This is a genomic window from Variovorax sp. Root473 (genome assembly GCF_001426505.1).
Taxonomy (GTDB): domain Bacteria; phylum Pseudomonadota; class Gammaproteobacteria; order Burkholderiales; family Burkholderiaceae_C; genus Variovorax.
On sequence record NZ_LMEV01000018.1, the window covers coordinates 1 to 55,523 of the forward strand.

53 protein-coding genes and 1 other RNA gene (1 of these 54 running past the window's edge) are annotated in these 55,523 nt (G+C 67.1%); 31 read left to right on the forward strand and 23 right to left on the reverse strand.

Annotated features, from left to right (window positions below; all coding sequences use genetic code 11):
- Window positions 1-302: 302 nt before the first annotated feature.
- From ssrA to ompA, 4 genes are all read right to left on the reverse strand, one after another.
- Window positions 303-687: a transfer-messenger RNA gene (gene ssrA / locus ASD34_RS27275) on the reverse strand.
- A 12-nt stretch (window positions 688-699) separates the two neighbouring features.
- The gene (locus tag ASD34_RS22635; RefSeq protein ID WP_056582651.1) at window positions 700-1,374 is read right to left on the reverse strand and encodes an HAD-IA family hydrolase; all 675 of its coding nucleotides are present in this window, start codon (window positions 1,372-1,374) and stop codon (window positions 700-702) included.
- The gene (gene ubiG / locus ASD34_RS22640; protein WP_056582652.1) at window positions 1,371-2,099 is read right to left on the reverse strand and encodes a bifunctional 2-polyprenyl-6-hydroxyphenol methylase/3-demethylubiquinol 3-O-methyltransferase UbiG; all 729 of its coding nucleotides are present in this window, start codon (window positions 2,097-2,099) and stop codon (window positions 1,371-1,373) included. The genes ASD34_RS22635 and ubiG overlap by 4 nt, the downstream gene beginning before the upstream one ends.
- A 128-nt stretch (window positions 2,100-2,227) precedes the next feature.
- On the reverse strand, window positions 2,228-2,878 hold the full coding sequence (ompA, locus tag ASD34_RS22645) for an outer membrane protein OmpA (RefSeq protein ID WP_056582654.1): 651 nt from the start codon (window positions 2,876-2,878) through the stop codon (window positions 2,228-2,230).
- 224 nt (window positions 2,879-3,102) lie between these two features.
- On the opposite strand from ompA, the gene gyrA reads away from it, so the two are divergent.
- From gyrA to mnhG, 21 genes are all read left to right on the forward strand, one after another.
- Window positions 3,103-5,748 carry a DNA gyrase subunit A gene (gyrA, locus tag ASD34_RS22650; RefSeq protein WP_056582656.1) on the forward strand — a complete coding sequence of 882 codons (2,646 nt, stop codon included), beginning with the start codon at window positions 3,103-3,105 and terminating at the stop codon, window positions 5,746-5,748.
- Window positions 5,745-6,332 (forward strand): DUF2059 domain-containing protein, encoded by a 588-nt coding sequence (locus tag ASD34_RS22655; RefSeq protein WP_235510206.1) that lies wholly within the window; start codon window positions 5,745-5,747, stop codon window positions 6,330-6,332. Before gyrA ends, ASD34_RS22655 begins: the two co-directional genes overlap by 4 nt.
- Window positions 6,333-6,338: 6 nt before the next feature.
- On the forward strand, window positions 6,339-7,469 hold the full coding sequence (serC, locus tag ASD34_RS22660; RefSeq protein ID WP_056582658.1) for a 3-phosphoserine/phosphohydroxythreonine transaminase: 1,131 nt from the start codon (window positions 6,339-6,341) through the stop codon (window positions 7,467-7,469).
- Between the two features lie 24 nt (window positions 7,470-7,493).
- Entirely contained in the window at window positions 7,494-8,618 is a 1,125-nt protein-coding gene (pheA, locus tag ASD34_RS22665; protein ID WP_056582660.1) for a prephenate dehydratase, read from the forward strand.
- An 18-nt stretch (window positions 8,619-8,636) separates the two neighbouring features.
- On the forward strand, window positions 8,637-9,530 hold the full coding sequence (locus ASD34_RS22670; RefSeq protein ID WP_056582662.1) for a prephenate dehydrogenase: 894 nt from the start codon (window positions 8,637-8,639) through the stop codon (window positions 9,528-9,530).
- Window position 9,531: 1 nt separating this feature from the next.
- Window positions 9,532-11,550 (forward strand): bifunctional 3-phosphoshikimate 1-carboxyvinyltransferase/cytidylate kinase, encoded by a 2,019-nt coding sequence (locus tag ASD34_RS22675; RefSeq protein ID WP_056582665.1) that lies wholly within the window; start codon window positions 9,532-9,534, stop codon window positions 11,548-11,550.
- A gap of 198 nt (window positions 11,551-11,748) precedes the next feature.
- On the forward strand, window positions 11,749-13,437 hold the full coding sequence (gene rpsA / locus ASD34_RS22680) for a 30S ribosomal protein S1 (RefSeq protein ID WP_056582667.1): 1,689 nt from the start codon (window positions 11,749-11,751) through the stop codon (window positions 13,435-13,437).
- Window positions 13,438-13,517: 80 nt separating this feature from the next.
- Window positions 13,518-13,844: an integration host factor subunit beta gene (locus ASD34_RS22685; RefSeq protein ID WP_056582668.1), complete on the forward strand. Its 327-nt coding sequence runs from the start codon at window positions 13,518-13,520 to the stop codon at window positions 13,842-13,844.
- A 57-nt stretch (window positions 13,845-13,901) separates the two neighbouring features.
- Window positions 13,902-14,237: a lipopolysaccharide assembly LapA domain-containing protein gene (locus ASD34_RS22690; RefSeq protein WP_056582670.1), complete on the forward strand. Its 336-nt coding sequence runs from the start codon at window positions 13,902-13,904 to the stop codon at window positions 14,235-14,237.
- Window positions 14,227-15,408, forward strand: coding sequence for a lipopolysaccharide assembly protein LapB (lapB, locus tag ASD34_RS22695; protein WP_056582672.1), 1,182 nt, complete (start codon window positions 14,227-14,229; stop codon window positions 15,406-15,408). Before ASD34_RS22690 ends, lapB begins: the two co-directional genes overlap by 11 nt.
- A 137-nt stretch (window positions 15,409-15,545) precedes the next feature.
- Entirely contained in the window at window positions 15,546-15,878 is a 333-nt protein-coding gene (locus ASD34_RS22700; protein WP_056582674.1) for a ComEA family DNA-binding protein, read from the forward strand.
- A gap of 162 nt (window positions 15,879-16,040) precedes the next feature.
- The gene (locus ASD34_RS22705) at window positions 16,041-17,009 is read left to right on the forward strand and encodes a TRAP transporter substrate-binding protein (protein WP_056582675.1); all 969 of its coding nucleotides are present in this window, start codon (window positions 16,041-16,043) and stop codon (window positions 17,007-17,009) included.
- Window positions 17,010-17,034: 25 nt separating this feature from the next.
- On the forward strand, window positions 17,035-17,544 hold the full coding sequence (locus ASD34_RS22710; protein WP_056582677.1) for a TRAP transporter small permease: 510 nt from the start codon (window positions 17,035-17,037) through the stop codon (window positions 17,542-17,544).
- Window positions 17,537-18,838 (forward strand): TRAP transporter large permease, encoded by a 1,302-nt coding sequence (locus ASD34_RS22715; protein WP_056582680.1) that lies wholly within the window; start codon window positions 17,537-17,539, stop codon window positions 18,836-18,838. Before ASD34_RS22710 ends, ASD34_RS22715 begins: the two co-directional genes overlap by 8 nt.
- Before the next feature lie 46 nt (window positions 18,839-18,884).
- On the forward strand, window positions 18,885-19,265 hold the full coding sequence (gene crcB, locus ASD34_RS22720) for a fluoride efflux transporter CrcB (RefSeq protein WP_056582682.1): 381 nt from the start codon (window positions 18,885-18,887) through the stop codon (window positions 19,263-19,265).
- A gap of 77 nt (window positions 19,266-19,342) precedes the next feature.
- Complete coding sequence (locus ASD34_RS22725) at window positions 19,343-22,315, forward strand: monovalent cation/H+ antiporter subunit A (RefSeq protein ID WP_056582684.1); 2,973 nt, start codon at window positions 19,343-19,345, stop codon at window positions 22,313-22,315.
- Window positions 22,315-22,665: a Na+/H+ antiporter subunit C gene (locus ASD34_RS22730; RefSeq protein WP_056582686.1), complete on the forward strand. Its 351-nt coding sequence runs from the start codon at window positions 22,315-22,317 to the stop codon at window positions 22,663-22,665. Before ASD34_RS22725 ends, ASD34_RS22730 begins: the two co-directional genes overlap by 1 nt.
- Window positions 22,662-24,368, forward strand: a complete 1,707-nt coding sequence (locus tag ASD34_RS22735) for a monovalent cation/H+ antiporter subunit D (protein ID WP_056582688.1) — start codon at window positions 22,662-22,664, stop codon at window positions 24,366-24,368. The genes ASD34_RS22730 and ASD34_RS22735 overlap by 4 nt, the downstream gene beginning before the upstream one ends.
- Complete coding sequence (locus ASD34_RS22740) at window positions 24,365-24,856, forward strand: Na+/H+ antiporter subunit E (protein ID WP_056582690.1); 492 nt, start codon at window positions 24,365-24,367, stop codon at window positions 24,854-24,856. Before ASD34_RS22735 ends, ASD34_RS22740 begins: the two co-directional genes overlap by 4 nt.
- A complete protein-coding gene (locus tag ASD34_RS22745; RefSeq protein ID WP_056582692.1) occupies window positions 24,853-25,131 on the forward strand; it encodes a K+/H+ antiporter subunit F in 279 nt (92 codons plus the stop codon). The genes ASD34_RS22740 and ASD34_RS22745 overlap by 4 nt, the downstream gene beginning before the upstream one ends.
- Window positions 25,128-25,478 (forward strand): monovalent cation/H(+) antiporter subunit G, encoded by a 351-nt coding sequence (gene mnhG, locus ASD34_RS22750; protein ID WP_056582694.1) that lies wholly within the window; start codon window positions 25,128-25,130, stop codon window positions 25,476-25,478. The genes ASD34_RS22745 and mnhG overlap by 4 nt, the downstream gene beginning before the upstream one ends.
- An 18-nt stretch (window positions 25,479-25,496) precedes the next feature.
- Here mnhG and ASD34_RS22755 read toward each other — a convergent pair whose 3' ends face one another.
- On the reverse strand, window positions 25,497-26,492 hold the full coding sequence (locus ASD34_RS22755) for an ABC transporter substrate-binding protein (RefSeq protein ID WP_056582696.1): 996 nt from the start codon (window positions 26,490-26,492) through the stop codon (window positions 25,497-25,499).
- Between the two features lie 119 nt (window positions 26,493-26,611).
- On the opposite strand from ASD34_RS22755, the gene ASD34_RS22760 reads away from it, so the two are divergent.
- From ASD34_RS22760 to ASD34_RS22785, 6 genes are all read left to right on the forward strand, one after another.
- Window positions 26,612-27,292: a TetR family transcriptional regulator gene (locus ASD34_RS22760; protein WP_056582698.1), complete on the forward strand. Its 681-nt coding sequence runs from the start codon at window positions 26,612-26,614 to the stop codon at window positions 27,290-27,292.
- 81 nt (window positions 27,293-27,373) lie between these two features.
- Window positions 27,374-28,186 (forward strand): ABC transporter permease, encoded by an 813-nt coding sequence (locus ASD34_RS22765; RefSeq protein ID WP_082549019.1) that lies wholly within the window; start codon window positions 27,374-27,376, stop codon window positions 28,184-28,186.
- On the forward strand, window positions 28,183-29,232 hold the full coding sequence (locus ASD34_RS22770) for an NAD-dependent epimerase/dehydratase family protein (protein ID WP_056582702.1): 1,050 nt from the start codon (window positions 28,183-28,185) through the stop codon (window positions 29,230-29,232). Before ASD34_RS22765 ends, ASD34_RS22770 begins: the two co-directional genes overlap by 4 nt.
- A 10-nt stretch (window positions 29,233-29,242) precedes the next feature.
- Window positions 29,243-30,073 (forward strand): GNAT family N-acetyltransferase, encoded by an 831-nt coding sequence (locus ASD34_RS22775; RefSeq protein WP_056582704.1) that lies wholly within the window; start codon window positions 29,243-29,245, stop codon window positions 30,071-30,073.
- Between the two features lie 12 nt (window positions 30,074-30,085).
- Window positions 30,086-31,153, forward strand: a complete 1,068-nt coding sequence (locus ASD34_RS22780; protein ID WP_157609751.1) for a dihydrodipicolinate synthase family protein — start codon at window positions 30,086-30,088, stop codon at window positions 31,151-31,153.
- Window positions 31,150-31,941, forward strand: coding sequence for an ABC transporter ATP-binding protein (locus ASD34_RS22785; RefSeq protein WP_056582707.1), 792 nt, complete (start codon window positions 31,150-31,152; stop codon window positions 31,939-31,941). Before ASD34_RS22780 ends, ASD34_RS22785 begins: the two co-directional genes overlap by 4 nt.
- Window positions 31,942-31,957: 16 nt before the next feature.
- Here the strand turns inward: ASD34_RS22785 and ASD34_RS22790 are convergent, their stop codons facing one another.
- From ASD34_RS22790 to ASD34_RS22820, 7 genes are all read right to left on the reverse strand, one after another.
- Window positions 31,958-32,980, reverse strand: a complete 1,023-nt coding sequence (locus ASD34_RS22790) for an XdhC family protein (RefSeq protein ID WP_056582709.1) — start codon at window positions 32,978-32,980, stop codon at window positions 31,958-31,960.
- Between the two features lie 16 nt (window positions 32,981-32,996).
- Complete coding sequence (locus tag ASD34_RS22795) at window positions 32,997-33,659, reverse strand: CoxG family protein (RefSeq protein ID WP_056582711.1); 663 nt, start codon at window positions 33,657-33,659, stop codon at window positions 32,997-32,999.
- A gap of 34 nt (window positions 33,660-33,693) precedes the next feature.
- A complete protein-coding gene (locus ASD34_RS22800; protein ID WP_056582713.1) occupies window positions 33,694-34,908 on the reverse strand; it encodes a vWA domain-containing protein in 1,215 nt (404 codons plus the stop codon).
- A 19-nt stretch (window positions 34,909-34,927) separates the two neighbouring features.
- Window positions 34,928-35,830, reverse strand: a complete 903-nt coding sequence (locus tag ASD34_RS22805; RefSeq protein WP_056582715.1) for an AAA family ATPase — start codon at window positions 35,828-35,830, stop codon at window positions 34,928-34,930.
- Between the two features lie 64 nt (window positions 35,831-35,894).
- The gene (locus tag ASD34_RS22810) at window positions 35,895-36,686 is read right to left on the reverse strand and encodes an FAD binding domain-containing protein (RefSeq protein WP_056582718.1); all 792 of its coding nucleotides are present in this window, start codon (window positions 36,684-36,686) and stop codon (window positions 35,895-35,897) included.
- Window positions 36,687-36,709: 23 nt separating this feature from the next.
- Window positions 36,710-39,148 carry a xanthine dehydrogenase family protein molybdopterin-binding subunit gene (locus ASD34_RS22815; RefSeq protein ID WP_056582720.1) on the reverse strand — a complete coding sequence of 813 codons (2,439 nt, stop codon included), beginning with the start codon at window positions 39,146-39,148 and terminating at the stop codon, window positions 36,710-36,712.
- Between the two features lie 14 nt (window positions 39,149-39,162).
- Window positions 39,163-39,660, reverse strand: coding sequence for a (2Fe-2S)-binding protein (locus ASD34_RS22820; RefSeq protein WP_056582722.1), 498 nt, complete (start codon window positions 39,658-39,660; stop codon window positions 39,163-39,165).
- A gap of 194 nt (window positions 39,661-39,854) precedes the next feature.
- Here ASD34_RS22820 and ASD34_RS22825 point away from each other — a divergent pair, with 194 nt between their 5' ends.
- Window positions 39,855-41,012, forward strand: coding sequence for a helix-turn-helix domain-containing protein (locus ASD34_RS22825; protein WP_414929890.1), 1,158 nt, complete (start codon window positions 39,855-39,857; stop codon window positions 41,010-41,012).
- Window positions 41,013-41,037: 25 nt separating this feature from the next.
- Here the strand turns inward: ASD34_RS22825 and ASD34_RS22830 are convergent, their stop codons facing one another.
- From ASD34_RS22830 to ASD34_RS22865, 8 genes are all read right to left on the reverse strand, one after another.
- Window positions 41,038-41,415 carry a nuclear transport factor 2 family protein gene (locus ASD34_RS22830; protein ID WP_056582724.1) on the reverse strand — a complete coding sequence of 126 codons (378 nt, stop codon included), beginning with the start codon at window positions 41,413-41,415 and terminating at the stop codon, window positions 41,038-41,040.
- Window positions 41,416-41,506: 91 nt separating this feature from the next.
- Window positions 41,507-43,000 carry a M81 family metallopeptidase gene (locus ASD34_RS22835; protein WP_056582726.1) on the reverse strand — a complete coding sequence of 498 codons (1,494 nt, stop codon included), beginning with the start codon at window positions 42,998-43,000 and terminating at the stop codon, window positions 41,507-41,509.
- Window positions 42,997-44,277 (reverse strand): Zn-dependent hydrolase, encoded by a 1,281-nt coding sequence (locus ASD34_RS22840; protein WP_056582728.1) that lies wholly within the window; start codon window positions 44,275-44,277, stop codon window positions 42,997-42,999. Before ASD34_RS22840 ends, ASD34_RS22835 begins: the two co-directional genes overlap by 4 nt.
- 27 nt (window positions 44,278-44,304) lie before the next feature.
- The gene (locus tag ASD34_RS22845; protein WP_056582730.1) at window positions 44,305-45,021 is read right to left on the reverse strand and encodes an ABC transporter ATP-binding protein; all 717 of its coding nucleotides are present in this window, start codon (window positions 45,019-45,021) and stop codon (window positions 44,305-44,307) included.
- Window positions 45,018-45,785 carry an ABC transporter ATP-binding protein gene (locus tag ASD34_RS22850; protein WP_056582732.1) on the reverse strand — a complete coding sequence of 256 codons (768 nt, stop codon included), beginning with the start codon at window positions 45,783-45,785 and terminating at the stop codon, window positions 45,018-45,020. The genes ASD34_RS22845 and ASD34_RS22850 overlap by 4 nt, the downstream gene beginning before the upstream one ends.
- A complete protein-coding gene (locus ASD34_RS22855) occupies window positions 45,782-46,741 on the reverse strand; it encodes a branched-chain amino acid ABC transporter permease (protein ID WP_056582734.1) in 960 nt (319 codons plus the stop codon). The genes ASD34_RS22850 and ASD34_RS22855 overlap by 4 nt, the downstream gene beginning before the upstream one ends.
- A 7-nt stretch (window positions 46,742-46,748) precedes the next feature.
- Complete coding sequence (locus tag ASD34_RS22860; protein ID WP_056582736.1) at window positions 46,749-47,609, reverse strand: branched-chain amino acid ABC transporter permease; 861 nt, start codon at window positions 47,607-47,609, stop codon at window positions 46,749-46,751.
- A gap of 94 nt (window positions 47,610-47,703) precedes the next feature.
- On the reverse strand, window positions 47,704-48,909 hold the full coding sequence (locus ASD34_RS22865; RefSeq protein WP_056582738.1) for an ABC transporter substrate-binding protein: 1,206 nt from the start codon (window positions 48,907-48,909) through the stop codon (window positions 47,704-47,706).
- A gap of 214 nt (window positions 48,910-49,123) precedes the next feature.
- Here ASD34_RS22865 and ASD34_RS22870 point away from each other — a divergent pair, with 214 nt between their 5' ends.
- Complete coding sequence (locus tag ASD34_RS22870) at window positions 49,124-49,888, forward strand: FadR/GntR family transcriptional regulator (RefSeq protein WP_056582740.1); 765 nt, start codon at window positions 49,124-49,126, stop codon at window positions 49,886-49,888.
- Here the strand turns inward: ASD34_RS22870 and ASD34_RS22875 are convergent.
- Entirely contained in the window at window positions 49,885-50,856 is a 972-nt protein-coding gene (locus ASD34_RS22875) for a LysR family transcriptional regulator (RefSeq protein WP_056582742.1), read from the reverse strand. The genes ASD34_RS22870 and ASD34_RS22875 overlap by 4 nt on opposite strands.
- 105 nt (window positions 50,857-50,961) lie before the next feature.
- Here ASD34_RS22875 and ASD34_RS22880 point away from each other — a divergent pair, with 105 nt between their 5' ends.
- Window positions 50,962-52,317, forward strand: a complete 1,356-nt coding sequence (locus ASD34_RS22880) for an aspartate aminotransferase family protein (protein ID WP_056582743.1) — start codon at window positions 50,962-50,964, stop codon at window positions 52,315-52,317.
- Window positions 52,318-52,339: 22 nt separating this feature from the next.
- Window positions 52,340-53,857, forward strand: a complete 1,518-nt coding sequence (locus ASD34_RS22885; RefSeq protein ID WP_056582745.1) for a CoA-acylating methylmalonate-semialdehyde dehydrogenase — start codon at window positions 52,340-52,342, stop codon at window positions 53,855-53,857.
- Between the two features lie 19 nt (window positions 53,858-53,876).
- Here the strand turns inward: ASD34_RS22885 and ASD34_RS22890 are convergent, their stop codons facing one another.
- On the reverse strand, window positions 53,877-55,265 hold the full coding sequence (locus ASD34_RS22890; protein WP_056582747.1) for an FAD-dependent oxidoreductase: 1,389 nt from the start codon (window positions 55,263-55,265) through the stop codon (window positions 53,877-53,879).
- A 9-nt stretch (window positions 55,266-55,274) separates the two neighbouring features.
- A protein-coding gene (locus tag ASD34_RS22895; protein WP_056582749.1) for a phosphonate degradation HD-domain oxygenase crosses the window boundary here: on the reverse strand, window positions 55,275-55,523 show its 3' end. It continues 321 nt past the right edge of the window; the window shows 249 of its 570 coding nt (coding positions 322-570); the start codon falls outside the window, past its right edge; the stop codon is at window positions 55,275-55,277.

Sequence of the window (55,523 nt, forward strand, 5' to 3'; positions counted from 1 at the left end):
CTGGCTCACTTTTACTTCGGCACTACCCGCAGAACTGGCTCAGTTTCCGGTCGGCGTCAACACACAAGACGACCGAGATGGTGACGCGCCACTATGGGCGGTGGGTCGAGCAGGGTGTGGCGCTGGGCTTCGATCGGCCTCCAGCGAGGTACGGCCATCAGCCTTTGCCGGGCCTACCGCCAGCACCCGAAGCGACCGATTCGCGTGTGAAAAATGAGTGAGCCGATGGACGGAATGTGACGGTGCTGGACGGATGTCCAGTCGCTAAGTCCTTGATTTACTTGGACTTAGCCATAGGAATATGGTGGAGCTGGGGGGATTTGAACCCCCGTCCGCAAGCCTTTATCGCGCAGTTCTACATGTTTAGTGATCTGATTTAAGTCTCGCTTCCGGAGTCGCGCAGTCACACGCTAAACCGGACGCCAGTACCCTATTTTCTCGCCCCGACCCAAGGTACCCGGATCGGAGCCAGCCCATGTAATTATCCTTGCAGCCGGGAGGTCAGGATTGCTCCAGACCCCCTTGCCCAGCCCATCGGCCAACTGTTGCAAGGCTCACTGGCAATTAAGCAGCGAGTGCGAAACGTTCGTCGTTTGCAGTTAGTTTGTTTGAATCTGTTTTACGAGCGCATTCAGCTCGACATGCCCCGCTGCGACTCCGAACCCACGTCGAAACCAGTGCAGCCCCAAGCGACCCATTTTAGGCGTTATTGAGCAACTTCAAGAGCTCCAGGGGTGAAGAGATTGAAGCATCGGCCCGCCACAGGGTCGAATCGGCATCCGAGCCCATGTAGCCGTAGGTAGCGGCGACCGTTCGCATGCCGGCGGCACGGCCCGCGATGATGTCGCGCTCGTCGTCACCCACGTAGATGCAGGCCTCGGACGCCACGCCCAGGCGGCGCGCCGCCTCGTGCAACGGCTCGGGGTGCGGCTTTGAGAACGGCGTGGTGTCGCCACTCACGATGGCACCCGCGGTCGCGAAGAGCGGCATTGCAGCGGTCAGTGGATCGGTGAAGCGGGCCGACTTGTTGGTGACCACACCCCAACGAAACCCGCGCTCGCGAAGCGCCTCGATCAGGGGCGTCACGCCGTCGAACACGAGGGTGTTGAGCAGCATGCGGCGCTCGTAGGCGACGTAGAACTCCTCTCGCAGTGCATCGAACTCCGGGGCGTCGGGGGTGATGTCGAACGCCACGCCGAGCATGCCCCTGGCGCCGGCGCCGGCCAGCGGGCGATAGCGCTCCAGCGGATACGAGGCCAGGCCACGGTCGGTGCGCATCTTGTCGGCGGCGGCGCCGAGGTCGGGCGCGCTGTCGATCAGCGTGCCGTCGAGGTCGAACAGGATGGCCTGGGTCGTCGTGCCCCCGATCTTCATCGGTGCGCCTCCGGCAGCGCCGGCTTCTGGGTCGCGAACAGGTAGTTGACGCTCGTGTCGGCGCTGAGCCAGTAGCGTCGGGTGAGCGGGTTGTATTCCATGCCGCGCGTATGGCGCAGGTCCAGGCGGGCGGCACGGCAATAGCCGGCCAGTTCGCTGGGACGGATCAGCTTGGGGTACTCGTGCGTGCCGCGCGGCAGCATGCCCAGGACGTACTCCGCGCCCACGATCGCCAACATGAAGGATTTCAGGTTGCGGTTGATGGTCGAGAAGAACACCCAGCCGCCAGGCTTTACCAGCGTGGCACAGGCCTGGATCACGGACGCCGGATCGGGCACGTGCTCCAGCATTTCCATGCAGGTGACGACGTCGAAGCTGTCAGGCTGCTCGGCCGCCACAGCCTCGGCACTGACTTCGCGATACTTGACGCCGCGCGTCCCGGCTTCGAGCGCATGCAGCTGGGCGACCTTGAGCGCCTTGGTCGCTAGGTCAATGCCCAGGACGTCGGCGCCCTTGCGCGCCATCGAATCGGCCAGGATGCCGCCGCCACAGCCGATATCGACCACACGTTGGCCCGAAATAGGCGCAATACCGTCAATCCATTCGAGTCGCAATGGATTGATTTCATGCAACGGGCGGAATTCGCTCTCCAAATCCCACCATCGGTGCGCGAGTTCCGAAAACTTGGCCAGTTCGGCCGGGTCTGCATTCACGTTTTCTGTCATACGGCAATTATGAAGCGAGCAAAGCCCGACTCGAAAGCAATGGGTCTGGATCGAGCCCGGCACAAATTCACCAGGCATAAAAAAACCCCGCCGAGGCGGGGTTTTCATTCGTCGACGGAATCGATCGATCAGTTGGCGCGGGTGCCAACCACTTCGATTTCCACGCGACGGTTCTTGGCGCGGCCTTCCTTGGTGCGGTTGTCAGCCACAGGCTGCTTCTCGCCCTTGCCTTCGGTGTAGACGCGGTTGCGTTCGATGCCCTTCGAGACCAGGAAGGCCTTGACGGCTTCGGCGCGACGCACCGACAGACGCTGGTTGTAGGCGTCGGTACCGATGGAGTCGGTATGACCCACAGCGATGATGACTTCCAGGTTCACGCCACGGATCTTCTCGACCAAGTCGGTCAGCTTGGCGCGACCTTCGGGCTTCAGCACCGACTTGTCGAAGTCGAAGAAGGCGTCAGCAGCGAAGGTGACCTTCGAAGCGGCGACTTGCGCGGGACGCGGAGCGACCGGAGCAGCAGGCGTGGGAGCCACAGCAGCCGGAGCAGCCGGAACCAGAGCGCCGTCGCAACCGGCGGCAGCCGTTGCGGGCGTCCAGTTGGCATCGCGCCAGCACAGTTCGTTCGTGCCGTTCTTCCAGACGAGTTCGCCGGTGCCGTTTTGCCAGTTGTCGATCGTAGGACCGCCGTTCGCAGCGGTGACACGGGTCTGCGCGCCGGCGGCAGTGGCGAGCGCAGCGACTGCAAACATCATCGCCACTTTATTCAGTTTCTTCATGGTTCTCCTCTTGGGGAAAAAGCCGCAGCCGCGCTGCGAATCAAGGACGCTTTAAGTGACCACCACCCAAAACGTTGAGACGATTGTGCCATAGGGTCTTTGACAAACAGGCCGCTGGACGCCCCTGAAGCGTAGGACGGAGGCGGAATAGAGCCCTTGTGTTGCGGCGGTGCGACACCCCTCACAGCGTAAAATTTCGCCTTCCTGCCGCCAGCCTCTTGCTCATGACCTCCTTCGCCAAAGAAACCCTGCCCATCAGTCTCGAAGAGGAAATGCGCAGCAGCTACCTCGATTACGCCATGAGCGTGATCGTTGGCCGGGCGCTTCCCGACGCCCGCGACGGCCTCAAGCCGGTGCACCGGCGCGTGCTGTACGCGATGCACGAACTCAACAACGACTGGAACCGGCCGTACAAGAAGTCGGCCCGTATCGTCGGCGACGTGATCGGTAAGTACCACCCGCACGGGGACCAGTCGGTCTACGACACCATCGTCCGCTTGGCCCAGGACTTCTCGATGCGCCACATGCTGGTCGACGGCCAGGGCAACTTCGGGTCGGTCGACGGCGACAACGCGGCCGCAATGCGTTATACGGAAATCCGGCTGGCCAAAATTGCGCATGAAATGCTGGCCGATATCGACAAGGAAACCGTCGACTTTCAGGACAATTACGACGGCTCAGAAAAAGAACCGAAAGTTTTGCCCAGCCAGCTGCCGAATTTGCTGGTCAATGGCTCAGGCGGTATTGCGGTCGGCATGGCTACCAATATCCCGCCGCACAACCTGAATGAAGTGGTGGATGCGTGCCTGTACCTGCTGCGCAATCCGCAGGCGAGCATCGACGAGCTGATGGAGATCGTGCCGGCGCCCGATTTCCCCACTGCCGGCATCATCTACGGCATCAATGGCGTGAAAGACGGCTACCGCACCGGCCGCGGCAAGGTCGTGATGCGCGCCAAGTGCCACTTCGAGGACATCGATCGGGGCCAGCGCCAGGCGATCATCGTTGACGAACTCCCTTACCAGGTCAACAAGAAGACGCTGCAGGAGCGCATGGCCGAACTGGTGCACGAGAAGAAGATCGAAGGCATCAGCCACATCCAGGACGAGTCCGACAAGTCGGGCATGCGCCTGGTGATCGAGCTCAAGCGTGGCGAAGTGCCTGAGGTGGTGCTCAACAACCTCTACAAGCAGACGCAGCTTCAGGACACGTTCGGCATCAACATGGTGGCGCTGGTCGACGGCCAGCCCAAGCTGTGCAACCTGAAGGACCTGATCGAGGTCTTCCTGCAGCACCGCCGCGAAGTGGTCACGCGCCGCACGGTGTTCACGCTGCGCAAGGCCCGCGAACGCGGCCATGTGCTCGAAGGCCTGGCGGTGGCGCTGGCCAACATCGACGAATTCATTCGGATCATCCGCGAGTCGCCCACCCCGCCGGTCGCCAAGGCCGAGCTCATGACGCGCAGCTGGGACAGCAAGCTGGTGCGCGAGATGCTCACGCGTTCGCGCGCCGACGGCGGCGTGATCAACGCCGACGACTACCGCCCCGAAGGCCTCGAGCGCGAGTACGGCATGGGCGGCGACGGCCTGTACCGCCTGTCGGAAACGCAGGCGCAAGAAATCCTGCAGATGCGCCTGCAACGCCTGACCGGCCTCGAGCAGGACAAGATCGTCGCCGAGTACAAGGACGTCATGGCCGAGATCGACGACCTGCTCGACATCCTGGCCAAGCCCGAGCGCGTCTCGATCATCATTGGCGACGAGCTCGGTGAGATCAAGCAGGAGTTCGGACAGTCGAAGGTCGGTGCCCGCCGCAGCCTGGTCGAGCACAGCGCCTACGACCTCTCGACCGAAGACCTGATCACGCCGACCGACATGGTCGTCACGCTCTCCCACAGCGGCTACATCAAGAGCCAGCCGCTGGGCGAATACCGCGCCCAGAAGCGCGGCGGCCGCGGCAAGCAGGCCACGGCCACGAAGGAAGACGACTGGATCGACCAGCTCTTCATCGCCAACACGCACGACTACATCCTGTGCTTCTCCAACCGCGGCCGGCTGTACTGGCTCAAGGTGTGGGAAGTGCCGGCGGGTTCGCGCGGCTCGCGCGGACGCCCCATCGTCAACATGTTCCCGCTGCAGGAAGGCGAGAAGATCAACGTCGCCCTCGCCCTCACCGGCGAAAAGCGCAACTTCCCCGCCGACCAGTACGTGTTCATGGCGACCTCGATGGGAACGGTCAAGAAGACCGCACTCGACGAATTCAGCAACCCGCGCAAGGGCGGCATCATTGCCGTGAACCTCGATGAAGGCGACTACCTCATCGGCGCGGCACTCACCGACGGCAAGCACGATGTGATGCTGTTCAGCGACAACGGCAAGGCCGTGCGCTTCGACGAAGAAGACGTCCGCCCGCTGGGCCGCAACGCCCGCGGCGTGCGCGGCATGTCGCTGGAGCCGGGCCAGGGCGTGATCGCCATGCTGGTGGCCGAGGACGAGCAGCAGAGCGTACTCACCGCGACCGAAAATGGTTACGGAAAACGCACAAGCATTACCGAATACACCCGTCATGGCCGCGGAACCAAAGGCATGATCGCGATCCAACAGAGTGAGCGCAACGGCAGGGTCGTTGCCGCCACGCTCGTTCATGCGGACGATGAGATCATGCTCATCACCGACAAGGGTGTGCTCGTGCGCACCCGTGTGGCCGAGATTCGCGAACTGGGTCGGGCGACGCAAGGCGTCACGCTGATCGGGCTCGACGAAGGCGCCAAACTCAGCGGGCTTCAACGCATCGTCGAAAACGACGCGAACGGCGAAGGCGAGCCGGACGCAGACGACACTTCCACATCTTCAACGGAGAATCCTCAGTGAAAAAACAACTCAAGCTCGCACTCCTGACCGCCGCCCTCGCCGGCTCGTCCATGGCCGCCATGGCCCAGGACAAGGCCACGCTGATCAAGCAGTTCATCGAGATCCAGCGCCCCGGCATCGAGTCGCTGGCACGCGGCCTGATCGAGCAGTCCAGCGCCCCCATCGCGCAAGCTGGTTCGCAGTACCTGCAGACGCAAGTGCCCGAAGCCAAGCGCGAGTCCGCCGCCAAGGCCGCTGATGCCGAACTGAAGAAGTACTTCGACGACGCCTATCCGCTCGTGCGCGACAAGGCCGTGCAGATCGCCCCGGGCGCCCTGACGCCCATCCTCGAGCAGAACTTCACCGAAGACGAGCTCAAGCAGCTGCTGGCCTGGATCAACTCGCCCCTGAGCAAGAAGTACCAGGAGCTGAATCCGAAGATGCAGACCGCCCTGACGGAAAAGCTGGTGACCGAAACCCGCGCCACCATCGAACCGAAGATGCGCGCACTCGACACCAACGTCGCCAAGGCCCTCGGTGCTCCGACCGATGGTGCAGCAGCTCCCGCCAAGGCACCCGCTGCCAAGGCTCCCGCCAAGAAGTAAAGCAACGTGACCCAGCAGCAGACGCCGGCCGGCAAGCGCCCCTACAATTTTTCGGCCGGTCCGGCTGCCATGCCGGAGGCGGTGCTGCAACGCGCCGCTTCCGAAATGCTCGATTGGCAGGGCAGCGGCATGAGCGTGATGGAGATGAGCCATCGCGGCAAGGAATTCGGTGCCATCTGCACCCAGGCCGAAGCCGACATCCGCGCGCTGCTGGCCATCCCCTCGCACTTTCACATCCTGTTCATGCAGGGTGGCGGCTTGGGCGAAAACGCCATCGTGCCGTTGAACCTGTCACGCGGCGCTGCCGCCGACTTCGTCGTCACCGGCAGCTGGAGCGCCAAGTCGCACAAGGAAGCGCAGCGTTACTGCACCGCCCGCGTGGCCGCGAGCAACGCCGACAACCAGCACACGAAGCTGCCTGATCCCGCGAGCTGGCAGCTGTCCAGCGATGCCTCGTATGTGCACGTGTGCAGCAACGAGACCATCAACGGCGTCGAGTTCCAGCAACTGCCTGACCTGGCCGCGCTCGGCAGCAAGGCGCCGCTGGTCATCGATTTTTCTTCGCACGTCGCCTCGCGCAGCGTCGACTGGAGCCGCGTCGGCCTGGCCTTCGGCGGCGCCCAGAAGAACCTCGGCCCAGCCGGCCTGACCATCGTGGTCGTGCGCGACGACCTGCTGGGCCACGCCCTCGAAATTTGCCCGAGCGCGTTCAACTACAAGACCGTGGCCGACAACCAGTCCATGTACAACACCCCGCCGACCTGGGGCATCTACATGGCAGGGCTCACGTTCCAGTGGCTGCTGCAGCAGACCGAAGGCAACCTCACCGGCATCGCTGCCATGGAGCAGCGCAACATCGAGAAGGCCAGGCTGCTGTACGACTTCATCGACGGCTCCGACTTCTACGCCAATCGGATCGACCGAGCCTGCCGCTCGCGCATGAACGTGCCGTTCTTCCTGGCTGACGAGGGCCGCAACGAAGCCTTCCTGGCCGGTGCACGCGAAGCCGGGCTGCTGCAGCTCAAGGGGCACAAGTCGGTCGGTGGCATGCGCGCAAGCATCTACAACGCCATGCCGCTGGCAGGGGTGCAGGCCTTGGTGGCCTACATGAGAGAATTCGAGCGATCGCATGCGTAGGCGCATGCCCTGTTGCTCGCACCGATGACCGCCTCTGCCCCCACACCACCCATCTCCTCCCCCGACAATTCCGAAAGCCTGGCCGATCTGCGCGTGCAGATCGACTCGCTCGACCAACAGCTCCTGAGCCTGCTCAACGAGCGCGCCCATGTGGCCGAGCTGGTCGGCGAGGTCAAGAAGCGCGAAGGCACGCCGTTCTTCCGCCCTGACCGCGTGGCCGCGGTCATCAACAAGATGCAAAGCAGCAATGGCGGTCCGCTCAAGGACCTCCATGTCGCGGCCATCTGGCGCGAGATCATGTCGGCCTGCCTGGCACTCGAATCGCCCCAACGCGTGGCCGTGCTCGGCCCCGAGGGCACCTTCTGCGAGCAAGCCGCCATCGAGTACTTCGGCGGCGCCGCCGACCTGATCTACTGCGCCAGCTTCGACGAAGTGTTCCACGCCACGGCCGCGGGCAGCGCCCAGTACGGCGTGGTCGGTGTCGAGAACTCGACCGAAGGCGTGGTCACGCGCTCGCTCGACCTGTTCCTGCACTCGCCCACCCACGTCGTCGGCGAAGTCAGCCTGCTGGTGCGCCACCACCTGATGCGCAGCAGCAATTCGCTCGAAGGCGTCGAGGCCGTGCTGGCCCATCCGCAGGCTCTGGCGCAGTGCCAGACCTGGCTGTCCAAGCACCTGCCCAACGCCGAGCGGCGCGCCGTATCGAGCAACGCCGAAGGCGCGCGCCTCGCGGCCACCAACCCGGCCTGGGCCGCACTGGCCGGCGAACGCGCCGCCACCCGCTTCGGCCTGCACATCGTGGCGCACGCCATCCAGGACGATTCGTACAACCGCACCCGCTTCTCGGTGATCTGCCTGCCGCAGACGCTGGCCATGCCGCCGGCCTCGGGCAAGGACTGCACGAGCCTGATCGTCTCGGTGCCCAACCGCCCCGGCGCGGTGCACGACCTGCTGGTGCCCCTGAAGGCCAACAACGTGTCGATGACGCGCTTCGAGTCGCGCCCCGCGCGCACCGGCCAGTGGGAGTACTACTTCTACATCGACCTCGACGGCCACCCCTCGCAGCCCAACGTGGCGGCGGCGCTGGCCGAACTGCGCGGCCTCTGCGCCTTCTACAAGGTGCTCGGCGCCTACCCGATCAAAGCCTGAGCCGAACGGACCGACGCGATGTTCGAGCAACTGGGATTGATCGGCTGCGGCCTCATGGGCGGCTCCTTTGCGCTCGCGCTCAAGCGCGCGAAGCTGGTGAAACGCGTGGTGGGCTACAGCAAGTCGCCCTCCACCACCGAACGGGCGCGCCAGCTCGGCGTGATCGACGTGGCGGCGCCGTCGGCGCTGCTGGCAGTGTCGGGCGCCGACATCGTGCTGCTGGCCGTGCCGGTGGCCGCCTCGGAAGCCACCTTCAAGGCCATCCGCCACGGCATCTCGGCCGACACGCTGGTGATGGACGTGGGCTCGACCAAGGGCGACGTGATCGAAGCCGCGCGCAACGGCCTGCAAAAGCAATTCGCGAACTTCGTGCCGGCCCATCCGATCGCGGGCAAGGAAGTCTCCGGCATCGAGCATGCCGAAGCGTCGCTGTTCACTGGCCGCCAGGTCGTGCTGACCCCCGTCAAGACCACGCTGCGCTCGAACGTGCAGCGCGCCTCGCAGGTCTGGAGCGGCATCGGCGCCCATGTCATCACCATGACGCACGAAGCGCACGACGCCGCTTTTGCCGCCGTGAGCCACCTGCCACACCTGTTGGCCTTCGCGTACATCAATGCGCTGACCGCGCAGCCCGAAGGCGACCGCTTCCTGGATCTGGCCGGGCCGGGCTTTCGGGACTTTTCGCGCATCGCCGCCAGCGATCCGGTCATGTGGCGCGATGTGCTGCTGGCCAATCGCGAGCAGGTGCTTCAACAATCGAGGGCGGTTCGCCAGGCGCTCGACGCTCTCGAAGCGCTGATGACCGCCGGCGACCTTCAGGGGCTGGAGCAATCCATCGCCTCCGCCAGCAAGGCGCGCGCGCGTTGGAAGCCGAATGCAAGTTCCGACGCCTCGGCCCTGCAGGACAGCTGACATGTTCTCGACCGCTTTCCTCGATCTCCCGCCTCTCGTGGGCGCCGCCGGCACAGTCCGGCTGCCGGGCTCCAAGAGCATTTCCAACCGCGTGCTGCTGCTGGCCGCGCTCGCCAGCGGCACCACCACGATCCACGACCTGCTTGATTCCGACGACACGCGCGTGATGCTCGACGCCCTGCGCGCGCTGGGCTGCGGCATCGAGCCGGTCGGCGCCTCGCTGCGCATCACGGGCCTGGGCGGCCAGCTGCCGCCTTCGCTGGGCGCGACGCTGCTGCCGCTGTTCCTGGGCAACGCCGGCACGGCCATGCGTCCGCTGACGGCGGCGCTGTCGCTGCTCGGCGGCGAATTCGAACTCAGCGGCGTGCCGCGCATGCACGAGCGCCCGATCGGCGACCTGGTCGACGCCCTCACGCAGTTGGGCTGCCGCATCGACTATCTCGGCAACCCCGGATATCCGCCGCTGCGCATCCATCCGGTGTCGCACGACGAACTGGCGCTGCGCGCACCGATCCGCGTGCGCGGCGACGTCTCGAGCCAGTTCCTGACCGCCCTGCTGCTGGCGCTGCCGCTGGCTGCGCGCAACGACATCGTGATCGAGGTCGTCGGCGAACTGATTTCCAAGCCCTACATCGAGATCACGCTGAACCTGCTGGCGCGCTTCGGCATCACGGTGCAGCGCGACGGCTGGGAGCGCTTCACCATCCCCGCCGGCAGCCGCTACACCTCGCCGGGCGAGATCCACGTCGAGGCGGACGCCTCATCCGCTAGCTATTTCATAGCACTCGGCGCCATTGCAACAGGCGTTTCGGGCCAGAACGGCATCCGCATCGAAGGCGTCGGCGCGGCCTCCATCCAGGGCGACATCCGCTTCATTGACGCCGCCCGGCAGATGGGCGCGCTGGTTGACAGCGGCCCGAACTGGCTCGAAATCCGTCGCGGCGCCTGGCCGCTCAAGGCCATCGACCTCGACGCGAACCACATTCCCGATGCCGCCATGACGCTGGCCGTCATGGCGCTGTATGCCGATGGCCCGAGCACGCTGCGCAACATCGCGAGCTGGCGCGTGAAGGAAACCGACCGCATCGACGCCATGGCCAACGAGCTGCACAAGCTCGGCGCCACGGTCGAGGCGGGCCCGGACTTCATCCGCGTCCACCCCCTGCCCGCCGCCGAGTGGCTGCCTGCCAGCATTCGCACCTATGACGACCACCGGGTCGCCATGTGCTTTTCGCTCGCGGCCTTCAATTCGGCCGGCGTGCCGGTGCGCATCCTCGAGCCCCACTGCGTCGCCAAAACCTTCCCCGACTACTTCGAAACCCTGTTCTCGGTGGCCGAGGCTGCCGAGGTGCCCGTGATTTGCATCGACGGCCCGACCGCCTCGGGCAAGGGCACGCTGGCCGCCGAGGTGGCGCGCCTGCTGGGCTATCACTACCTCGACTCGGGTTCGCTCTACCGCGTGACCGGGCTCGCCGCCCGCCGCGCCGGCCTGGAGGCCACGGCCGCGAACGAAGCGCAGATCGCAACCCTCGCCGCCGCCCTGCCCCTGCAGTTCACCGAGGGCAAGGTGCTGCTGGCCGGCGAGGACGTGAGCGACGACATCCGTACCGAAGCCGCCGGCATGGACGCCTCCCGCGTCTCCGCGCTGCCCGCCGTTCGCGAGGCGCTGCAAGACCTGCAGCACCGCTTCCGCCAACTGCCCGGGCTGGTGGCCGACGGGCGCGACATGGGCACCGTGATCTTCCCCGACGCGGCGCTCAAGGTGTTCCTCACCGCCGGTGCCGCGCAGCGCGCCGAACGGCGGCATAAGCAGTTGATTTCAAAGGGTATTTCGACTACACTTGACAGTCTTCGCTCCGACTTGGAAGCACGTGACGCTCGGGACTCCTCCCGCAGCGTTGCCCCTCTGAAGCCGGCGCAGGACGCTCGCCACCTCGACAACTCCCAGCTGTCCATCGAGAAATCGATCGACACGGTGTTGAACTGGTGGCAACAAGTACAGCCTTTCAAGTCTGCTTGAAAGGCTTGCGTCTCCCGGGTGTTCCGGGTGGCGCCTACCGCTCCAGCAGGCTCCTTCCGCGCGACAGCGCACTGGCCTGCTGGTTGTTCAACCAACCGGGCTCACGCCCACAACCTAACCGCCGTCTACAGACCTCCAGCAGCCGCACGCAATTTCGCAAGAGCGCCTGCCAACCCTGCCTGACGGAAGGAACCATAAATGTCTGAATCTTTTGCCGACCTATTCGAAGAGTCCCTGAAGCGTTCCGAAATGCGCAGCGGCGAGGTCATCACCGCCGAAGTCGTGCGTGTCGAACACAACCACGTCGTCGTCAACGCCGGGCTGAAGTCCGAAGCGTATGTGCCGATCGAAGAGTTCAAGAACGACAAGGGCGAACTCGAAGTCCAGGCCGGCGATTTCGTTTCCGTTGCCATCGGCAGCGTTGAAAACGGTTACGGCGACACCATCCTCTCGCGCGACACCGCCAAGCGTCTGGCTTCGTGGCTCGCCCTGGAGAAGGCCCTGGAATCGGGCGACTTCGTCACCGGCACCACCAGCGGCAAGGTCAAGGGCGGCCTCACGGTCCTGGTCAACGGCATCCGCGCATTCCTGCCGGGCTCGCTGATCGACACGCGCCCGATCAAGGACCTGACCCCGTACGAAAACAAGACCCTCGAATTCAAGGTCATCAAGCTCGATCGCAAGCGCAACAACGTCGTGCTGTCGCGCCGTGCCGTGGTCGAAGCCAGCATGGGCGAAGAACGCGCCAAGCTGATGGAAACCCTGAAGGAAGGCGCTGTTGTCCGCGGCGTGGTCAAGAACATCACCGAATACGGTGCGTTCGTGGACCTCGGCGGCATCGACGGCCTGCTGCACATCACCGACATGGCATGGCGCCGTGTTCGCCACCCGAGCGAAGTCGTTCAGGCCGGCCAGGAAATCACCGCCAAGATCCTCAAGTTCGACACCGAGAAAAACCGTGTCTCGCTGGGTCTCAAGCAAATGGGTGACGACCCGTGGATGGGCGTTTCGCGCCGCTATCCGCAATCGACCCGCCTGTTCGGCAAGGTCACGAACATTGCCGACTACGGCGCGTTCGTCGAACTCGAACCCGGCATCGAAGGCCTGGTGCACGTCTCCGAAATGGATTGGACCAACAAGAACATCGCTCCGAACAAGATCGTCTCGCTGGGCGACGAAGTCGAAGTCATGGTCCTGGAAATCGACGAAGACAAGCGCCGCATCAGCCTGGGCATGAAGCAGTGCAAGGCCAACCCGTGGCAAGAGTTCGCGCAAAACACCAAGCGTGGCGACCGCGTCAAGGGCCCGATCAAGTCGATCACCGACTTCGGCGTGTTCGTGGGCCTGGCTGCCGGCATCGACGGCCTGGTGCACCTGTCGGACCTCTCGTGGAACGAAACCGGCGAAACCGCCGTTCGCAACTACAAGAAGGGTCAGGAAGTCGAAGCGATCGTGCTGGCTGTCGACGTCGACCGTGAACGCATCTCGCTGGGCATCAAGCAGCTCGACAGCGATCCGTTCACCACGTTCACCACCGTGAACGACAAGGGCCAGATCGTGACCGGCAAGGTCAAGACCGTGGACGCCCGCGGCGCTGAAATCGACCTCGGCGAAGACATCATCGGCTACCTGCGTGCTTCGGAAATCTCGCGCGACCGCGTCGAAGATGCCCGCAACGTGCTCAAGGAAGGCGACGAAGTCACGGCCATCGTGGTGAACGTGGATCGCAAGACCCGCAACATCCAGCTGTCGATCAAGCAGAAGGACATGGTCGACGAACAAGGCGCCATGGCCAACCTGAGCCAGCAGTCGGCACGCGAAAACGCGGGCACGACCAGCCTGGGCGCCCTGCTGCGCGCCAAGCTCGACAACAGCGACAACAAGTAAGCTGAGTCCGAAGACAGAGGCAGGCCCCTGGGGCCGCTCTGTCTTTTTTTTCGTCCACGTTTTTCGTTTATGTTTGGCCTATGACCCGCTCAGACCTCGTCGAAGAACTCGCCGCCCGTTTCGCGCAGCTCACGCACCGCGATGCCGAATACGCCGTCAAGACCATCCTGGACGCGATGAGCGACGCGCTGGTGCGCGGCCACCGCATCGAGATCCGTGGCTTCGGCAGCTTCTCGGTCAACCGCCGACCGCCGCGCATCGGCCGCAACCCGCGTTCGGGCGAGAGCGTGCAGATTCCCGAGAAGCGCGTGCCGCACTTCAAGCCGGGCAAGGCACTGCGCGAAGCCGTCGACGCGAAGACCGCCGAGCTCGATGCAGGCAAGGAAGCCGCCGGCCGCAAGGCCTGATGGCCGGGCTGCCCAGATGGCTGCAAACGTAGAATCGTCCCGCCAACGGGAACGCGCATGAAATACCTCCTGTGGCTGCTCAAGGCAGCCATTTTTTTTACGCTCTTCGCCTTCGCGCTGAACAACCAGCACGACGCGACCGTCTACTTCTTCTTCGGAACCCACTGGCGTGCGCCACTGGTGCTCGTCGTGCTCGCGGCCTTTGCCGGCGGGCTCGTGGTCGGCGCGCTGGGGATGCTGCCCGGCTGGTGGAAACACCGCGCCGCGGCAGCGCAAGTGCCCGCGGTTTCCGACGCCCCTTCGCCCGCGCCGCTGGCCACTGCGATCGCCTCTGCGGCGACGCCCACCATCGCGGCCACCGACCTTCCTGCCGTACGTCAACATGGACTTTGATCCCAGCTGGCTGCTGATCGGCCTGCCCGTCGCCTTCGTGCTGGGCTGGCTCGCATCGCGCTTCGACATCCGCCAGCTCAAGCTCGAGAACCGGCAGGCGCCCAAGGCCTATTTTCGCGGTCTGAACTTCCTGCTCAACGAGCAGCAGGACCAGGCCATCGACGCCTTCATCGAGGCCGTGCAGAACGACCCCGACACGCAAGAGCTGCACTTCGCGCTCGGCAACCTGTTCCGCCGCCGCGGCGAGTACCAGCGCGCCGTGCGCGTGCACGAGCACCTGTTGGGCCGCGGCGACCTGAGCCGTGCCGACCGCGAGCGCGCACAGCACGCGCTGGCGCAAGACTTCCTGCGCGCCGGCCTGCTCGACCGCGCCGAAGCCGCACTGCAGAAGCTCGAAGGCACGCGCTACGAGAACGAGGCCCGGCTCGCGCTGCTGGCCATCTACGAACGCTCGCGCGAATGGGCACAGGCCGCCGACGTGGCGCAGAAGCTCGACGAGTCCGACCAAGCCAGCTACAGCACGCGCCGCGCCCACCATCTGTGCGAGCAGGCCAACGAGCGCGTCGCGGCCGGCGATCTGTTGGGGGCCAGCGACCTGCTTGCGCAAGCACGCGCCCTGGCACCGCAAGCCCCGCGGCCAGCCATCGACACCGCCACCTTGCAGTTGCGCAACGGCGAAACCGCCGCCGCTTTCGACACGCTCGAAGGACTCAGCGACACGGCACCGCTGGCGCTGCCGCTCTACGCTGCCTCACTGCAGAAGGCGGCCGTGTCCGCCCACCGCGAAGGCGAAGCGCTGGCGCTGCTGCAGCGGCGCTATGCGGAATCGCCGTCGATCGACGTGCTCGAAGCGCTGATCGCGCTCGGCGGTACACCCCCAGCACCAGCGACAACCGGCGCCCCCGTCGAAGCGCCCTCACCGCGCGACAGCTACATCGCCCACCTCGCACACCAGCCCTCGCTGGTCGCCGCTTCGCGCTGGCTGGCCGGCGAGCGCTTCGAGCACGAGCAGTTCCACCCGCAGGTGCAACGCGCGCTCGACCAGGCGACCCGTCCGCTCATGCGTTACCGCTGTGCGGCCTGCGGCTTCGAGGCGCACCAGTACTTCTGGCACTGCCCCGGCTGCCAGGCCTGGGACAGCTACCCGCCGCGCCGCGTGGAAGAACTCTGACCACGGTTCTGAACAATCGTCACACGGGGCCCTGGGCCCCGTTTTCATGTCAACTGGTGCCCTCGCCCTCTCGTTGAGCCGAAGCCGATATTCCTTTCGGCTTAGCCATACCAACGATTGAAGAGGGAGTTTTCACCATGTTCAAGAAAATCATCGCCACGCTCGCCATGTGCTTCGCGGCCGTTTCGTTCGCCGCTGTCGACGCCAACAAGGGCAGCGCCGCCGACCTCGACGGTCTGAAGGGCGTCGGCCCGTCGCTGTCCCAGCGCATCCTCGACGCCCGCAAGGAGGGCGAGTTCAGGGATTGGCCCGACTTCATGCAGCGCGTGAAAGGCGTGAAGGAAAAGAGCGCGGCCAAGCTGTCGGCCGAGGGGCTGACGGTCAACGGCCAGAGCTTCAGCGGCGCTGCAGCCCCGGCCAAGGCGGGCAAGGTCCCGAAGGTGGCCGAAGCCAAGTCCGCCAAGCAGTGACGCTGCCTTGAAACGAAGAAGCCGCCTCCGGGGCGGTTTTTTTATGCCCGCATGCCGTGCCGCATCGACACCACATGGCAGGGAAATGCCTCAGCGAATGGCCCGGAATTTGCACGTATGCTTTTCTTTCATTCAGTTTTAACCTTATTCCGGAGCGCGTCCATGAATCACAAGTTCGGCATTGCCCTGGCGGGCCTCACCCTTGGCGCCGCCGCCTTCGCGCAAACCAAGTGGGACCTGCCCACCGCCTACCCGACGACCAATTTCCACACGGAGAACATCACGCAGTTCGCAAGTGATGTGGACAAGGGCAGCGGCGGCAAGCTGAAGATCACGGTGCATGCCAACGCGTCGCTGTTCAAGGCGCCCGAGATCAAGCGTGCGGTGCAGGGCGGCCAGGCGCAGCTCGGCGAGATCCTGCTGGTGAACTACCAGAACGAATGGCAGATGTTCGGCGCCGACGGCATCCCCTTCCTGGCCGACAGCTATGACGCCGCCTGGAAGCTCTACCAGGCACAGAAGCCTGCGCTCGAGAAGAAGCTGGGCGAACAAGGCATCCAGCTGCTCTATACCGTGGCATGGCCGCCGCAGGGCATCTTCGTGAAGAAAGAGATTGCCTCGGCCGCCGACCTCAAGGGCGTGAAGTGGCGCGCCTACAGCCCTGCCACCGCGCGCATCGGTGAACTCGTGGGCGCGCAACCGGTCACCGTGCAGCAGGCCGAGCTGTCGCAGGCCATGGCCACCGGCGTGATCGAGTCGTACATGTCCTCGGGCTCCACCGGCTACGACACCAAGACCTACGAGTACATCAAGAACTTCTACGACACCCAGGCCTGGCTGCCGAAGAACGCGGTGCTCATGAACAAGAAGGCCTTCGACGCACTCGACAAGCCCACGCAACAGGCGCTGCTCAAGGCGGCGGCCGATGCCGAGAAGCGCGGCTGGGACACCTCGAAGAAAAAGAACGTCGAATACCTCGACCTGCTCAAGAAGAACGGCATGACGGTGCATGTGCCTTCAGCGCAACTCAAGGCCGACATGAAGAAGGTCGGCGACACCATGATCAAGGAGTGGACCGAGAAGGCAGGCCCCGAAGGGCAGGCCGTCGTCGACGCCTACAAGAAAATGTGACCCGGCTTCGCACGCACGGCACCCGATGCGCAAGACGCTGGATTTTCTCTACATGAGCGCCGCCGCCCTGGCGGCGCTTTTCATGGTCGGCCTGCTGGCGATGGTGTTGCTCTCCATCCTCGGCCGGCAGCTGCGCTTCAACATTCCCGGCATCGACGCCTACGCCGGCTACCTGATGGCCGGCGCGGGTTTCCTGGCGCTTGCGCACACGCTCAAGCGCGGCGAGCACATCCGCGTGACGCTGGTGATGCAGAACCTGCCGCCCGCGGCACAGCGCTGGCTCGAACGCTGGGCCATGGGCGCCGCGGCGCTGCTCGCCCTGCTCTTTGCCTGGTACAGCGTGCGCCTGGTCTGGCAATCGCTCGACTACCACGACATCTCCACCGGCAACGACGCCACGCCGCTGTGGATTCCCCAGCTGTCGATGGCGCTGGGCGCCATCGTCTTCGCGATCGCGTCGCTCGACGAGTTCGTGATCGAATGGCGCGGCCGCCCGGCCAAGGCGGCCGAAACGGAGGCGCTGCGCCATGAGTGACATTGCCATTGCAGGCCTGCTGATCGCCGCGCTCTTCCTCATCCTGGGCAGCGGCGTATGGATCGGCCTCACGCTCTCGGGCGTGGCGTGGATCGCCATGCAGATCTTCTCGTCGCGCCCCGCGGGCGACGCCATGGCCGTGACCATCTGGGGATCGGCCTCGAGCTGGACGCTCACCGCGTTGCCACTGTTCGTGTGGATGGGCGAGATCCTGTTCCGCACGCGGCTGTCGCAGGACATGTTCAAGGGCCTCGCGCCCTGGATGCAGGCCTTGCCGGGGCGGCTGCTGCACTCCAACGTGGTGGGCTGCGCGGTGTTCGCGGCAGTGTCGGGCTCGAGCGCAGCCACCTGCGCCACGATCGGCAAGATGAGCCTGCCCGAGCTCAAGCGCCGCGGCTACCCCGACGACATGGTCATCGGCACGCTGGCCGGCGCCGGCACGCTGGGCCTGTTGATCCCGCCCTCGATCATCATGATCGTGTACGGGGTGAGCGCCGACGTGTCGATTGCGCGCCTCTTCATCGCGGGCGTCATTCCCGGCATCCTGCTGGCGCTGCTGTTCTCGGGCTACATCGTGGTCTGGGCGCTGCGCAACCCCGACAAGGTGCCGCGCGCCGACGCGAAGCTGCCCTTCATCGAGAAGCTCCGGGCCTCGATGTCGCTGATCCCGGTGGCGCTGCTCATCCTGTCGGTGCTGGGCTCCATCTACGCCGGCATCGCCACGGCCACCGAGGCGGCGGCGGTGGGCGTGGTCGGGGCGATGGCCATCTCAGGTGCGCAGGGCTCGCTCACCTGGCACAGCTTCAAGGAGGCGCTGCTCGGGGCCACGCGCCTGTACTGCATGATGGCGCTGATCCTCGCGGGCGCGGCCTTCCTCACACTGGCCATGGGCTACATCGGGCTGCCGCGCCACCTGGCTGAATGGATCGGTTCGCTGGGGCTGTCGAAGTTCCAGCTGATCCTGATGCTCGCCGTGTTCTACATCGTGCTGGGCTGCTTCCTCGACGGCATCTCGATGGTGGTGCTCACCATGGGTGTGATCATGCCGACCGTCACTGCGGCCGGCATCGATCCGGTCTGGTTCGGCATCTTCGTCGTGTTGGTGGTCGAAATGGCGCAAATCACGCCGCCGGTGGGCTTCAACCTGTTCGTGTTGCAAGGCATGACCGGCAAGGACCTGCTGTACATCGCACGCGTCACGCTGCCGATGTTCTTCCTGATGATGACGGCGGTGCTGCTCATCTACTTCGTGCCGCAGCTGGTGACGTGGCTCCCGCAACAGATGGCGCCCTGAATCCGCAGGGCGGCGACCGACTGGCAGACCCATCCACAATAGGCCCATGCTGCTTCCGGCTCTTGCGATCTGTATCGGCGCCTCGTGCGGCGCCCTCGCCCGATGGGGCCTGGGCCTTTGGCTCAACACCGGCGGCCCCGTGCCCTACGGCACGCTGGCCGCCAACCTCATCGGCGGCTACTGCATCGGCGTGGCGGTCGCCGTCTTCCAGGCGATGCCGCAGCTCGACCCGGCATGGCGGCTGCTGCTCATCACCGGCTTCCTCGGCGGACTTACGACCTTCTCGAGCTTCTCGGTCGAAGTGGTCGCGCTGCTGCTCGGCGGACGGCCGTTGCTGGCACTGGGCACCGGCCTGCTGCACCTGTGCGGTTCCCTTGTGCTGACCTGGCTGGGCATCCGCAGCGTGCAGCTCGTGCTGGCTTCTTGACAGCGAGAAAACTGCCCGTGCTCCTGCGGTTATAGACAGGAGCTTCGCAGAGGGTCGGTCGATAGAATCGACCCCCAATGCCCCTCGCCCTTCTCGTCGCACTCCCCTTTCTTGCCAGCGTGCTGGCCGCGTTGATGCCGTCCAACGCGCGCAACCGGGAGTCGACCCTCGCAGGGCTCGTCGCATTGGGCTGCGCCATCCAGGTCGCGTGGCTCTTTCCACAGGTCGCGCACGGCGATGTGCTGCGGCAGGAGATCGAATGGCTCCCCGCCCTTGGCCTGAACCTCGTGTTCCGCCTCGACGGCTTCGCGTGGCTGTTCTGCATGCTGGTGCTGGGCATCGGCGCGTTGGTGGTGCTCTATGCGCGCTACTACATGTCGGCCTCGGACCCGGTGCCGCGCTTTTTCTCGTTCTTCCTCGCGTTCATGGGCGCGATGATGGGCGTGGTGCTCTCGGGCAACCTGATCCAGATGGTGCTGTTCTGGGAGCTCACCAGTCTCTTCTCCTTCTTGCTCATCGGCTACTGGCACCATCGGCGCGACGCGCGGCGCGGCGCGCGCATGGCGCTCACCGTCACCGGCGCCGGCGGGCTCTGCCTGCTGGCTGGCGTGTTGGTGCTGGGCCGCATCGTCGGCAGCTACGAACTCGACATCGTGCTGGCCTCGGGCAACATCATCCGCGCGCACGCGCTGTACCCGGTGGCGCTGGTGTTGATCCTGCTCGGCGCGTTCACCAAGAGCGCGCAGTTCCCGTTCCACTTCTGGCTGCCGCGCGCCATGGCCGCTCCCACGCCGGTGTCGGCCTACCTGCACTCGGCCACCATGGTGAAGCTGGGCGTGTTCCTCATGGCACGCCTGTGGCCCGTGCTCTCGGGCACCGAGCAGTGGTTCTGGATGGTCGGCGGCGCGGGCGCGATCACGTTGCTGCTGGGCGGCTTCGCGGCCATGTTCCAGCGCGACCTGAAGGCGCTGCTGGCCTACTCGACCATCTCGCACCTGGGCCTCATCACGCTGCTGCTGGGGCTGAACAGCCCGCTCGCGGCGGTGGCGGCGGTGTTCCACGTCATGAACCACGCGACCTTCAAGGCCTCGCTGTTCATGGCCGCGGGCATCATCGACCACGAAACCGGCACACGCGACATCCGCAAGCTCAGCGGCCTGATGCGGCTGATGCCCATCACGGGCACGCTGGCCATCATCGCCAGCGCCTCGATGGCCGGCGTGCCGCTGCTCAACGGCTTTCTCTCGAAGGAGATGTTCTTCGCCGAGACGGTCTTCATCCAGGCCACGCCCTGGATCGACCTCAGCCTGCCGGTCATCGCCACCATTGCGGGCATCTTCAGCGTGGCGTACTCGGCGCGCTTCGTGTTCGACGTGTTCTTCGGCCCGCCCTGCGGCCCCGACGTGCCCAAGCCCCCGCACGAGCCGCCGCACTGGATGCGCGTGCCGGTCGAGCTGCTGGTGCTGGTGTGCCTGGTCGTGGGCGTGGCGCCGGCCTGGTCGGTCGGGCCGATGCTCGCGGCCGCGGCCACGCCGGTGGTCGGTGGCACGCTGCCCGCCTACAGCCTGGCCGTGTGGCACGGCTTCAACCTGCCACTGATGATGAGCTTCGTCGCGCTCGCGGGCGGCGCCGCGCTCTATCTGCTGCTGCGCCGCCCGCTGGGCAGCGGCCGACTCGAACACACGCCGCTGCTGCACCGCTTCGACGGGCAGCTCATCTTCGAACACCTGATCGCGCTGCTGAGCGAAGCCGGCCGCCGCAGCCGCCGCCTTTTCGGCACGCGGCGCCTGCAGTGGCAATTGCTGTGGCTGGTGGTGGTGGCCGTGGCGGGCGCCGCGGCGTCGCTGTGGACCACGCCGGCCGAGCGCGGCACACGCGAGCTGCTGCCGTTCTCGCCGATGTTCGCGATGACCTGGCTCATCGGCTGCGTCTGCGCAGTGGCCGCCGCGTGGCAGGCCAAGTTCCACCGGCTCGCGGCGTTGATGCTGGCCGCGGGCGCCGGGCTGGTCTCGTGCGTCACGTACATCTGGTTCTCGGCACCCGACCTGGCGCTCACGCAGCTGGTGGTCGAGGCCGTGACCACGGTGCTGATTTTGCTGGGCCTGCGCTGGCTGCCGATGCGCAGCAAGGACGTCATTCAGCCTGCGCGCGCACGGCTGCGGCCCTGGGGCCGCCGCGGGCGCGACCTGCTGGTGGCCACCATTGCCGGCTGCGGCATGGCGGCACTGGCCTGGGCCATGATGACGCGCACCTTCCCGCAGAGCATCTCGCCCTTCTTCCTCGAACGCGCGCTCACCGAAGGCGGCGGCACCAACGTGGTCAACGTGATGCTGGTCGACTTCCGCGGCTTCGACACCTTCGGCGAGATCACCGTGCTGGGCATCGTGGCGCTCACCGTCTATGCGCTGCTGCGGCGCTTCCGCCCGGCCATCGAATCGATGGCGCTGCCCATCCAGCAGCGCCTGCAGGTCGACGACGGCAGCAGCGACCTGCTGAACCCGCGCCGCGCCACCGACTCCGCCATCGGCTACCTGATGGTGCCGGCCGTGCTGGTGCGCCTGGTGCTGCCAGTGGCCGTGCTGGTGTCGGTGTACTTCTTCATGCGCGGCCACAACGCGCCCGGCGGTGGCTTCGTCGCGGGGCTGGTGATGTCGGTCGCACTGGTGCTGCAGTTCATCGTCTCGGGCACCGAGTGGGTCGAAGAACACCTGCGCATCTACCCGCGCCGCTGGATCGCCATCGGCCTGCTGTTCGCGCTCGCCACCGGCGGCGGCGCCATCGCATTCGGCTACCCGTTCCTGACCACGCACACCGCCCACCTGCACGTGCCGCTGCTGGGCGACATGCACGTGCCCAGCGCCCTCTTCTTCGACATCGGCGTATTCGCGCTGGTGCTCGGCGCCACCATGCTGATCCTCACCGCGCTGGCCCACCAGTCCGTCCGAAGCCACCGCTGGGCCGACGAACAGGAAGAGAAAGAAGCGGAGGCGCGCGCCGCCGCCGAAGCCGAAGCAGCCGCTGCTGCTGCCGTTACTGGAGGGGCCCGCTGATGGAAATCGTGCTGGCCATCGCCATCGGCGTGCTCACCGGTTCGGGCGTGTACCTGCTGCTGCGCCCGCGGACCTTCCAGGTCATCATGGGCCTGACGCTCATCTCGTACGCGGTCAACCTGTTCATCTTCAGCATGGGCCGGCTCAAGGTCGACAGCGAGCCGGTGCTGGTCGAAGGCTTCAAGGCCACGCTGGCCAACACGGCCGACCCGATGCCGCAGGCCCTCGTGCTCACGGCCATCGTGATCGGCTTCGCGATGACGGCGTTGTTCCTGGTCGTGATGCTCGCCTCGCGCGGCCTCTCGGGCACCGACCACGTGGACGGTGAAGAGCGGGAGGCCGTGGAATGACCGACGTGCTCCACCTGCTCGACCGCTTCCTCGAGTTCAGCATGCCGCACCTGGTGGCGGTGCCGATCCTCGTGCCCATGCTCACCGCGGCGCTGATGCTGCTGATGAACGAGAACCGCCGGCGCACCAAGTCCTTCCTCAGCGTCGTCTCGGGCCTGATCGGCCTGCTCGCTGCGCTCGCGCTGCTGCGCTGGGTGAACGCAGCCGACACCGGCGGCGGCCCGGGTTCCATCGGCGTGTACCTGCCGGGCAACTGGCGTGCGCCCTTCGGCATCGTGCTGGTGGCCGATCGGCTGTCGACCCTGATGGTCGCGCTCACCGGCGTGGTCGCCTTTGCCGCGTCGATCTACTCCACCTCGCGCTGGGACCGCGCGGGCGTGCACTTTCATCCGCTGCTGCAGCTGCAGCTCATGGGCCTGAACGGCGCCTTCCTCACGGGCGACCTGTTCAACCTGTTCGTCTTCTTCGAGGTGATGCTCGCTGCGTCGTACGGCCTGCTGCTGCACGGCTCGGGCCAGTTGCGCGTGCGTGCCGGGCTGCACTACATCGCGATCAACCTCGCGGCCTCGTCGCTGTTCCTGATCGGCGCGGCGATCCTGTACGGCGTGACCGGCACGCTCAACATGGCCGACTTGGGCGCGCGCATCGCCGAGCTGGCACCCGGCGACCGCGGCCTCGTGCATGCGGCTGCAGCCATCCTGGCCACCGCGTTCTTCGCCAAGGCGGGCGCGTGGCCGCTCAACTTCTGGCTGGTGCCGGCCTACAGCGCGGCCGTGTCACCGGTGGGCGCGGTGTTCGCGCTGCTCACCAAGCTCGGCGTGTACACCGTGCTGCGCCTGTGGACCGTGCTGTTCGCGCCCGACACCGGTGCTTCGGCCGCCTTCGGGCAGGCCGCGCTGGTGAGCGTCGGGCTGGCCACGCTGTTCGTCGGAGCCATCGGCATCGTCGGCACGCAGCGGCTGTCGAACCTCGCGGGCTTCAGCGTGCTGGTGTCGGCGGGCACGCTGCTGGCGGCCGTCGGGCTCGCCGAGCCGGCCGTGTGGGCGGGCGCGCTCTACTACATGGTGAATTCCACGGTCGCGGTGGCGGCGTTCTTCCTGCTGATCGACATGATCGAGCGCTGGCGCAACGCAGGCATGAGCGTCGCGCCGCACGAGGCAGCGGGCAACGCGCCCTTCCTGGCCGAAGACCTGCGCGCGCTCAACGACGTGAACCTCGACGACGACGCGCAGGCGCTCTACGGCCGCGCCATTCCGGCCGGCGTCGCGTTCCTGGGCCTGAGCTTCATGCTCTGCACGCTGCTGCTGGCGGGCCTGCCGCCGCTGTCGGGCTTCGTCGGCAAGTTCGCGATGCTCTCGGGCCTGCTCGACGGCAAGGCCGTCACCACGGCCGGCTGGACCTTCTTCGGCCTGCTGATCGCCGCGGGCTTTCTCTCGCTGATCGCGCTGAGCCGCACCGGCATCCGCCACTTCTGGACGCAGCCCCACGCCACCATGCCCTCGCTTCCCGCGCTCGAGGTGCTGCCGGTGGCCGCCCTGCTCGCAGCCTGCGTCGCGCTGACGGTCTGGGCCGAGCCTGTGATGCAGCACGCGCAAGCCACCGCCGGTGGCCTGCGCACGCCCACCGCGTACCGCGAGGCCGTGCTCGGTGCCAAGCAGAAACCCAACCCGGTGCCCGCGAAGAAAGAGGAAGCCAAGCCATGAAGCGCTTGATGCCTTCCCCGCCGCTGTCGTTCGCGCTGTTCGTCATCTGGCTGCTGCTCAACCAGTCGCTCGAAGCGGCCACGCTGTTGTCGGCCGCGGTGCTCGCCATTGCCGTGCCGCTCATCACCAAGGGCCTGCGGCCCGCCAGGGTGCGCATGCGCCGTCCCGGCGTGGCGCTGCGGCTGTCGTTTCTGGTCACCTTCGACATGCTGAAGTCGGCGTACGACGTGGCGCGGCTGCTGCTCACGCGCCGCACCGCCGACATCTCCGCGCGCTTCGTGCAGATTCCGCTCGACATGCGCGATCCCAACGGGCTCGCCGTGCTCGCGATGATCATGTGCCTCACGCCCGGCACCGCCTGGGGCGAAGTGTCGTTCGATCGCACCACGCTGCTGATCCACGTGTTCGACCTCGAGGACGACTCGGCCTTCATCGCGCTGATCAAGACCCGCTACGAACGTCCGCTGATGGAGATTTTCGAATCATGACGCCTGTTCTCTTCTGGGCCCTGAAGGCCGCGCTCTTCCTGCTGGCCGTGGCCATGCTGTGCGCGCTGTTCCGCCTGCTGGCCGGCCCCTCCGCGCAAGACCGCGTGATGGCGCTGGACTGCCTCTACATCAACGGCATGCTGATGATGCTGGTGCTCGGCATCAACTACGCGAGCAGCGTGTATTTCGAGGCGGCGATGCTGGTGGCGCTGTTCGGCTTCGTGGGCTCGACCTCGCTGGCCAAGTTCCTGTTGCGCGGGGAGGTGATCGAATGAGCGCCACCGCCCTGCCCTTGTGGGCTGAGATCATCACCGCGGTATTCGCCGTGCTGGGCGCGGCCTTCGCGGCCATCGGCTCCTTCGGCCTGGTGCGCCTGCCGACCTTCTTTCGCCGCATCCATGCGCCCACGCTGGGCGCCACGGTGGGCGCCTGGTGCCTGACGGTGGCCACCATCGCCTACTTCTCGGTGCAGGGCTTCAGCCTGTTCCTGCACGCGATGCTGATCGTGCTGTTCATCGTGCTGACAGCGCCAATCACCACCATCTTCCTGATGCGTGCCGCTCTCTTTCGCGAACGGCAGAAGGGCAACGCCGATGTGCCGCCCGCCGCCAAGTCGGACTGAGGCGGCTTTCTCCTCCGGTCAGTTGGGCGCCATGCGCACGCCCTTGTCGAGGAACTCGTTGGTGAAAAGCGTCGCCGGGTCGTAGGCCTTGTCGATGCCGATCAGCGAGGACACGAGCTCGTAGTCGGCCTTCACGCGCGCACCATCGAAGGCGCCGAGCGCCACCTTGGTGGTGGTGTCGTCGCGCATCAGCTGCTTGATGCGGTTCCACTGGTCGCGCTGGTTGTCGGGCGTCAGGCCGCTCACGCTGGCCTGCAGTGCCTGCAGACAGGGCTCGAAGCTCTTCACGCAGGCGTCGTAGGCGCGCTGCGTCACGGCCACGAACTTCTTCACCTGGCCCGGGTTCTTCGCAAGGTACGGACCGTTCACGATCAGCGAGTTGCCGTACACGTTCACGCCCGCGTCGCGCCAGGGCTGAAAGCCCAGGTCGGCGCCGAATTCACGCGCCTTCAGGTCGTGCTCGTTGTAAAAGTCGCTGATGATGTCGACCGACTTGCTCTTGAGCGCCGCCACCTTGGCCTGCGGGCTCACGTTGACGAAGCTCACGCTGGCCGGATCGAGCCCCACCTTCTTCGCGAACGCCGGCCACATGAGGCGCGCGGCGTCGCCGGGCGGGTTGCCGATCTTGCGGCCCGCGAAGTCCTTGGGGCCATTGATGCCCGACGACTTGAGCCAGTAGAAGCCTTGCGGGCTGTTGGCGTAGATGACCATCACGGCCTTCACGTCGGCGCCCTTGCCCTTGGCCTGGATCGTCGTGGGCAGGTCGGAAATGCCCAGGTCGCTGCCACCGGTGCCCACGCGCTGCGCCGACACGGCCGAGCCCTTGCCAGCCTCGATGCTGAGGTCGATGCCGGCCTCGGTGTACCAGCCCTTGGCCTTCGCAAAGTAGATCGGCGCATGATCGGCCGTGGGTGTCCAGTTGAGCATCAGGCTCATGGCATCGGCCGCGAATGCGACAGGGGCCGAGGCCATCAGCAAGGCGGTGGCGCCGGCGGCCGACAACAGCTTTTTCATGCGGATCACTCCAAAAGAAGGTAAAAACAGGTCCTGAAATTTATATTACCAACTGTTTGGTTGACTGACAATCCAGATCATCCAGGCCACGTTGCCATTGCCGGGAGAACCAGAACACCATGACCGCCACCAGCCCTGCCCGCACCGCTCGCAGCACCGTTGCCACGAAACGCGAGCGCGACCCCGCCGCCGCCAAGCAGGCGCTCATCTCCGCCGCGGTGGCCGAGTTCGCCACCAAGGGTTTCGCGGGCGCGCGTGTCGACGAGATCGCCGCCAACGCCGGGGTCAACAAGCAGCTGGTTTATCACTACTTCGACAGCAAGCAGGGGCTGTACCTGGTCGCGCTCGAATCGGTCTATGGCGAGATCCGCGAGAAGGAACAGAAGCTCACGCTCGACGAACTCGAGCCGCTCGAGGCCATGAAGCAACTGGTGGCCTTCTCGTTCGACTACCTGGCCGAGCACCCCGAGTTCATCGCGCTGCTGGCCGACGAGAACCGCAACCACGGCGCGCACCTGCGCGAGTCGGAGCGGCTGCAGAAAATGCACTCGCCCTTCATCGAGATGCTCGAGGCCACGCTCAAGCGCGGGGTGGCGGCGGGCGTGTTCCGGCCCGACTTCGACGCGATCAACCTCTACATCTCGATCGCCGGCATCTCGTACTTCTTCTTCTCCAACAACCACACGCTGTCGGCCATCTTCGGCAAGCCGCTCGACGCGCGCGGCGCGCTGCTGCAGCGTCGCCGGCACGTGATCGAGTTCGCGCTCAACGCCTTGCGGCCCGACAAAGCCGCCTCCTAAAAAATTATCAACTAGTTGGTTGACTCGGGTCGTGGCGACTCCTATGATTCGCCGCATTGCTTCCTCGACCCAGGAATTGAGATGACGGCACCTGATGGCGCTCTGGCGCCCCCCGCACCTGCGCCCTTGTCGGGCGAGCGCCCCGAATGGCAGCGCTGGGCCCTCGTGGTCGCGGTGCACCTGGCGGGCATCGCGCTGTGGGAGCTGGCGGTGCGGATCTTCGCGATCCAGCCCTTCATCCTGCCGGCGCCCTCAAAGGTGCTGGCCACGCTGGCCAACCCCAACTACAGCTGGCTCAAGAACACCGGCGTCACCGCGCTCGAAGTGTTCGGCGGCTACGCGCTGGGCCTGGTGCTCGGCATTCTTTGCGCGCTGCTCTTCATCACCAGCAAGCGGCTGATGCTGCTGGTGTTCCCGCTGCTGGTCACGCTCAACATGATTCCGAAGGTGGCGATGGGGCCGCTGGTGATCGTGTGGTTCAGCTACGGCATCGGGCCGAACATCCTCATCACCTTCAGCCTGTGCTTCTTCCCGATCCTGCTGACCACCATCCGCGGGCTCAACGAAACCGAGCCCGAGCTGCTCGACCTCGTGCGCGCGCTCAAGGGTTCGCGCTGGCAGCTGTTTCGCTACATCCAGCTGCCGGGCTCGCTGCCGTACGTGTTCTCGGGCATGAAGGTCGCCACCATCCTCGCCGTGGCGGGCGCGGTGGTGGGCGAGTTCATCGCCTCGGAACGAGGCCTGGGCTATCTGATGATCCAGGTCCAGGCCTCGCTGGACACGCCCGCGGTCTTCATGGCCGTGCTGCTCATCACGGGCCTGGGCGTGCTGCTCTATCTGCTGGTGCTTCTGCTGGAGCGCCTCTTCATCACCCAGGACGCAAGAATCCAATGACCTCCACGCCTGTCCTCGACGACCTGCCCTTTCCCGAACGCTTCGAGAGCGAAGGCGCGCTTGAAGGCTACCTGGCCACGCCCTCGCGCGACCTCGTGCGCGACATGGCCCGCCTCGACGGCGACCTGATGATCCTGGGCGTGGGCGGCAAGATGGGCCCCACGCTGGCCCGCCTCGCCAAGAACGCCATGCCCGGTCGCCGCGTGATCGCCGTCGCCCGCTTCAGCGAAGCCGGCGTGCGCGAAGCGCTCGAAGCGCACGGTATCGAGACCATCGCCTGCGACCTGCTCGACCGCGCCGCCATCGCCGCGCTGCCGCCCTGTGCCAACGTGGTCTTCATGGCCGGGCGCAAGTTCGGCGCCGACGCGGACAACCCACTGACCTGGGCCATGAACGCGCACGTGCCGGCGCTGGTGGCCGAGCACTTCCATGCCTCGCGCATCGTCGCCTTCTCGACCGCCTGCGTGTACCCCTTCGTGCCCGTGACCAGCCAGGGCGCAAGCGAGAGCGACGCGCCCAACCCGCCCGGCGAATACGCCAACTCGTGCGTGGGCCGCGAACGCATGTTCGAGTACTTCTCGCAGCGCCACGGCACGCCCGGGCGCCTGTTCCGCCTGAGCTACGCCATCGACCTGCGCTACGGCGTGCTGGCCGACGTGGCGCTCAAGGTGTGGCGCGGCGAGCCGGTCGACGTGACCATGGGCCACGTCAACGTGATCTGGCAGGGCGACGCGAACGCACAGGCGCTGCGCTGCCTCGCGGCGGCCACCGTGCCGACGTCCCCCCTCAACGTGAGCGGACCCGAGACCACGTCGATCCGCTGGCTCGCCGAAGAGTTCGCGCGCCAGTTCGACAAGCCGGTGACGATCACCGGGCAAGAAGCGCCGACCGCGTGGCTCATGAACACCGGCGAGGCCGAGCGGCTGTTCGGCTACCCGCGCGTGCCGCTCGCGCAGCAGATCCGTTGGGTGGCTGACTGGATCTCGCGCGAGCAGCGCCAATACGGCAAGCCGACCAAGTTCGAATCGCGCGACGGCAAGTACTGAGCCCACGACCATGCACGCCGTCGAAGCCCTGTCGTCGATCACGCCCGGCATCGCCCCGATGCTCGACGCGCTGGTCGTCGCGAGCGGCTGGAACCAGACCGCGCACGACTGGCGGTTGTTCGAGCGGCTCGGCACGGTGCATGGAGTGCGCGACGGTGAGGGCCGGCTCATCGCCAGCGGCGCGGTGCTGCCAATGGGGAGCGTGGCCTGGATCAGCATGATCCTCGTGGCGCCCGAGGTGCGCGGACAGGGCCTGGGCCGCGCGGTGTTCGCGCGCTGCCTCGACACGGTGAAGACCGCCCGCCTCGTCGCGATGCTCGACGCCACGCCCGCGGGCGAGCCGCTTTACGCGAGCTTCGGCTTCACGCCGCTGTGGCGGCTCACGCGCTGGCAGCGCGAAGCCGCACCGGCCACCGCATCGCTCGCCACCGACAAGCCCGCCCTCGACAACCTCGCCGCGCTCGACGCGCAGGCGCTGGGTTTCGCGCGCCCCGCCGTGCTCGCCGACCTGCTCGGCCGCGACGACAGCCGCTGCGTGCGCAATGGCCTGGGCTTCGGTCTCGTGCGTGCGGGTCGCACTGCGCATCACATCGGCCCGCTGCTGTCGTCCGACGAAGCCGTCGCCGCCGCGTTGCTGACACAAGCTGCGCGTGGCGTCGACGGCCGCATCTACATCGACGTGCCCGACGACCGCAAGGCCATGACCGCCGCGCTGCGCGCCGCCGGCTTCACGCCCCAACGCAGCTTCGCACGCATGGCGCTGGCCACGCGCGAGGGCGCGCAGCCGCCTACCGGACACCCCGCCTTCATCCACGCCATCGCCGGCCCCGAGTTCGCCTGAGGACCTTCGCCCATGCCACTGAACCGCTCCGACCTTCCCGCCGACGTGCTTGCGTTGCTGTCGCAAGGCACCGTCATCCCCGCGCATCCGCTGGCGCTCGACGCCGACCGCCAGTTCGACCGCCGGCGCCAGCGCGCGCTGACCCGCTACTACGTCGATGCCGGCGTCGGCGGCCTCGCGGTGGGCGTGCACACCACGCAGTTCGCGATCCGCGAGCGTGGCCTGTACGCCACCGTGCTCGAAGCCGCGATGCAGGACCGCCTCGCCTGGAACGATCGCCCGATGGCGATGATCGCCGGCCTGTGCGGCCCGACCGCGCAGGCGCAGGCCGAGGCGCGCACCGCCGTCTCGCTGGGCTACCACGCGGGACTGCTGAGCCTCGCGGCGCTGGCCGGCTCGTCGGAAGACGCACTCATCGCCCACTGCGAGGCGGTGGCGCAGGAGATTCCGCTGATCGGTTTCTACCTGCAGACCGTGGTCGGCGGCCCGGTCCTGTCGAGCGACTTCTGGCGCCGCTTCGCGCTCATTCCGAACGCGCTCGCCATCAAGGTCGCGCCCTTCAACCGCTACCGCAGCATCGACGTGGTGCGCGGGCTGGTCGATGCGCGCGCCGAGGAGCGCGTGTTCCTCTACACCGGCAACGACGACCACATCGTGCTGGACCTCGCGCTGCCCTTTGCCGCGATGCGCGACGGCGCGCCCGTGCAGGTGCGCTTTCGCGGGGGCCTGCTGGGCCACTGGTCGGTATGGACCTCGAGTGCCGTGCACCAGCTGCAGCAGATCAAGGCCGAGCTGGCCGCCAACGGTGGCGCGCTGAGCCCCGCCCTGCTCGCGCTCGATTCGCGCGTGACCGACTGCAACGCCGCCTTCTTCGACGTGGCGAACAACTTCCACGGCTGTATCGCGGGCTGCCACGAGGTGCTGCGGCGCCAGGGTCTGCTCGAGGGCATCTGGTGCCTCGATCCGGAAGAAGGCCTGGGCCAGGGCCAGTCGGCGGAAATCGACCGCGTCTACCGCCAGCATGGCGACCTGGCAGACGACGCGTTCGTGCGCAACAACCTGGCGCGGTGGCTCGCATGAGCGCCGTGCTCGCACCGCTGCAAGATGCGCCGCTGATCCGCATGCGGCAGCTGCGCAAGGTCTATCGCAAACGCAACGAAGAGTTCCTCGCCGTCTCCGACGTCACGATGGACGTGCATGCGGGCGACATGATCTCGCTGGTCGGCCCGTCGGGCTGCGGCAAGTCGACGCTGCTGAAGATCCTGTCGGGCCTGCACGGCCATGACGGCGGCACGCTCGAAATCGGTGGGCCCGGCGGCACGGGTTTCAACGCGGGTCGCGATGTCGGCATGGTGTTCCAGCAGCCGCTGCTGCTGAAGTGGCGCACCATCCTGGAGAACGTGCTGCTGCCCGCCGACATCCTCGGGCTGGACCGCCGCGCCGCGAAAGAACGCGCGCACGAGCTGCTCGACATGGTCGGCCTCACCGGTTTCGCCGACAAGCTGCCCTACGAACTCTCGGGCGGCATGCAACAGCGCGCAGCCATCGCGCGTGCGCTCATCCACGACCCGAAGCTGGTGCTCATGGACGAGCCCTTCGGTGCGCTCGATGCGCTCACGCGCGAGAAGATGAACCTGGAGATGCTGCGCATCTGGGAGCGCAGCCGCAAGACCTTCGTCGTGGTCACGCACAGCATCCAGGAGGCCGTGTTCCTGGGCTCGCACTGCGCCGTGCTCACGGCGGGTCCGGCGCGCATGGCCGACTTCTTCCGCATCGAGCTGCCCGAGCCGCGCAAGCTGCACGTGAAGACCAGCCCGGCGTTCGGCGAGTACGTGCGCCGCATCTACGACCTGCTGGGCGTGGACTGAACGACGCTCGCCCAGTTCAGCTCGGCTGCAGCTGCTGGATTTCCTTGGCGCGCGCCACTTCCATTTCGCGCGGCAGCGTCACCGCGTTTTTCACGGCCAGGATTTCCGCCATCACGCTCACGGCGATCTCCGGCGGCGTCTTGCTGCCGATGAAGATACCGATGGGTCCGCGCAGGCGCGCGAGCGATTCGGCCGTCTGGTCGAAGTGCTCGATCATGCGGCCGCGCCGCGCGTCGGCGTTGCGGCGCGAGCCGATCGCGCCCACGTAGAAGGCCTCGCTCTGCAGCGCTTCGAGCAACGCAAGGTCGTCGAGCTTGGGGTCGTGCGTGAGCGCCACCACGCAGCTGCGGCGGTCGGGCCGGAAGGCCAGCACGGCGTCGTCGGGCATCTCGGTGGTGATCGTCACGCCGGACAGCGTCCACGCGGTGCGGTACTCGGCGCGCGGGTCGCACAGCGTCACGGCGAAGCCGCTGAACTTGGCCATGGTGGCAAGGTATTCGGCGAGCTGACCGGCGCCGATCAGCAGCATGCGGTACTCGGGGCCGAAGGTGTTGGTGAGCTCGGAGTCGTTCACCGTGAGCTCGTCGGGCGCGGTCGCTTCGGCCAGCCGCACCGCGCCGGTGGCCAGCGTCACCGTGCGGCACATGAGCTTGCCGCGCTCAAGTTCAGCGACCAGGGTGTCGAGCGTGTCGGCGTCGGGCGCGTATTCGAGCAGCAGCTCGAGCGTGCCGCCGCAAGGCAGCCCGAAGCGATGCGCCTCGTCGGCCGTGATGCCGTACTTGACGAGCGCGGGCGGCGCGCCCAGCGGCACGTCTTCGCCCTTGCCGTGGGCATGGCTGTAGCGCGCGATCAGGTCGTCTTCGATGCAGCCACCCGAGACCGAGCCGACCACGGCACCGTCTTCGGCCAGCGCCATGATCGAGCCCACGGGCCGCGGCGACGAGCCCCAGGTGCGCACCACGGTGGTCAGCAGCGCGCGCTTGCCGGCACGCCGCCAGTCGCGCAGCGTGCGCAGCACCATGACGTCGAGGTTTTCCATGACAGGACCTTGTGCGTCAGGCGGCGTCGCCCGGCGTGGCGGCGTCGTCGCCGTCCTTCTTGCCGAAGCCCATCTTCTTCATGAGGCCCGACATCACGCCAGTCTTCTCGGCGGGCGCCTCGACCGACGCGTCCACGGCCGGTGCGGGCGGCGGGCCGTAGCGGTTTTGCATCTCGGCCTCGAAGCGCTTGAAGAAATCGTCGGCGGTGGACTTGGCCGCGCCGTCGATCAGGCGCTGGCCGAGCTGGGCGATCTTGCCGCCGACCTGGGCCTGCACGGTGTAGTCGAGTTCGCAGCCGGCCGGCGCCGCAACCGGGTCCGCCGCCGTGGTTGCGCCGTCAGCAGGTGCGGCATCTGCAACCGCCGTTCCGGCTGCACCGGCCACCGGCTTGAGCGACACGCTCGACGAGCCCTTGGCAAACCCCGCCACGCCGCCCTGCCCTTCGAAGGTGAGCTTGTAGCCGTCGGGCGCGACGATGTCCGACAGCATCACCTTGCCGCTGAACTTGGCCGACACGGGGCCGATCTTCACGGCCAGCGCGACGCTGTAGGTGTTGTCGCCCGTGAGCTCGAACTTGTCGCAGCCGGGAATGCACTTCTTGAGCGTCTCGGGGTCGTTGAGCGCTTCCCAGGCCTGTTGTTGGGTGACACCGAGGCGGCGATTTCCGAGCATTTCCATGGTGGGTTTCCTTTGTTCTTTCCTGAGTCAGGTCCTAGCGGCTGGCGCGCATCAGCGCGGCCAGGCTGGCGGCCAGCTGTTCCAGTGCATTCAGATTGTGGACCGCCAGCATCGCGTCCGCATGGCGGTGCAGCACGGCGGCCCCACGCGCCAGAGGGGCGTAGCCCTCGAAGCGCAGCAGCGGGTTGAGCCACAGCAGGCGGCGCGAATGGCGCTGGAGCCATTGCAGCTCGGTCTCGAGCACCGCGGGCTCGCCCGTGTCGAGCCCGTCGCTGATCACCAGCACCAGCGTGCGGCGGCCGATGAGCCGGCGCGCGTGCGACTGACGCAGCTCGGCCAGTGAACCGCCCAGCCGCGTGCCGCCCGCAAAGTCGTCGATGGCCAGGCTCGCGGCCTCCAGCATGGCGTCGGCATCGGCCAGCCGGAAAGCCGGCGTGAGGTCGGTCAGCCGCGTGCCGAAGGCGAACACGTCGCGCCGGCCAGCGCGCCGCGTGGCGGCATGCAGAAAGGCCAGCAGCAGGCGCGCGTAGCGCTCCATCGAGCCCGACACGTCGACCAGCACCAGCAGCGGCAAGGGCTGTTCGCGCCGCGCCAGTCGGGGCAGGCGCAGGATCTCACCGCCGGTGCGCGCCGCCTCGTGCAGCACGCCGGGCCAGTGCATGCGCGCATGCGCGCTGCCTGCATCGCCGGCCGGGCGCAGGCGGCGCGTGGGCAGCCGAGGCACAGGCAGCGTGATATCGCGCGCCAGCCGTTCGACCAGCCGGTACTCGGCCGCGCCGAGCGCGTTGAAGTCGGCATGCTGCAACCGCTGGCGGTCGCTGGCCGTCATGGCGGCGTCGAACTTGATCTCTTCGTCGGGCTTCGCCGGTGCGGCCGGCTTCACGGCATCACGCGGCGGGCTCAGTGCCTCGCGCACGCGCGGGCGACGCTTGGAGGGCTCGGCCTTGCCTTCGGCGCTGGGCAACATCTGGGCGAGCAGCTTGTTGGCCAGCTCGGGGTCGCGGAACCACGCGTCGAAGAGTTCACGGAACACCAGCCGGTCTTGCTCGCGACTGACCATCACGGCTTCCATCGCGGCGCCCAGGTCGAGCTTGTCTTCGACGCCGACCAGCGTGGCCGCCTCGGTGGCGAGCGCGATGCGCATGGCGTCGGTGCGCACGCCGGCGCGGCGCAGTGCGCGACCGAAGGCGGCGATGTTGCCCGCCAGCTTGCCGCTGCGGACGTCGCCAAGTTGCTGGATGCCGGCCATGCGTGTGCCTCGGCCTCGCTCAGCTCGCGAGCGGTTCCTCGGGCCTCAACAGGTCGCAGGCCAGCTCGTGCGTGAGTGCCGCGACGTCGTCGCGCTGCTTGAAGAGGATGCCGGCGGTGTCGACGACCACTTCGGGGTCGAGTTCGACGGTGTCGAGCGCGATCAGCGCCCGCGCCCACTCCACGCTTTCGGCGATGCCGGGCGCGCGCTGGAAGGCATTGACGAACGGCGCCGAGCGCAGCCGCGCCACGAAGGCCGCCACCTGCGCCGAGAGCGTCTCGCCGGCTTGCGGCACCTGCGCGCGCACGATGGCCAGCTCGCGCTCGCGCTCGGGGTAGTCGAGCCAGTGATAAAGGCAGCGTCGCTTCACGGCGTCGTTCAACTCGCGCGTGCGGTTGCTGGTGAGCAGCGTCACCGGCGGCACCACGGCGCGCACGGTGCCCAGCTCGGGAATGCTGACCTGGTACTCACCGAGGTACTCGAGCAGGAAGGCTTCGAAGGGCTCGTCGGCGCGGTCGACCTCGTCGATCAGCAGCACGGCACCGGGTGCGGGCGTCTGCAGCGCCTGCAGCAGCGGGCGGCGGATCAGGTAGTGCGGCTGGTAGACCTCGGCCTCCACGTCGCGTGCCGCTCCGGTGGCTTCGGCCGCGCGCATGTGCAGCAGCTGCGCGGCGTAGTTCCATTCGTAGAGCGCCTCGCGCTGCTCCATGCCGTCGTAGCACTGCAGGCGCAGCAGCTCGCGGTTCAGGGCCGTCGACAGCGCCTTGGCCAGCTCGGTCTTGCCGACACCGGGCTCGCCTTCGAGCAGCAGCGGACGCTGCAGCTTGAGCGCGAGGAACACTGCAGTGGCCAGGCGGCGGTCGGCAAAGTAGCCGGCCTGCCGCAAGCCGTCGGAAAGGGCGTCGATGGTCGGGAAGATCATGGGCAAGCGTAGCGGAAGACGCGAGGCTGTCGCGCCTTCCGGTGGGCGACGGCGCCTGGCTGCTTCAGCCGAGTGCTTTGGTCACGGCGCGCTGCGTCAGCACGCTGATCAGGTTCGCGCGGTAGGCGGCCGAGGCATGCAGGTCGCTGTTGAGGTCGCTCGCGTCGATCTTCACGGCGGCAGCTGCCGCGGCGGTGAAGCTCTTGTTGAGCGCGTCCTCGAGCCCGGCGTGGCGGAACACGCCATTGCCCGCGCCGGTGACGGCCACGCGCACGCCGCTGTCGTACTGCGCCAGGAAGATGCCGACCAGCGGGAAGTTCGAGGCCTTCTGGCGCAGCTTCTCGTACACCGCGCGCTTCGGAATCGGGAAGCGGATGGCGACGATCAGCTCGTCTTCTTCAAGCGCCGTGGTGAACAGGCCCTGGAAGAAGTCGTCGGCCGCAATTTCGCGCTTCGACGTGACGATGGTCGCGCCCGAGGCCAGCACGGCGCTCGGATAGCACGCAGCCGGGTCGTTGTTGGCCACCGAGCCGCCGACGGTGCCCATCGCGCGCACCTGCCGGTCGCCGATGCGCGACGCGAGGTCGGCCAGCGCGGGGTACGCGGCCTTCACGTCGGCGTTGTTCGCCACGTCGAGGTGACGCGACATGGCGCCAAGGGTGACCGTGCCGGCGTCTTTCTTGATGCCGGTGAGTTCCTTGATGCCGCTCAGGTCCACCAGCTGTTCGGACGCGGAGAGCCTGAGCTTCATGGAAGCGAGCAGTGTCTGGCCGCCGGCGAGCGGCTTGGCGCCCGCGGCGATGAGCTGGGCCGCATCGGCCACGGTGGCTGGCCGTTCGAGAGTGAAGGCGTACATGGTGTGAGTCCTTCTGTTGTTGTTCAGGGAGCGGGACGGCCTTGGGTACTGGCAGCGAGCGAGGGGGCTTGCGCATCCTGCGGCGTGTTGCCCTTTTGCATCGCTTCCCAGACGCGGCTGGACGAAGCGGGCATGTCGAAATCCTTGACGCCCAGCGGCGCCAGCGCATCGAGCACCGCGTTGATGACGGCCGGCGGCGAGCCGATGGCGCCCGCCTCGCCGCAGCCCTTGGTGCCCAGCGGGTTGTGCGTGCACGGGGTGCACACGGTGTCGAGCTTGAACTGCGGGAAGTCGCCCGCCCTGGGCATGGCGTAGTCCATGAAGCTGCCGGTGAGCAGCTGGCCGGTCTCGTTGTCGTACACGCAGTTCTCGAGCAGCGCCTGGCCGATGCCCTGCACCAGCCCGCCGTGCACCTGTCCCTCGACGATCATCGGGTTGATGATGGTGCCGAAGTCGTCCACCGCGGTGAATCGGTCGACGCGCACTTCGCCGGTCTGCCTGTCGATCTCGACCTCGCAGATGTAGGTGCCGCCCGGAAAGGTGAAGTTGGTCGGGTCGTAGAAGGCGGTTTCGTTCAGGCCGGGCTCGAGCTTGTCGAGCGGGTAGTTGTGCGGCACGTAGGCCGTGAGTGCCACCTGCCCGAAGGGGATCTTCTTGTCGGTGCCCTTGACGGTGAACTCGCCGTTGGCGAACTCGATGTCGGCATCGCTTGCTTCCATGAGGTGCGCGGCGATCTTCTTGGCCTTGGTCTCGATCTTGTCGAGCGCCTTCATGATGGCCGCGCCCCCCACCGAGATGGAGCGCGAGCCGTAGGTGCCCATGCCGAAGGGCACGCGGCCGGTGTCGCCGTGCACCACATCGACGTTCTCGACCGGAATGCCCAGGCGCGCAGCGACGACCTGCGCGAAGGTGGTCTCATGGCCCTGGCCGTGGCTGTGCGAGCCGGTGAACACCGTCACGCTGCCAGTCGGGTGCACACGGATTTCGCCGCACTCGAAGAGACCCGCCCGCGCACCAAGCGCGCCCGCGATGTTCGACGGCGCAATGCCGCAGGCCTCGATGTAGCTGGAGTAGCCGATGCCGCGCAGCTTGCCCTTGGCCTCGGTCGCCGCCTTGCGTGCCGCGTAGCCGTCGACCTCGGCCAGCACCTTCGCCTTGTCCATGCAGGCATGGAAATCGCCGGTGTCGTACTGCAGCGCCACGGGCGTCTGGTACGGGAAGCTGGTGATGAAGTTGCGCTTGCGGATCTCGTCCTGGCCCAGGTTCATTTCCCAGGCACAGCGCGACACGAGGCGCTCCAGCAGGTAGGTGGCCTCGGGCCGCCCTGCCCCGCGGTACGCATCGACCGGCGAGGTGTTGGTGAACCAGGCGTCGACCTCGACGTAGATCTGCGGCGTCGTGTACTGGCCGGCCAGCAGCGTGGCGTACAGGATGGTCGGCACCGCGGTCGAGAAGGTCGACAGGTAGGCGCCGAGGTTGGCGTCGGTGTGCACGCGCATGGCGAGGAACTTGCCGTCCTTGTCCATCGCCATCTCGGCGTGGCTCACGTGGTCGCGGCCGTGCGCGTCGGACAGGAAGCACTCCGAGCGCTCGGCCGTCCACTTGATGTTGCGGTTGAGCTGCTTGGCGGCCCAGGTGAGGCACACGTCTTCGGCGTACAGGAAGATCTTGGAGCCGAAGCCGCCGCCCACGTCGGGCGCGATCACGCGCACCTTGTGCTCGGGCAGGCCCAGCACGAAAGCCGTCATCAGCAGGCGCTCGACGTGCGGGTTCTGGTTCGACACGTAGAGCGTGTAGTCGTCGGTGCCGCGGCTGTAGCTGCCGATGGCCACGCGCGGCTCGATCGGGTTGGGAATGAGCCGGTTGTTGACCAGGTCGAGCCTGGTGACGTGCGCCGCCGTGGCGAACACGTTGTCCACCGCCGCCTTGTCGCCCAGCACCCACTTGTAGCACTGGTTGTCGGGCGCCTCGTCGTGCAGCGTGGTGCTGCCGGTCTTCTTGGCCGCGTCCGCCACGCTCACGAGTGCGGGCAGCACGTCGTAGTCGACCACCACGGCTTCGGCCGCGTTCTTGGCCTGCTCGACCGTCTCGGCCACCACCATGGCGACGTGGTCGCCCACGTAGCGCACCTTCTTGATCGCGAGGATCGGGTGCATCGGCTCCTTCATGGGGGTGCCGTCGGGGTTGTTGATGAGCCAGCCGCAGGGCAGCCCACCCATCTTTCCTTCGATGTCCTTGCCGCTGAAGATGCCGACGACGCCGGGCATCCTGGAGGCCGCTTCAATGTCGATCGATTTGATGACGGCGTGCGCGTGCGGCGAGCGCACGAAGACCGCATGGCTCTGGTTGGCCAGCGTGATGTCGTCCGTGTAGTTGCCCGCGCCGGTCAGGAAGCGATAGTCTTCCTTGCGCCGCAGGGCCTCGCCGATGTGCGGCAGGTTGGAGAAGTCGGAAGCACCCATGATGTGGCTCCCTTTCAGGCGGTGACGGTGGTCTTGACCGGAGTGCCCGAGGCCATGGCCTCGCCGCCCATCTTCACGGCCTTCACGATGTTCTGGTAACCCGTGCAGCGGCACAGGTTGCCCTCGAGCAGTTCGCGGATTTCCGACTCGCTCGACTTGGGGTGGTGGGTGCACAGGTCGATGGCGCTCATGACCATGCCCGGCGTGCAGAAACCGCACTGCAGGCCGTGGCACTCCTTGAAGGCTGCCTGCATGGGATGCATGGTGCCGTCGGCTTCGGCAATGCCCTCGATGGTGGTGACCTCGGCGCCGGCCGCCTGCGCGACCAGGATGTTGCACGACTTGACCGCCCGGCCGTTCAGGTGGACCGTGCAGGCGCCGCACTGGGCGGTGTCGCATCCGACGTGGGTTCCGGTGAGGTGGAGGTGCTCGCGGATCGCGTGCACAAGGAAGGTGTTCGGTGGAGCGTCGACCGTGACCGGACGGCCGTTGACCTTGAAAGCGACCTGCATGTGGCTGTCTCCGTGGAAGGTGATGGCTGGTTCAGCGGGTCATCTTGGATGCCGCGCTTTCGCACTATCCTAGGCAAAAACCCTCGACACTTGCACAGCGCGCGGGAAATTCTCAAAATGAAACAGCTTGTCGTCCGGCGAGCCTCAAAAAGCCGCCTGCCCCCGCCCCTCCCGCGCGAAGAAGAATCCTCATGATGATGTCCGCTTCCGCCACCCCGTCTCCCGTCGAGCGTTCGCTGGCCATTGCGCAGGCGCGCCGCGAGCTGATCGAAGGCGACGGCCCCCGGCCGCGCGTCGCAGCGCGGGTCGATCCGGGCATCACCCGCTCCTGGCAGCGTTGCCTCGAAGCCGGCCGCCGGCCCCAGCAGCGCGTGAGCTTTGAAGCCGTGAGCCGCAGCGCCGGCCGCGATGTCACCGAATGCAACCGGGCCCTGGTCACGGCGGCGCGTCCGGTGATCGAACGGCTCTCCCGCGCCATTGCCGACACCCGCTATTTCGCCATCCTGACCGACGCTCGCGGCATCGTGGTCGATGTGGGCACCCTGCCCGACGGCAGCGACCCTGCCGCCCGCCACGCGCGCGACATCGGGCGCATCGGTGTCGACCTGTCGGAAAGCGCCATCGGCACCAGCGCCATCGGCACGGCACTGGCCGAACAGGAATCGGTGTGGCTGCACCGCGGCGAACACTTCTTCGACGACACCAGCGTGTACAGCTGCGCCGGCGCCCCGCTCTTCGGTCCCCGGGGCGACTGCATCGGCATGCTCGACCTCACGGGCGTGCAGGTGGTCGAGCGGCCCGAGCTGCGCCACCTGGCCACGCTGTCGGCGCGCAGCATCGAGAACCTGCTGGTGCAGCGCGAACCTTGCGAGCTGCTGCTGCGGCTGCTCTGGCCCGGCTGCCCGAGCAGCGAGACCACCGAAGGCCTGCTGTGCATCGACGCGGCCGGCCACGTCGCCGGCGCCAACGCCGCGGCGCGGCAGATGCTGCACCAGCCGCTGGCCTGCCATCCGGGCGGCCTGCATTTCAACGACCTGTTCGCGCTGCCGCTGCACATGATGTTCGACGCCGCACGGCGCGGCGATGCAACGCTCGAGGTGCCGCTGTGGTCGGGCCTGCGGGTGCAGGTGCGGGCCCAGCGCGGCGGCAGCGAGCACGGTGGTGTGCCGGGTGTGTCCGGCACTGCCACCGACGTTCGCCCCCGCCTGCGCGACGTGGAAACCGCGCTGATCCGCAAGGCAGTCACCGACGCGCGTGGCAATGTGGCCGAGGCGGCGCGCACGCTGGGCATCAGCCGTGCGACGGTCTACCGCAAGCTCTGGCGCGGCCGGCCTGCGGGCACGTCGGACTGATCCGGCGCAGACCCGGCGCGCGCCGTCAGGCGCCGACGGGCACCTTGTCGAGAAAGCCCGTCACCGCGCGCAGCTTGCCTGCGTCGACCTGCGCAAAGTCGGTGCCCTGGATCAGGTCGTCGGTGCCGCTCGGGCCCAGCGTCCACGAGAAGCGCAGGTTGTCGCCGTGCGCCTCGGCCTTGCCCAGCAGGTGGAAGCGAAAGCCCGGATAGCGCTGGTGCACCGCGCCGACCAGCGCGCTGATCTGCTCGCGGCCGCTGGCCTGCGCCATCGGATCGACATAGCGGGCGTCGGCGGTCCAGCCGGTTTCGATGAGTGCGGCGCGGCGCGCGGCGTCGGTCTCGTTCCAGACGGCGATGTAGCCGGTGGCGATGGCATGGGCGTCGTGGGTGGCGGTGTTCATGGCGACTGTTCCTTTCGAGGGTTCGACCCGCAACAGCGCGGGGTGAAGGAATGGTCGCGCCGCACGCGCCGCGCGTCGATGACGTGGCAGGTTATGCAGACAGGTCCATCGTCGCGTTCGCGTCGAGCGGGAACACCGGCCGGCGCACCTGGCTGAACGGGAACAGGCCGTAGTCCGAACTGGTCACGCCCGGGCTGTCGCACTCCACCAGCGCCGCCGACAGCGGCTCGAACACCGGCCGGCAGTACATGCGCGACTTCAGCAGCAGGAAGCGTTCCGTGCGCGGGTCGAGCCCGGCGCATTCGAACACGCCGATGTCCCACGGCTCCTGCGTGCGCTCGGTGACGACGATGCGCGCCGCGCCGATGTCGAACAGCACCGTGCGGCCCATGCTGCTGCGCTGGCCAGTGTAGGTGGGGCCGGTGATCACGTACTCGCCGTTGCTGATGGTGCGCACGGTGCCGGTCAGCTGCACGGGCGTCTTCGCGAGACCGATGCCTTCGAGCGACACCTTGTTGCCCAGCGCCACCGTCACCTCGGCGCCCTCGCCCGCAGCGACCAGCGCGGCCACCGCCTCGGGGTCGCACAGCGGCCCGACGCCGATGCCGTCCAGGCCCTGCGCCAGCGCTTCCTGCAGCACGTCCATCGTGTCGCAGCTGCCGCCGGACATGCAGTTGTCGCCGTGGTCGAGCAGCAGCACCGGGCGCGTCGCACCGCCGGCAATGAGCTTCGCGCGTGCGACCGACTCGGCCAGCGGCTCGCTGCGGTAGATGAAGGCCTCGCGCTCGGCCCACATCTGCGCGGCGATGCGGTCGGCCGTGGCCTGGGCGCGCGCGGGCGATTGCGCATCGACCACGATCACGCTCATGCACGGCGCCGCGATGTCCGACAGCGAGAAACCCGCCAGGATCGACACCGCGAGCGACTCGGATTTTTCCGCCGCGCGCGCCGCCTCGATGGCCCGCTGCATCGCGCCGGTGAACGACGCGCTGCGCAGCGTGTGCGCCATCAGCGGCAGCTGGCGCCAGCGCATGTGCGGCTGGCTGCGCCCGGCCAGCAGGTCGAACATCAGCCGGCCGGCGTGCTCGCCTGTCTCGTACATGTCGATGTGCGGGTAGGTCTTGAAGCCGACGATGACGTCGGCGTTCTGCACCATCGCGGGCGTCACGTTGGCGTGCAGGTCCAGCGCCACGCCGATCGGCACGCCGGGCGCCGCGGCGCGCAGGCGCACCAGCAGGTCGCCTTCGCCGTCGGTGCTGTTCTGCGCCACCATCGCACCGTGCAGGTCGAGCAGGATCGCGTCGCAGCCCGGCGCCGCATCGACGATGCATTGCGTGAGCGTGGTGTAGGCCTGCGCATCGACCGGCCCGCTCGGGTTGGCCGACGCCGACACCGGCGTGACCACCTGTGCGCCCGCCGCTTCGGCCAGGTCGATGAAGGCCGACATCGCGGTGCGCATGCCCTTGTTGTCGGCGTAGGCCTGGTCACCGAAAGTCGGGCCGTCGGGCCCGAAGGCCGCGAGCGGCGTGGGCACGGGCGAGAAGGTGTTGGTCTCGTGGTTGAGACGGGCGATCAGGACTTTCATGCAGCGACTCCTGCGCTTTGCAGCATGGCCTGCAGCAGCACGTTGCAGCCGGCCTCGAGGTGATCGGGCTGCGCGTCCTCGATCTCGTTGTGGCTGATGCCGTCCAGGCACGGCACGAAGATCATCGCCGCGGGGCACACGCGCGCGAGGTACACGGCATCGTGGCCGGCGCCGCTGATCACGTTCATCCAGGTCATGCCCTGGTCCTGCGCAGCCTCGCGCACGGCCGACACCAGCGCGGGCGTGAAGGGCTGCGGCGGGAAGTACACGACCTGCTCGATCGTCGCCTCGACCTTGCCCTTGGTCGCGATGCGCTGCACGGCTTCTTTCAGTGCCGCGTCCATGGCCGACAGCACCACGTCGTCGGCCGCACGCAGGTCGACGCTGAGCTTCACGCGGCCCGGAATCACGTTGCGCGAGTTCGGGTAGTTGTCGATCCAGCCGACCGTACCGCGCCCGTGCGGCGCATGGGCGAGCGCGATGCGGTTCACCTCGACCACGATTTCGGCGGCGGCCAGCAGCGCGTCCTTGCGCAGTTCCATCGGCGTGGGGCCGGCATGGGCTTCCATGCCCTGCACGACCACGTCGTACCAGCGCTGGCCCAACGCGCCCTCGACCACGCCGATGACGCGCTCGTTCGCTTCGAGCACGGGCCCCTGTTCGATGTGCGCCTCGAAGTAGGCACCGACCGGCGATGCCGTCGCCGATGCGGGCACGGCGCCGGCATAGCCGATGGCCGACAGCGCCTCGGCCACGCTCACGCCGTCGGTGTCGCGCTGCGCGAGTGCATGCTCCAGCGTGAAAGCGCCCGCGAACACGCCCGAGCCCATCATCACGGGCACGAAGCGCGAGCCTTCCTCGTTGGTCCACACCGCGACCTCGACCGGTGCTTCGGTTTCAATGCCCGCATCGTTCAGGCTGCGGATCACTTCCAGCCCGGCGAGCACGCCGTAGTTGCCGTCGAACTTGCCGCCCGTGGGCTGCGTGTCGATGTGGCTGCCGGTCGTGATGGGTGGCAGCGCGTTGTTGCGGCCTGCGCGGCGCGCAAAGATGTTGCCGATGGCGTCCACGCGCACTTCGCAGCCCGCCTCGCGCGCCCAGCGCGTGAAGAGGTCGCGGCCCTGTCGATCGAGGTCGGTGAGCGCGATGCGGCATACGCCGCCCTTCTCGGTGGCGCCGAGTTGCGCGAGTTGCATCAGCGAGTCCCAGAGGCGCTGCCCGTTCACGCGCAGCGCGCGCACGTCCGGCGTGGTGGAAAGTTCGTTCTGTGTGTTCATGTTTTTTCGACGAATGGATGGCGAGGTTCAGGCAAGACCGACGCCCAAGTAGCGGTCTTTCACGTCGTGGTCGGCCATGAAGGCGGCATTGCCGGCTTCGTGCACGATCAGGCCCTGCTCCACGATGTAGTGGCGGTCGGCCAGCTGCACGCAGACCTCGAGGTTCTGCTCGACCAGCAGGATGGCCACGCCCGCGGCCTTGATGGTCTTGAGCTGCGCGACGATCTCTTCCACGATCACCGGTGCCAGGCCTTCGACGGGCTCGTCGAGGATCAGCAAACGCGGGTGGTTCATGAGTGCGCGCCCGATGGCCAGCATCTGCTGCTCGCCGCCCGACAGCTGCCCGCCGCCGTTGCGCCGGCGCTCCTTCAGGCGCGGGAAGATGCGGTAGATGTCGGCCAGCTGCCAGGGCGAATCGCGCCGCAGGCCGAGCATCAGGTTCTCTTCCACCGTGAGCAGCTTGAAGACGCCGCGGTGTTCGGGCACCAGGCACACGCCGCGCGTGGCGATGCGGTGCGGTGGCTGGCCTGCGATATCGGCGCCTTGAAACCGCACGCGTCCACCCGTCGGCGTGACGGCGCCGGCAATGCTCTTGAGCGTGGTCGACTTGCCCGCGCCGTTGCGGCCCAGCAATGTGACGAGTTCGGCCTCGCCCACCGTGAGCGACACGCCCTGCAGCACATGGCTCTTGCCGTAGTGCGCGTGCAGGCCTTCGACTTCGAGGATGTTCTGTCCGCCGCTCATGCCTTGCCTCCGGTGATCATGTTGCCCAGGTACGCGGTGCGCACGCGCGCGTCGGACCGGATGTCGCCCGGCAGCCCCTCGGCCAGCACGCGGCCCAGCTGCATGACGGTCACGGTGTCGGAGATGTCCATCACGATGTTCATGTTGTGCTCGATCAGCACCACGGTGTGCGCGTCGCGCAGGCCGCGAATGAGCTGCTTCATGTCGTCGAGGTCGTCGATGCCCATGCCCGAGGTCGGCTCGTCCAGGAAGATGACCTTGGGTTTCGCGGCCAGCGCCATGCCCACTTCGAGGCGGCGCTGCTGACCGTGCGAAAGCACGCTGGCGGCGGTGTCGGCCAGCCGTTCGAGGCCGACGCGTGCGAGCACCTCGGCCACCGTGTCGGTGCAGGCGCGCTCGCCGATGGGTGCACGCCAGCAGTTCATGGCCTGGCGCGGCGCAACGCCCTGCGCGGCCACGCGCAGGTTCTCGCGCACCGAGAGGCTGGGAAACAGGCTCGTGACCTGGAACGAGCGCGCCATGCCGCGCTGCACGCGCTGGTGGTCGGCCTCGCGCGTCACGTCGTGGCCGTCGAACAGGATGCGCCCGCCCGTGGTGGTGCCGGTGCCCGTGAGCATGTGAAAGAGCGTGGTCTTGCCTGCGCCGTTGGGCCCGATCACCGAGTGCACGGTGTTGCGCCTGATCTTCAGGTCGACCCCGCCGAGCGCGGCGAACTTGCCGTAGTGCTTGGTGACGCCGATGGCTTCGATGAGGATGTCGCTCATGCTTTTTCTCCCTGTGCCAGCGGCGCTTCGGCGGCAGCCGCCGTCTTGCGGAACACCCGGCGCCAGGCGCTTTCGCCCAGGCCCCAGAGGCCGCGTTGCATGCCGATGCTCACGCCGATCAGCAGCAGGCCCAGCAGCAGCAGCCAGCGCGGCCACAGCGTGGAGAGCCAATCGGCCAGCAGCACGTAGAAGGCCGAACCGAGCACCGAGGCGAACAGATTGCCGGTACCGCCGATCACGGTGATGACCAGGATCATCTCGCTCGTGTGGTACTCGGCGTTCGACAGCGGCGCGATGCCGGTCATCATCGCGTGCAGGCCGCCGGCCAGGCCGGTGACGGCGCCCGAGATCACGAAGGCCAGCAGCTTGAAGCGCTTGAGGTCGTAGCCCACGGCGGCGGCGCGGTCCTCGTTGTCGCGGATGGCGAGCAGCGTGCGGCCGAAGACCGAATCGGTCACCTTCAACAGCAGCGCGAACGCGATGAGGAAGATCACCGCCACGAAGGCGTAGTACTTCCACGGCGTGTCCATGAAGGCCGGGCGCGGCACGTCGAGCAGGCCGTTGTCGCCGCCCGTGAGCCCGGAGGCGGTGTACGCGATGAAATAGAACATCTGCGCAAAGGCCAGCGTCAGCATCACGAAGTAGGTGCCGCGCTGGCGGATGGCGACCCAGCCGACCACCGCCGCGCCCAGCGCGCCCATGCCGATGGCGGCGAGCAGCGCGAGCGGCATCGGCAGTTGCAGCCGCGTGAGCAGGATCGCGATGGTGTAGCTGCCCAGCCCGAAGAAGATGCCCTGTCCGAACGAGAGCAGCCCGGTGTAGCCCAGCAGCAGGTTGCAGCCCAGGGCGGCGAGCGCGTAGATGAGGACTTCGCTCGCGAGCGAGCCCGAGCGCATGCACAGCGGCAGCGCGAGCGCGACGATCAGCGCCAGCAGGAAGGTGTATTTCTTTGGCATGGCGCGTTCATCCTCTGCGGCCGAGCAGGCCATGCGGGCGCAGCAGCAGCACGGCGCCCATCGCGATGTAGATCATCAGGCTCGCCCCGGGCGGCCAGATGGTGCTCATGAGGCTTTGCACGATGCCGATCAGCACGCCACCGACCAGCGCACCGCTGAAGCTGCCGAGCCCGCCGATCACCACGACCACGAAGGCCACGCCCAGCGCCTCGACGCCCATGAAGGGCTCGGCCCCGCGGATGGGCGCAGCGAGCACGCCGGCCAGTGCCGCCGTGGCCGCGCCGAGCGCGAACACCAGGCTGAACACGCGGAACACGTTGATGCCCAGCAGCGAGACCATCTCGGTCGATTCGCTGCCCGCGCGCACCGCGCTGCCCAGCCGCGTGCCTTCGAGCACCCACCACAGCAGCACCGCGAGCACGGCGGTGAAGCCGATCACGAAGAGCCGGTACTTCGGGTAGATGAAGCTGCCCCACATCACCACGCCCTGCAGCAGGTCGGGCGTGGGCACGCTGTTGCCCAGCGGGCCCCAGAACACGATGACGATCTCCTGCACCGCGAGCGCCAGGCCCACGGTCACGAGGATGTGGAACTCGTGCGGCTTGGCGTACACGCGGCGCAGCAGCAGCTTCTCGGCCAGCCAGCCGAGCGCGCCGACGAACAGCGGCACCAGCACGAGCGCGGCCCAGAAGTTCAGGCCCCACTGCAGCGCCTGGAAGCACAGGTAGGCGCCCAGCAGGTAGAAAGCGCCGTGCGCGAAGTTCACGAAGCGCAGCAGGCCGAACACGATGGACAAGCCAACGGCCAGCAGGAAATACAGCATGCCGATGCCGATTCCGTTGATGGTCTGGAGCAGGTAGACGGACATAGGTGTCGGGGGGGATGGCAAACGTGCAGGCGGCCCACGCCCTGCCCGCGCCGCAAACGATGCGGGCGCAGGCGCGGCGCGGAGCCGGGCGGCGTCAGGCCAGCTTGCAGCCGGTCTTGTCGACCGGCAGGAACGACTTGCCGGAACTGATCACGTCGACGTAGTCGGCCGGGTTGGCCATCTTCGACTTCGCCTTGCCCTTGAGCAGGTAGTAGTCCTTGATGACCTGGTGGTCGGCCTTGCGGATTTCTTCCACGCCCGTGAGGCCGTCGAACTTCATGCCTTCGAGCGCGGCGATCACGGCCTTCTGGTCGACCGTGCCCGCTTTCACGATGCCGTCGATGAGGATCTTGGTGCAGATGTACGACCCGGCCAGGCTGTAGTTGGGCACGATCTTCAGCTTGTCGGCGGTGCGCTTCACCAGGTCCTTGTTCAGCGGCGTGTCGACCGTGTGCCAGTACTGCGCACCGAAGTAGACGCCGTCGCACAGGTCGGCGCCCAGCTCGTCGAACTGCTCCAGGCCCGAGGCCCAGGCCATGAGGATCGTCATGTTCTTGTGCATGCCGAAGCTCACCGCCTGGCGCAGCGCGGCCGACGATTGCGCGCCGAAGTTCAGGAGCAGCAGCACGTCGGGCTTGGCGGCCATCGCGTTGGTGAGGTAGCCGCTGAACTCCTTGTCGTTGAGCGAGTGGTAGCTGTTGCCCACGTGCTCGATGCCCTTCTCCTGGAAGATGGTCTTGGCCGCGCTCAGCAAACCATCGCCGAAGACGTATTGCGGCGTGATCGTGTACCAGCGCTTGGCCTTGGGCATGGACGCGATCAGCGGGCGCACCGTCTGCTCGATGGCTCCGAAGGTGGGCACCGACCAGCGGAAGGTGGCGGGGTTGCAGTCCTTGCCGGTGATCTCATCGGCGCCCGCGGTCGTGATGAACAGGCCGCCGGCCTTCTCGGCCTCCTTGCCCATGGCCAGCGATTCCGACGACAGGATGCCGCCCGCGAAGAACTTCGCGCCCTGCTGCTGCGAGGCTTCCTGCACCTTGCGCACGGCGGTGGCCGGCTTGCCTTCGGTGTCGAGCAGCGTGTAGGCCAGCGGACGGTTCAGCACCTTGCCGTACTGCTCGATCGCCAGCTTGGCCCCCAGGTCGGCGAACTTGCCGTTGGCCGCGAAGGCACCCGACATGGGCACCGGTGCACCGAAGCGGATCACGTCGGTGGCCTGGGCGATGGCCGAGCGGCTCATCAGGAGCGAAGCCGGGGCGGCCGACAGGGCGGCGAGCTGAAGGAGTTGTCTGCGTTGCATGGGGTTCTCCGGTCGTGGTGTGTGAAGTGGGAAGAAAAACGCGGTGCCTGCAATCGGCGTGAATTTAAGCGGATAAATAGGATTAATATGCTGGTAAAAACCCGTTAGCAAGCCCCGTGCCCAAACCCAACCCGACCCTGCCGATGACGCCGTTAAGATCGCGCGCTGTTGCGCATCCCGCGCATCTCCCGATGTGCATGGATGGAGCGTTTTGATGAGAGTGGGGCACAACCCTCCGAAGCGGCAAAAGCTCTCGGACGTCATCGTCGAAGACGTCAAGCGATGGATCGTTGCCGAGCGCAAGCAGCCCGGCGACCGGCTACCGAACGAGAAGGAACTGATCGAGCTTTTCGGCTACTCGAAGAGCACGGTGCGCGAAGCGCTGAAGGCGCTGGAAGTGCGCGGGCTGGTGTCGATCCGCACCGGCCCGGGCGGCGGTGCCTACCTGCAGCAGGTGTCGGTCGACCATGCGTCGGAGCCGCTGCGCAACTTCCTGCACTTCCATCACCTGGACGGCCACCACATCTACCAGCTGCGCAAGGCGCTGGAGCCCGAGCTGGCCGTGAGCGTGGTCGGGCGGCTCACGCCCGAACACTTCACAAGGCTCGAAGAGAACGTGCGCCTGTGCACCATCGAGCCGACCAACGAAGACGAACTGCGCACGCAGCGCGAGGCCGAGTTGGCGTTTCACACGATGCTGGCCGAGGCCTGCCCCAATCCGGTGCTGTCCTTCATGTGCCGCTTTCTCAACGACCTGCTGCGCGACCTGGTCGTCTACAAGAAGGCGCTGGACCACCACCACTTCGGCGAGACCAATGTGGACTACCACACGCAACTGCTGGCGGCCTACCGCAGGGAAGATGCGGACGAAGTGCGGCGGCTGATGGCCGAGCACATGGTCGATGCGGAGCACCACATGCATGAGATGGAAGCGCACATCGGGGCGAAGCATTTGCTGCTGCCGAGTGGGCAGCGCTAACGGGCGTGGGCTTTCTCCAGGCACGCCTGAAACGCCAGCACCGCCCGCGAAGGCTTCGGCGAGCGCCGCAGCAAACTCACGAACCGGCACGCATAGTTGAAGCGCGCCGGCAGCACCGCCTTCATCAGCCCGCGCTGCTCGAACACCTGCGCGTAGTGGTCGGGCAGAAAGCCCAGGAAGCGGCCCGACAGAATCAGCGTCGCAATCGCCTCCTGATCGAACCCGGTCGCCTTGCGCGATAACCGCGCGCGATGGCTCAGTTCCATGTTCGGCGAGTGATACCCCAGCCCCGCGAAATGGTGCTCACCCAGCTTTGACCAGGTGAGCTTGCCGTGCGGGCTGTCGAACAGCGGATGCCCCTGCCCGCAGTACAGCAGCATGGTCTCGTCGAACAGGTCGGCATACACCAGGCTCTTCGAGCTGCGGTGCGCCGGAATGATGCCGATCTGGAAGTTGCCCTCCAGCACGCCCTGCTCGATCGCGTTGATCGAACCCACGTGCACCGCCAGGCTCACCTCGGGCGCGATCTCGGTGAAGCGCGCGATGGCTTCGCCGATGCGCGCTTTCGGGTTGGTCGCGGTCTTGTCGAACAGCGCCACGTCGAGCTGCCCGCCCATGCGGTTGTGGATGTCGTCGATGCTGCCGCGAAAGGCGTCGACCGAGGCCAGCAGGCGCAGCGTCTCGTCGTACACGCGCTGGCCCTCGGCCGTGAGCGCAAAACCCGCCCGGCCGCGCCGGCACAGCACGAGGCCCAGACGCGTTTCCAGGTCCTTCACATGCCGGCTCACGGTCGATGTGCCGATGTTCAGTTCCAGCTCCGCCGCCGCCATGCCGCCGCAATCGACCACGCTCTTGAACACCTTGAGCAGGCGCAGGTCCATGTCGCTGAGCTGCCCCAGCACGGCGCGGTTGCGGGTGCCCTGGGCACCGGTTTCGTCGGTTGGCGACGCCTTGGCCTTTACTTGCATGAATCGTCAAGTGAACATTGATATTGCGCCATTCTCCACACTGAAGGCACTGCGAACAATCGGCGCATTCCTTCACCCCCGGAGCCCGCCTGTGCGGGATGCGCCATGACCCTTGCCACACCCGCCATCGAACCCACGCCCACCGCGCGCACCGACGCCGCCTGGCTCGAGGCGCACTGGATGCCCTACACCGGCAACCGCAACTTCAAGGCCGATCCGCGGATCATCGTGGAGGCCAAGGGCGCCTACTTCACCGACAGCGACGGCCGCAAGATCTTCGACGGCCTCTCGGGCCTGTGGTGCTCGGGCCTGGGCCACGGCCGCCCCGAGATCACCGAGGCGGTGAGCCGCCAGATCGCCAGGCTCGACTACTCCCCCGCCTTCCAGTTCGGCCATCCGCTCTCGTTCGAGCTGGCCAACAAGATCAAGGAACTGACGCCCGCCGGCCTGGACTACGTGTTCTTCACCGGCTCGGGCTCCGAAGCCGCCGACACCTCGCTGAAGATGGCACGCGCCTACTGGCGCACCAAGGGCCAGGCGGGCAAGACGCGCCTGATCGGCCGCGAGAAGGGCTACCACGGCGTGAACTACGGCGGCATTTCGGTCGGCGGCATCGCGGCCAACCGCAAGCTGTTCGGCCAGGGCGTCGAGGCCGACCACCTGCCGCACACGCAGCTGGCCAGCAACGCTTTCTCGCGCGGCATGCCCGAAAGCGGCGCCGAGCTGGCCGACCGCCTGCTCGACCTGATCGCGCTGCACGACGCCTCGACCATCGCGGCCGTGATCGTCGAGCCCTTTGCCGGTTCGGCCGGCGTGGTGATTCCGCCGAAGGGCTACCTGAAACGCCTGCGCGACATCTGCACCGCGAACAACATCCTGCTGATCTTTGATGAAGTGATCACCGGGTTCGGCCGCTGCGGCGCGCTCACCGGCGCGGATGCCTTCGGCGTCACGCCCGACATCATGAACATCGCCAAGCAGGTCACCAACGGCGCGCAGCCGCTGGGCGCCGTGGTGGCCAACAAGGACATCTACGACACCTTCATGGCCGCGGGCGGGCCCGAGTACATGCTCGAATTTCCGCACGGCTACACCTACGGCGCGCACCCCGTGGCCTGCGCCGCGGGCATCGCCGCGCTCGACGTGCTCCAGAAGGAAGACATGATCGGCCGCGTGCAGACGCTGGCCCCCCACTTCGAGAACGCCGTGCACAGCCTCAAGGGCAGCAAGCACGTCGCCGACATCCGCAACTACGGCCTGGCCGCCGGCATCACCATCGCCGCAATGCCGGGCGAGCCCGCACGCCGCCCGTACGAGATCGCGATGAACTGCTGGAAGAAGGGCTTCTACGTGCGCTACGGCGGCGACACGATCCAGCTCGCACCGCCCTTCATCGCCGAGAAGGCCGAGATCGACCGCATGGTCAATGCGCTCGCAGACGCCCTCGCAGAAACCAACTGATCCCCTTTCGAGACCTGAAGACATGCAACACGACAAGAACGTCACCGCCACCATCGGCCACTTCATCGACGGCAAGCACGTCGGCGGCGGCAGCCGCGTGCAGCCGGTGTTCGACCCCGCCACGGGCCTGTCGGCCAAGAGCGTCGCGCTGGCCGACAAGCTCACGGTCGAGCAGGCCATCGCCTCCGCGCAAGCCGCCTTCCCGGCCTGGCGGAACACGCCGCCGCTCAAGCGCGCCCGCGTGATGAGCCGCCTGAAGACGCTGCTCGAAGAAAACGCCGACACCATCGCCGCGCTCATCACCGCCGAGCACGGCAAGGTGCTGGCCGACGCGCATGGCGAGCTGCAGCGCGGCATCGAGAACGTCGAGTACGCCAGCTACGTGCCCGAGCTGCTCAAGGGCGAGCACAGCAAGAACGTCGGCCCGGCCATCGACTCGTGGAGCGAGTTCCAGGCCATGGGCGTGGCGGCCGGCATCACGCCGTTCAACTTCCCCGTCATGGTGCCGCTGTGGATGTGGCCGATGGCCGTGGCCTGCGGCAACACCTTCGTGCTCAAGCCCTCGGAGCGCACGCCTTCCTCCACGCTGTTCATGGCCGAACTCGCGCTGCAGGCCGGCCTGCCGCCGGGCGTGCTGAACGTGGTCAACGGCGACAAGGAAGCGGTCGACACGCTGCTGACCGACCGCCGCGTGAAGGCCGTGAGCTTCGTGGGCTCCACGCCCATCGCCGAATACATCTACACCACGGGCACGGCCCACGGCAAGCGCGTGCAGGCGCTCGGCGGCGCCAAGAACCACGCAGTGGTGATGCCCGACGCCGACATCGGCAACGCCGTGAGCGCGCTCATGGGCGCGGCCTACGGCTCGTGCGGCGAGCGCTGCATGGCGATCCCGCTGGTGGTGGCCGTCGGCGACGCGACCGCCGATGCGGTCGTCGAAGGCCTGAAGGTCGAGATCGCCAAGATGAAGGTCGGCCCCGGCACCGACAACGGCAACGACATGGGCCCGCTGGTCACCCAGCCGCACTTCGAGAAGGTCAAGGCCTTCGTCGACGCGGGCGTGGCCGCCGGCGCCAAGCTGGTGGTCGACGGCCGCGGCATCCAGGTCGAAGGCCACGAAGGCGGCTACTACCTGGGCGCCTGCCTGTTCGACCACGTGAAGCCCGGCATGACGATCTACCAGGAAGAGATCTTCGGCCCGGTGCTCGGCGTGGTGCGCGTGAAGACGCTGCAGGAAGCCATGGACCTGATCGACGCGCACGAGTACGGCAACGGCACCTGCATCTTCACGCGCGACGGCGAGGCCGCGCGCTGGTTCAGCGACAACATCCAGGTCGGCATGGTCGGCATCAACGTGCCGCTGCCGGTGCCCGTGGCGTACCACTCGTTCGGCGGCTGGAAGCGTTCGCTGTTCGGCGATCTGCACGCCTACGGCCCCGACGCCGTGCGCTTCTACACCAAGCGCAAGACCGTCACGCAGCGTTGGCCCTCGGCCGGCGTGCGTGAAGGCACGATGTTCTCGTTCCCGTCGAACCGCTGAAGCGGTCGATAGCCGCGGGTCAGGCCTTGTCGGCTTTTCCTGCGGCGTTCGCGAGCTTGCTGAGCATGCGGTCCACCAGCCATGGCTGGCGGTCCTCGTCCTCGGCGCGTTCCTTGCGGCGGATCGCGTTGCGCACGACGATCGAGCCCACATAGCGCATCGGCTCCGGCGGAAAGTAGCCCAGCGGCCCACCCGTGATCGGGCTGCGCGTCCATGCGTTGTCCTGGTCGAGCACCAGCGACGACAGGATCTGCCCACCCATGTAGGTCGGCCCCACCCCGTTGCCCGAGTAGCCGAAGCCGTAGTAGATGTGCGGCGCGCCATCGAGCTTGCCGAAGAACGGAAAGCCCGTCACCGAGCGGTCGGACGGGCCATTCCAGCTCGCAGTGATCGGCGTAGCGCTCAGTGCGGGAAAGAAGGAATGCAGGGCCTGCGTGAGCTCGCCCTCATAAGGCGAGCGCTCGTCGAACACCTTGGCCATGCGACCGCCCCACGCGAAGGTGTTGCCGCCCTTGCCCAGCATGATGCGGCCGTCCACCGTGCTGCGGTAGTAGTACACGAAGGTGCGCGAGTCGAGCACCGACACGCCGTCGGTCAGGCCGATCTGCTGCAGCAGATCGGGGCAGCGCTCGGTGATGATCATGTCGCTCGACACGATGGCGATGGTGCGTTCGAACTGCGGAAAGCGGCTGGCCATCCACGCGTTCATCGCGAGCACCAGCTTCTTCGCGCGCACCGTGCCGGTCGGGGTGCGCACCACCACCGGTTGGTCGGTGCTGAAGTCGAGCATCGGCGTGCGCTCGTGGATGCGGATGCCCATGGCCAACGCCACGCGCCGCAGCCCGCGCACCAGCTTGCCCGGATGCACGGTGGCGGCGATGGGCGAATACACGCCCGCCAGGTTGCGCACCGAGCCCGAGCGCCGCGCCACCTCGTCGGGCGGCAGCGCGTGGTACGAATGGATGCCGCGCGCCTCCAACGCCTGCATCATCGGATCGAGCGTGCCGATCTGCGCCTGCGAGGTCGCGGTGTAGAGCGTGCCGTCGCGCCGCAGCTCGGCGTCGATGCCGTGCGCCGCGCAGAAGTCGGCGATGTGCCCCACCGCCGCTTCCGACGCCTTCACGAGGCGCACCGCCTCGTCTTCGCCGAACAGCCTGCGCAGCGTGAGGAATTTGGCCGACCAGGTGAGCAGGCAACCGCCGTTGCGCCCGCTGGCACCGGCGCCGCACAGGTCGCTTTCGAGAATGACGATGTCGAGCGCCGGCGCCTGCAGCTTGGCCTGGATGGCCGTCCACAGGCCGGTGAAGCCGCCGCCGACGATGCAGACGTCGGCAGTGGTTTCACCTTGCAGCGCCGGTGCCAGATCGCCATCGTTGAAAAGCGCTTGTTCGATCCAGAAGGGGCGCATCCGTGTGCCTTAGGCGGTGAGGGCTTGCCGGTGCTCGGCGGAACTGATCTCGAGGTGGCGCACGAAGTGCGCGAGGCCGGGCATGTCGGCATCGGCCAGCTTGGCCGTGTCGTCCCACTGCCGCAGGCGCACCGCGTCCATCGCATACGGCAGCGTCTCGAAAGCCTTGGCCTGCGCCTCGTCGAAGACGCCGCCCTGCAGTTGCAGGCTGCGCTTCGAGTCGGCCGACAACGCTTCCAGGTAGCCCGGCACGCGCGC

What these genes read in the sequence shown, in the direction of transcription:
- ASD34_RS22765 (WP_082549019.1), top strand. Translation starts at nt 27,374, where the DNA reads ATGACGGCACCTGATGGCGCTCTGGCGCCCCCCGCACCTGCGCCCTTG.
- ASD34_RS22870 (WP_056582740.1), top strand. Translation starts at nt 49,124, where the DNA reads ATGAGAGTGGGGCACAACCCTCCGAAGCGGCAAAAGCTCTCGGACGTC.
- ASD34_RS22725 (WP_056582684.1), top strand. Translation starts at nt 19,343, where the DNA reads ATGCCCCTCGCCCTTCTCGTCGCACTCCCCTTTCTTGCCAGCGTGCTG.
- ASD34_RS22880 (WP_056582743.1), top strand. Translation starts at nt 50,962, where the DNA reads ATGACCCTTGCCACACCCGCCATCGAACCCACGCCCACCGCGCGCACC.
- ASD34_RS22790 (WP_056582709.1), bottom strand. Translation starts at nt 32,980, where the DNA reads ATGGAAAACCTCGACGTCATGGTGCTGCGCACGCTGCGCGACTGGCGG.
- rpsA (WP_056582667.1), top strand. Translation starts at nt 11,749, where the DNA reads ATGTCTGAATCTTTTGCCGACCTATTCGAAGAGTCCCTGAAGCGTTCC.
- ASD34_RS22885 (WP_056582745.1), top strand. Translation starts at nt 52,340, where the DNA reads ATGCAACACGACAAGAACGTCACCGCCACCATCGGCCACTTCATCGAC.
- ASD34_RS22700 (WP_056582674.1), top strand. Translation starts at nt 15,546, where the DNA reads ATGTTCAAGAAAATCATCGCCACGCTCGCCATGTGCTTCGCGGCCGTT.
- ASD34_RS22890 (WP_056582747.1), bottom strand. Translation starts at nt 55,265, where the DNA reads ATGCGCCCCTTCTGGATCGAACAAGCGCTTTTCAACGATGGCGATCTG.
- ASD34_RS22800 (WP_056582713.1), bottom strand. Translation starts at nt 34,908, where the DNA reads ATGGCCGGCATCCAGCAACTTGGCGACGTCCGCAGCGGCAAGCTGGCG.
- ASD34_RS22805 (WP_056582715.1), bottom strand. Translation starts at nt 35,830, where the DNA reads ATGATCTTCCCGACCATCGACGCCCTTTCCGACGGCTTGCGGCAGGCC.
- ASD34_RS22690 (WP_056582670.1), top strand. Translation starts at nt 13,902, where the DNA reads ATGAAATACCTCCTGTGGCTGCTCAAGGCAGCCATTTTTTTTACGCTC.
- ASD34_RS22850 (WP_056582732.1), bottom strand. Translation starts at nt 45,785, where the DNA reads ATGAGCGACATCCTCATCGAAGCCATCGGCGTCACCAAGCACTACGGC.
- ASD34_RS22840 (WP_056582728.1), bottom strand. Translation starts at nt 44,277, where the DNA reads ATGAACACACAGAACGAACTTTCCACCACGCCGGACGTGCGCGCGCTG.
- ASD34_RS22770 (WP_056582702.1), top strand. Translation starts at nt 28,183, where the DNA reads ATGACCTCCACGCCTGTCCTCGACGACCTGCCCTTTCCCGAACGCTTC.
- ASD34_RS22755 (WP_056582696.1), bottom strand. Translation starts at nt 26,492, where the DNA reads ATGAAAAAGCTGTTGTCGGCCGCCGGCGCCACCGCCTTGCTGATGGCC.
- ASD34_RS22845 (WP_056582730.1), bottom strand. Translation starts at nt 45,021, where the DNA reads ATGAGCGGCGGACAGAACATCCTCGAAGTCGAAGGCCTGCACGCGCAC.
- ASD34_RS22835 (WP_056582726.1), bottom strand. Translation starts at nt 43,000, where the DNA reads ATGAAAGTCCTGATCGCCCGTCTCAACCACGAGACCAACACCTTCTCG.
- ASD34_RS22875 (WP_056582742.1), bottom strand. Translation starts at nt 50,856, where the DNA reads ATGCAAGTAAAGGCCAAGGCGTCGCCAACCGACGAAACCGGTGCCCAG.
- ASD34_RS22775 (WP_056582704.1), top strand. Translation starts at nt 29,243, where the DNA reads ATGCACGCCGTCGAAGCCCTGTCGTCGATCACGCCCGGCATCGCCCCG.
- ASD34_RS22745 (WP_056582692.1), top strand. Translation starts at nt 24,853, where the DNA reads ATGACGCCTGTTCTCTTCTGGGCCCTGAAGGCCGCGCTCTTCCTGCTG.
- pheA (WP_056582660.1), top strand. Translation starts at nt 7,494, where the DNA reads ATGACCGCCTCTGCCCCCACACCACCCATCTCCTCCCCCGACAATTCC.
- ASD34_RS22760 (WP_056582698.1), top strand. Translation starts at nt 26,612, where the DNA reads ATGACCGCCACCAGCCCTGCCCGCACCGCTCGCAGCACCGTTGCCACG.
- gyrA (WP_056582656.1), top strand. Translation starts at nt 3,103, where the DNA reads ATGACCTCCTTCGCCAAAGAAACCCTGCCCATCAGTCTCGAAGAGGAA.
- ASD34_RS22830 (WP_056582724.1), bottom strand. Translation starts at nt 41,415, where the DNA reads ATGAACACCGCCACCCACGACGCCCATGCCATCGCCACCGGCTACATC.
- ASD34_RS22795 (WP_056582711.1), bottom strand. Translation starts at nt 33,659, where the DNA reads ATGGAAATGCTCGGAAATCGCCGCCTCGGTGTCACCCAACAACAGGCC.
- ompA (WP_056582654.1), bottom strand. Translation starts at nt 2,878, where the DNA reads ATGAAGAAACTGAATAAAGTGGCGATGATGTTTGCAGTCGCTGCGCTC.
- ASD34_RS22785 (WP_056582707.1), top strand. Translation starts at nt 31,150, where the DNA reads ATGAGCGCCGTGCTCGCACCGCTGCAAGATGCGCCGCTGATCCGCATG.
- ASD34_RS22730 (WP_056582686.1), top strand. Translation starts at nt 22,315, where the DNA reads ATGGAAATCGTGCTGGCCATCGCCATCGGCGTGCTCACCGGTTCGGGC.
- ASD34_RS22635 (WP_056582651.1), bottom strand. Translation starts at nt 1,374, where the DNA reads ATGAAGATCGGGGGCACGACGACCCAGGCCATCCTGTTCGACCTCGAC.
- ASD34_RS22865 (WP_056582738.1), bottom strand. Translation starts at nt 48,909, where the DNA reads ATGCAACGCAGACAACTCCTTCAGCTCGCCGCCCTGTCGGCCGCCCCG.
- ASD34_RS22820 (WP_056582722.1), bottom strand. Translation starts at nt 39,660, where the DNA reads ATGCAGGTCGCTTTCAAGGTCAACGGCCGTCCGGTCACGGTCGACGCT.
- ASD34_RS22825 (WP_414929890.1), top strand. Translation starts at nt 39,855, where the DNA reads ATGATGTCCGCTTCCGCCACCCCGTCTCCCGTCGAGCGTTCGCTGGCC.
- ASD34_RS22685 (WP_056582668.1), top strand. Translation starts at nt 13,518, where the DNA reads ATGACCCGCTCAGACCTCGTCGAAGAACTCGCCGCCCGTTTCGCGCAG.
- crcB (WP_056582682.1), top strand. Translation starts at nt 18,885, where the DNA reads ATGCTGCTTCCGGCTCTTGCGATCTGTATCGGCGCCTCGTGCGGCGCC.
- mnhG (WP_056582694.1), top strand. Translation starts at nt 25,128, where the DNA reads ATGAGCGCCACCGCCCTGCCCTTGTGGGCTGAGATCATCACCGCGGTA.
- ASD34_RS22815 (WP_056582720.1), bottom strand. Translation starts at nt 39,148, where the DNA reads ATGGGTGCTTCCGACTTCTCCAACCTGCCGCACATCGGCGAGGCCCTG.
- ASD34_RS22675 (WP_056582665.1), top strand. Translation starts at nt 9,532, where the DNA reads ATGTTCTCGACCGCTTTCCTCGATCTCCCGCCTCTCGTGGGCGCCGCC.
- ASD34_RS22860 (WP_056582736.1), bottom strand. Translation starts at nt 47,609, where the DNA reads ATGTCCGTCTACCTGCTCCAGACCATCAACGGAATCGGCATCGGCATG.
- ASD34_RS22855 (WP_056582734.1), bottom strand. Translation starts at nt 46,741, where the DNA reads ATGCCAAAGAAATACACCTTCCTGCTGGCGCTGATCGTCGCGCTCGCG.
- ASD34_RS22780 (WP_157609751.1), top strand. Translation starts at nt 30,086, where the DNA reads ATGCCACTGAACCGCTCCGACCTTCCCGCCGACGTGCTTGCGTTGCTG.
- ASD34_RS22740 (WP_056582690.1), top strand. Translation starts at nt 24,365, where the DNA reads ATGAAGCGCTTGATGCCTTCCCCGCCGCTGTCGTTCGCGCTGTTCGTC.
- ASD34_RS22715 (WP_056582680.1), top strand. Translation starts at nt 17,537, where the DNA reads ATGAGTGACATTGCCATTGCAGGCCTGCTGATCGCCGCGCTCTTCCTC.
- ASD34_RS22810 (WP_056582718.1), bottom strand. Translation starts at nt 36,686, where the DNA reads ATGTACGCCTTCACTCTCGAACGGCCAGCCACCGTGGCCGATGCGGCC.
- ASD34_RS22705 (WP_056582675.1), top strand. Translation starts at nt 16,041, where the DNA reads ATGAATCACAAGTTCGGCATTGCCCTGGCGGGCCTCACCCTTGGCGCC.
- ASD34_RS22735 (WP_056582688.1), top strand. Translation starts at nt 22,662, where the DNA reads ATGACCGACGTGCTCCACCTGCTCGACCGCTTCCTCGAGTTCAGCATG.
- ubiG (WP_056582652.1), bottom strand. Translation starts at nt 2,099, where the DNA reads ATGACAGAAAACGTGAATGCAGACCCGGCCGAACTGGCCAAGTTTTCG.
- ASD34_RS22670 (WP_056582662.1), top strand. Translation starts at nt 8,637, where the DNA reads ATGTTCGAGCAACTGGGATTGATCGGCTGCGGCCTCATGGGCGGCTCC.
- ASD34_RS22710 (WP_056582677.1), top strand. Translation starts at nt 17,035, where the DNA reads ATGCGCAAGACGCTGGATTTTCTCTACATGAGCGCCGCCGCCCTGGCG.
- lapB (WP_056582672.1), top strand. Translation starts at nt 14,227, where the DNA reads ATGGACTTTGATCCCAGCTGGCTGCTGATCGGCCTGCCCGTCGCCTTC.